The following is a 44,435-nucleotide window of genomic DNA, read 5'->3' as shown; positions in this document are numbered from 1 at the left end:
CCATAAGTGTATTGCTTTCCAACAGGCTGTTCGAATCGATGTGTATCCCCAGCTTTATGCCATCTAACCCATGTCTGAACCTGTGTCTTATTCTTAATATTCAACTCCTGCATGATCTCTTTCATAGGTACGCCTGCCAATCTCATTTCTACAGCCTTCTGTTTCACTTCAAGCGGATAACTCACTCTTGTCCCCATAGAAAAAACACCTCCAAGTCTAATTTCGGATAACAATCATCCGTATTCAAACTTGAAGGTGTTTTTATTTGTCTCATCTTATGGGGTCAGTCCCTTTCCCCTTCTATTGACGAGAAGGGCTCTTTTTTATTTCAATTCCTCTAATTGTTTTACTTTTGGTTTGAACCGCACATGCTATATAGTAAGTTCTGCATAAGCTGGAACCTTCTCATTGTATCCTAAGAATGCCTCGTGTTATTTTTCGAGGGATGAGGCTCTAATCATCAGTGTATACGAGACAGTTTTTGCTTTATTGAAGAACATATAGGTCATGTTCGTTAAACAATGGCTAATGTGAAGAATTTAAAAGGGGATACAAACTTTATTTCTTTTGACTTGATTGCAACTATAAAATGAGGCTTAGAAAATTAATTGTAGGTAAATGTACCTAATGCAGGAATCACAGACAAGATAACAACTGTAATAATACTTAAAAGAGAATATATTTTCTTTCTTAATTTCTCCTTTTTTTCAAAAAATATATAGACTACCATACTTTTACATGGTATTATAGCATATGTTACATTATTATACAAAGGAGTCTTCATCATGAAAAAAATTGCAGTTTTAGTCGCACTCTGTACAGCTTTAATATTTACTCCATTTAATACTAAAGCTACAACAGCAGTCCAAAAAGACCATAAAACTATTAAACAAGAACTTCAAAAGTTTGATAAGCAAACAGATAGTGTGGAACTTGTTTATAACTTACCAAAAGATACACCTACTATTAAATTTGATAATGTAGAAGAATTCAAGAAAGCTGTTGCAGATTATGAAAAAGCTTCTAAAAACAAGAAGCTAAACGTTCAGGAGTATAATGATAATACAACTCCAACTAGCTATACATTCTTAGCTGCATCTTCTACAAAGACAGGAACAAAAAGAATACGTTGGAGTAATGCAGAAAGATTAAAATGGGCATATTCAGTTTGGTTGCCACATGATATGTGGATTGACTTTAAATATACATACACAGGATCAGGAAAATCTAGAAAATTCAAAAAAGTGACTTCCATTAAGTCTGACTCTTCAAGCTTCCCATCTTCTTGGCATCAATCTGTGTCAAACTATTCTTTTTATGATAAAAATAGAGGGGTTAAAATCCATATAAAAGGATCATTTGTATTGAGTGTGAATATTGCTGGACAATCGGTAGGAGCTAAATTTCCTGATTCGTACACAAAAAAATATCATTTTTAATTAGCAGGCCATCCGGCCTGCTTTTTTGCTTTAAAAAGAGAGTGCTTTACATCAATTATAGACAGGTTACAATCGATTTTGTGAATAACTGAATCTATTATCCTCCCACTAATTCCTACAAGCAGCAATAATCACCTCTTTTTTCTATTACTTATTAATATCTATAAAGTAAGCAGCTCCCATAAATGAAATGATCTCCCTTCGAAGCAAGAACGCTCCCATGTCCGGTCTTAATCGTGTTGGAAATATATCCAGAATCCGCATGGCCATAAAAATATTCCTGAGTGCTATCTAATCCTCTATTGCCCACAAGTTATTAACATTTATTCACAACGAGATAATTACTTACAGTGAATTATTATAGTACATTTCTAAAGGAGTGTTTAAAATGAAAGTGAAAAGTTTTTACTGGGTTTGCATTGTCTCTTGCTTTACTAGTTTCCAGAGCTCCTGCTTTTGTAACATCTGCTTAGGCTACAAGCACAACCAATTAATTATGAAGCAAAAGCGTTAACAAATTGTATAGCAACACAATTCGGTCCAAATTATTAAAGAAACGAAATTCCAAACGTCTATGATGTTGTGCGTTAATAAGTGGTATCTAAAAGGTGTTTCTTCGTGAAGTGGGGATTTGGTATGGAAATTATGAACTGGGCTAAAAAAATACGACTTCATGAGTTGCGTCATACAATGGTTACTTTATTAATTGAAGCTGGTGCAAATTATAGAGCGATTCAAGAACGAGTCGGTCACGCCAGCTATCGAACTACATTCGATAGATATGGCCATGTAACAAAAAAATTAGCTGATGAGACAGCTGAACTATTCCATAATTTTGACCCTAAAAAGGGATAGGTCAATGAATTTTGAAGCCAAAGAATCAAGTTCGCCAACAGTTTGCCAACAACTCGCGAATTTGATAAACCGGCTTTATAAAAGCAAAGTAAAAAACCCTTGCTTCGCAAGGGTTTAAGCTATGATTCCGACTGGGCTCGAACCAGCGACCTCTACCCTGTCAAGGTAGCGCTCTCCCAGCTGAGCTACGGAATCATGATATGTATATGTTGCTGGGTATGTGGTTGTCTTTCTGACAAGTTCTATTATATAATCTTCCCTTCTATTCGTCAACTGCTTTTTTAGAAAAAATTTTTTTCGGACTTGCTGTTCCGTTCCTCGGCTATTATAATATGTCTTAATTTTCTAACAATAGGGGTGGTGGGGTTTGGGTTCTTTGATTTCTTCTGATGATGTTTGGGTATTGTGGGGATTTATTGCGGTGTGGGCGGCAGTGAGCATCGGGCTGGAGCAGCGCTTTAAGTGGGCGTCCGCTGTGTCCGGAGCGATTATTGCGCTTTTAGGTGCTATGGTGTTTACAAATATAGGAGTTCTTCCTGTTGAATCGCCTGTGTATGATACTGTTTGGTCTTATGTGGTGCCGCTGGCGATTCCTCTTTTGCTGTTTCAGATCAATGTGCGCCAGATTTTTAAGGAAAGCAGGCGTTTGCTCTTTATTTTTCTGATTAGCTCCGCTGGCACTGTGCTTGGGAGCATCCTCTCTTTTTTTCTATTCAAACAGCATATTCCTTATCTCGATAAAATCGCCGGAATGATCAGCGCCTCTTATATCGGCGGCGGGATCAACTTTGCGGCGATGGCGGCAAAATTTGAGACGCCGGGGGAATATGTGTCGGCTACCGTTGTGGCTGACAATGTGATGATGGCGATTTTGTTTTTTATAGTAATCAGTATTCCTGCAGTTCAATGGTTTCAGCGGCATTATGCTATGCCGTTTGAAGAAAAAGTAAAAGCCGATGGAAAGAGCGGAAACAGTGCAGAAAGCTATTGGAAACGGAAGGACATTTCCTTAAAGGATATCGCTTTTAATGCCGGTGCTGCTTTTGCGCTTGTTGCGGTTAGTGTGAAGATTTCCGGCTTTTTTAAAAGCCTTTTTTCTCATCCCCTTTTGACCGGAACGCTTGGCGATCAGTATCTGATGCTTACGTCTTTAACTGTTCTCATCATTTTTCTTTTCCCGCGTTTTTTTGAAAAGCTTAATGGCTCTCAGGAGCTTGGAACCTTTTTGATTTATTTGTTTTTTGTAGTGATTGGCATTCCTGCAGATCTGCGCTTAATCGTTACCAATGCGCCTCTTATTCTATTATTTGTGTTTATCATTGCGATTAGCAATTTAACTGTTTCCTTAGCCGTCGGAAAATTGTTCCGCGTGCGGCTGGAGGAAATTCTGCTCGCTGTCAACGCTGCTGTCGGGGGGCCTACAACAGCGGCTGCGATGGCAATTGCCAAGGGTTGGCGGGAGCTTGTCGCCCCGATCATGCTTGTCGGTACGCTCGGCTACTTAATTGGAAACTATGTCGGCACCTTTATGGGAAACTGGTTTTCTTCTTTCTTATAAAAAGGATTTTTGCACTTACCTCAGAATCATGTAAGAGGAATGCTTACATTGGAACGGAGAGATTACTGGTATGTTAAAAGGAAAAAACATCTATATAAGACCTTTAGAAGTAAAGGATGCGGGAGAAAATCTGCGGCTGCAAAGCGAAAATCGGGACTTTTTTGAACAGTTCTCCATGATACGCGCAGACGATTATTATACGATTGAGGGTCAGAGAAAACGAATAAGGGAGTATCAGCAAAGGCTGGAGAAAGATGAAGAATATCACTTTGGCATTTTTACAGCATCAGATGATACATTAATCGGGACGGTTTCCCTCTTCCAAGTCATCCGCGGTGCGCTGCAAACTGCGTTCATCGGATATTTTTTAGACAAAGCCCATAATGGAAAGGGACTCATGACAGAAGCGGTCAGATTGGTTGTTGATTATGCGTTCCACGAATTGAAACTGCATCGCATTGAAGCCGGTGTGATGCCCCGCAATCTCGGGTCCATGCGTGTATTGAAAAAAGCGGGATTTCATAAAGAGGGCATCGCTCGAAAAAATGTGAAAATCAACGGAAAATGGGAGGATCATCAAGTCCTCGCGATTCTGAATCATGATGATGAACAATAAAAGAAGCCGGGCCATCCCCGGCTTCTTTTTAACGGACCGCCACTGGCGCAATTTCTTTTAGCGCTTGTTCGAAATCACGTTCTAAATCGTCTGCATGTTCGACTCCCACGCTAAGACGAAGCAGGCCGTCTGTGATGCCGCGTTTTTCACGCTCTTCCCTAGGCATTGCCGCGTGAGACATCGTTGCCGGATAGGACAAAATCGATTCCACAGCGCCAAGGCTCACAGCAAAGACCGGAAGTGATACATTCTCTACTAATTTCTTAACGGCCTCTTTGCTTTCAAGCTCAAAAGATAGCACGGCGCCCGCTCCCGTTGACTGGCTTTTATGGGTTTCAGCGCCCGGATGATCAGACAGCCCCGGGTAATACACTCGTTTCACCGCCGGATGCTTTTGGAAAAACTCCGCAAGCCGCTGCGCTGTTTGGCTTGCTTTTTCTAAACGAACCTGCAATGTTTTTAAGCCGCGCAGCACGAGCCAGCAATCTTGTACGCCAAGGACGGCGCCGAACGCGTTTTGCAGCTTATACAGCTGCTTCCCAAGCTCTTCATCCTTGACAGCAGCCAGGCCTGACAGCACATCGCTGTGTCCGCTCAGGAACTTTGTTGCGCTGTGAAGCACAATGTCCACACCGAGATCAAGCGGCCGCTGCAGTGCAGGTGTCATGAATGTATTGTCCAAAAAGGTCAAACAGCCGTTTTCTTTTGCAAGCTGAACCACCGCTTGAATATCTGTAATCCCAAGTGTCGGATTTGAGGGTGTCTCCATATAAATGACCTTTGTATTCGGCTTGATATTCCGCGCCACTTCGTTACTATCCGTCATATCAACAAACGTGTGCTCAATGCCAAACCGGGTCAGCACCTCTGTTACCATGCGGAAGGTTCCGCCGTATACATCTTCTGTCACAAGAACGTGATCGCCCTGTGACAGCAGTAAAAATGCTGTTGAGATGGCCGCCATGCCTGAACTGAAAGCAAATCCTCTCGTTCCGCCTTCCAGTGCGGCAATTGTTTCTTCGAGCGCTGTTCTTGTCGGCGTGCCTGAGCGGCTGTAATCGTATGCGCCAAACTCTTCAAATGAGGATTGGTGAAAAGTCGATGCGTGCTGGATCGGTACACTGACCGCTCCTGTTGAGCCGTCTGTTTTAAATGGATTGTGCACGAGCTGGGTTTCCAGCGACCAATTGTGATTACTCAAATGAAACAGCTCCCTCTTTAACCTGACATAACGCCTGTTTTAAGTCTTCTTTTAGGTCTTCCGCATGTTCAATTCCAACTGAAAAACGCAGCAAACGATTGCAGACTCCATTTGCGATGCGGATTTCTTCAGGAATATCCATGTGCGTCTGTGTGGCAGGGTATGTAATAAAGCTCTCCACCCCGCCGAGGCTTTCTGCGAAACAAATGGTCTTCAGCGCTTTTAAAAACGGGTTGACCCACTCTTCTTTTTGAAGACGGAAGGACAGCATGCCACCCTTTCCGGGATACAGTACATCGGCAATTTCCTCCTGCTCTTCTAAAAATGCCGCAAGCTCCTGCGCGTTTGCCTGATGCTGGCGCATTCTGAGGCTCAGCGTTTTCATCCCTCTCATCAGAAGCCACGAATCAAACGGAGGCAGGACGGCGCCGATCGCATTTTGGTGTTGAAACATTTCTTCACCAAGCTGCTCATCCTTTACAACGACAAGTCCCGCAAGCAGGTCATTATGCCCGCCTAAATACTTGGTTGCACTGTGAATCACAATGTCGGCTCCCAGCTCAAGCGGCCGCTGCAAGACCGGTGTATAAAATGTATTATCAACGATCAGCAGAAGACCGTACTCTTTAGTAATCCGGGCAATCTTTTCAATGTCCGCCTCCTGCATGAGCGGATTTGTCGGCGTTTCTACAAACACCGCTTTTGTATTCGGCGTAATCTTAGAGCGTAAACAGTCCTCATCGCTGAAATCATCATAATGAAAGGTCAATCCGTATTTTTTCCACTCGTTTTCAAACAGACGGTACGTGCCGCCATATAGGTCCGATGAAACGATCAGTTCATCTCCGCTTTTAAACAGCGCCATAATCGTTTGGATGGCAGCCATTCCTGAACTGAAGGCAAGCCCCCTCGCGCCGTTTTCTAAGCTGGCGATCGCGTCCTCAACAAGCTGGCGTGTCGGATTTTTTGTGCGGACATAATCAAATCCGGTTGATTCTCCGATCCCTCTGTGGCGGTAGGCTGTTGATAAATAAATAGGAGGACTCACTGTTCCCGTGACTTCGTCGCTTCGGTTCCCGATTTGGGCTAATTTCGTTTCAACGTGCTGTGACATATAGCTGACACCTTCCCTTTTCATAATAAAAACCCCTTCTTCATAAGAAGAAGGGGTTTAACGCTTCTTCTTATCTTCCAAGCATAAAAAAACGCTTGCTGGATTTAGCACCTTGGCGTTTTGCACATATGCAAAACAAGCCGGTTGCTGAGGTTTCTAAGGGCCAGTCCCTCCACCTCTCACGATAAGAAATATCGGTTTCAATTTTCTGATTGTTTTATATTAGCGCAATTTGCAGTTTATTTCAACTCTTTTTTCTTCGAATTCCGAACCGTTTAAAGAGAGAAATTTCTAATAATTCATGGTACAATAATGGAAAACAGCAAGAAAGTCTAGTGATGTCCTGGAGGAATGTATTATGGCACCGAAAAACGGTACAGTGCAAGAAAAGAAATTCTTTTCCAAAGAGCTTAACGAGGAAATGACATTGCTCGTTTATCTGCCGTCCAACTACTCCCCCCTTTATAAATACCATGTCATTATCGCGCAGGACGGCCACGATTATTTCAGGCTGGGGAGAATCGGCAGACAGGTCGAAGAATTGCTGTCCAAGCGAGAAATAGACCGGAGCATTATTATCGGTGTTCCTTATAAGGATGTAAAAGAGCGCAGAAAAACCTACCATCCGGAAGGCTCAAAATTTTCGGCGTATAAACGGTTCATCGCCCATGAGCTCGTTCCGTTTGCAGATGACGAGTATCCAACCTATCAAGTCGGCTACGGTCGGACGCTGATTGGTGATTCTCTCGGAGCGACCGTTTCTCTTATGACAGCGCTTGATTATCCGAATATGTTCGGAAATATTATCATGCAGTCTCCCTATGTTGACAAACATGTATTGGAAGCTGTGAAACAGTCAGACGATATCACACACCTCTCTATTTATCACCAAATCGGAACAAAAGAAACTGACGTCCACACGACAGACGGAAACATTCTGGATTTTACAGAACCGAACCGGGAGCTGAAACAGCTGCTGGAGAAGAAGCTTTCCGATTATGATTTTGAACCATTTGACGGAGACCATAAGTGGACATACTGGCAGCCGCTTATCACGCCGGCCCTGAAAAAAATGCTTTAATAATCAATCATACTTTATTTCCAGGAGGGACATAATATGAAATACGGAATCGTTTTATTTCCATCAAAAAAACTCCAAGACCTTGCGAACTCTTACAGAAAGCGCTATGATCCAAGCTATTCCCTGATCCCGCCCCATTTGACGCTAAGAACATCGTTTGAATTGACGGAGGAGAAAGCGGATCAGCTTGTATCACATCTGAGAAACATCGCAAAGGAGTCCCATCCGGTCGTTCTCAAAATGACAAAATACAGCTCATTTGCTCCTGTTAATAATGTCATTTACATGAAAGCAGAGCCGACGGAAGAATTAAAAACACTCAATGAAAAGCTATACACCGGTGTGCTGGCTGGTGAACAGGAATACGCTTTTGTTCCGCATGTGACGGTAGGCCAAAACCTTTCCGACGATGAGCATTCGGATGTCCTCGGTCAATTAAAAATGCAGGAAGTGTCGCATGAAGAAATCGTTGATCGTTTCCACTTGCTTTACCAGCTGGATAATGGTTCGTGGACAGTATATGAAACCTTTTTGCTAGGCAAAGGAGAATAGTATTTGGAAGCAGTTATCGCAAAAAATGAAAAACAAATGAAAGATGCATTTCATGTAAGAAAAGAAGTCTTTGTCAAAGAACAAAACGTGCCTGCTGAAGAAGAAATTGACGAACTTGAAAATGAGTCGGAGCATATCGTTGTGTATGACGGCGAAACGCCTGTCGGTGCCGGAAGATGGCGTATGAAGGACGGCTACGGCAAGTTAGAACGGATTTGCGTATTGAAAAGCCATCGCTCCTCCGGCGTAGGCGGCATCATTATGAAGGCACTCGAAAAAGCGGCTTCAGACGGCGGCGCTTCCGGTTTCATTTTAAACGCGCAAACGCAGGCCGTGCCGTTTTACAAAAAACACGGGTATCGCGTTCTTTCTGAAAAAGAATTTTTCGATGCCGGCATTCCCCACTTACAAATGATTAAGGACTAAACAGCATCCGGGTCTATTGAGATCCGGATTTTTTCCGCACATTAAAAACCGTTCTCTCTGGATATGAACGGTTTTTATACATATCGATTAATATAAGTGCCCATCCCTTTTTCTCGAAATCTCTTATAAAGAGAGCGCTTACGTTTTGTCTCGTTTACTTTTCTTTCAGCAGCTGTTTGATTCTCCTGCTGCTTTTCAAGTTCCTTGTATACCCGCTGAAACGAGACATAGTTGATTTTTTCGGTTCCGGCGTAATCCTGCTTGTGTCCAATCGTCCTATTTGCATATTGAGCGTATTGCTGGTTCTGAATTTGACCTGCATATATCATGCGATACCCACCCTTCTGCTGTTCCTTTTCCCTTAAACTGACTTTTTGAAACACGTTTCTTTTGATATGATAGTCTTTGTCTGTAATGAACACCTTTTTTTGATTGGGAGGATCCCTGTTTGAAATGCGCCCGACTGAATGATCGAACCATACATTTACATACATATTCGAGAGAACATTACCAATTCCTCTTTGAAGAAGGAATAAAAGGACGTTTATTTTGTTCTCATTGCGGAAAACCCGTCTTGTTAAGGCTCAACATCGCCGATCCGCCGGAGTTTATCCACCGCCAGCCAGGCTATTTTCCGGCATGTGAAAAGGCCTGCGAAACGAAACCCATTAAAGAAGAGAAAAAAGAAGATGATCAGGAATTCGGTGTCTTTCGTTTACCCAAGGGAAAAGCGATCACTGATGACTCGTCTTCAGCTGCCACGGAATGGAAGCGGCCTAGAACCATTAAACCCGGAACACCCTTTGTACAAAAAACAATAAAACCTGATACGAGTCTTTTTCCGTCTGTCGGCTTGAACTCGGATCAGCTGAAAGCTGTCACAGAAACGGAAGGCCCGCTGCTAGTGCTTGCAGGTGCGGGAAGCGGGAAAACACGGGTGTTAACGGCGCGCGCCGCCCACATGATCGAACACTTGGGCATACCGCCGGAACACATGCTGCTCGTCACCTTTACAACAAAAGCTGTCGCTGAAATGAAAGAGCGTATGGCGAAGCAGTACGGATTACAGCCGGCAAAAGTGAGACGGCTTGTCACCGGAACATTCCATAGCTTGTTTTATAAAATCTTGTATCACTATGATTCTGCTAAATGGAACGGCGAGCATCTGCTGAAAATGGAATGGCAGCGGGAACAATATATCAAAAAAGCACTCTATGAAGAAGGCATAGATGAGAAGGAGTTCCCCGTTGATCAGGCCTTGCAGCAGATCGGTTTCTGGAAAAACACTTATGTGCCGAATGAACGCATTCCTTTGCAAGATGAGTGGGAAAAACAAGTCTATCGTTTATATGAACATTATGAACGCAAAAAAAAAGAACACAATCAATTTGATTTTGATGATATGGCATCCGCCTGCTATGAATTGTTTATCGATCGGCCGGATCTTCTCGAACAATATCAATCTCGGTTTACCTATATCTTAATTGATGAGTTTCAGGACATTAACCCGGTTCAATATAAAATCATGCAAATGCTCGCCAGTCCGGAGCAAAATCTGTGCTGTGTCGGGGACGATGACCAATCCATCTACGCGTTTCGGGGAAGTAATCCGTCCTTTATACTTGATTTTCAAAAGGATTATCCTGAAGCGAAGACGATCTATTTAACTGCAAACTACAGGTCTACGCATCCGATCGTATTCAGCGCTGATACCGTCGTGAAAAAGAACAAAAACAGGTATGCCAAAATGCTTGAAGCGGCGCGTGATGACGTCCAGGCCCCTGTGCTGTTTTATCCTTATGACGAAGAGGAAGAAGCCACAATGGTAGTTTCCGATATCAAAGAAAAAATCCAAAACGGGGCGAGCCCTGAAGACTTTGCAGTTCTCTACCGCACAAACAGCGGAGGCCGCGCCATATACGAAAGGCTTCATCATTCGTCAATTCCGTATACAGCAGACCGCGGCGTACAGTCGTTTTACAGCAGACGGATTGTCCGCCAGATTCTCGCATACTTGTACGCCAGCCAAAATGAGGATGACACTGAGGCGATGAAGCAGTTGCTGCCAGCCTTGTTCTTAAAACAGTCTGCTTTGAACACACTGAAGGCGCTCTCGATTACCGAGGACTGCACCATGATTAAAGCGCTGGTCAAACTGCCTGATCTAAAGCCGTTCCAGCTGGACAAAATCAAGAAGATCGTACCGTTTTTTGCAAGCCTCCGCACGATGAAGCCGGTGGAAGCGATCACCTTTGCAGAAGGAAAAATGGGCTTCTCGGAGTATTTAAAAAAACGGGGTAATGAGGGCAATAAGCTGGAAAAAGGATCCGACGACCTGCGTGACATCAAGGTCGTCGCCAAGAAATTCAAAACGATTCCTGACTTTCTCGCCCACGTTGACCATATGAGAGCCGCTGAGAAAAACAAAACAGTTGAAAATGGCGTTCAGCTGATGACCATTCACCGGTCAAAAGGCCTTGAATTTAAAACCGTCTACGTGTTAGGCGCGGTAGATGGCTCAATTCCTCACGATTTCTCATTAGAAACAGCGAGAAAAGGAGATGAAGCTCCACTTGAGGAAGAAAGGCGCCTTTTATATGTAGCGATGACCCGGGCAAAACAGCATTTATATTTGTCTTGTCCCGCCAACAGGCGCGGTAAAACGGCTCACCGTTCAAGATTTTTGTATCCGTTATTACAGCAAGTAAGACAGCCCTTGCACAACTAACAGCCCGGCAGTGATCTGCTGGGTTTTTTCTGTAAAAAAGGCCCGCTGAAAAAGTCAGCCAGGCCATTCGCTTATTTATTATCCAGCATTTTAGAAATGGTTCCAAAATCAAGCTTTTCTTTACCGCTTGTAATGGATTGCACAATTTTATCTTCTAATTCTTTCGGCACGCGTCTGTTTGCCAGCTGTGCTACACGGCTAATCACGCTGCGCACTGTGTTTTCGTCTTTAAAATTGGCGTTTTGAAGAGAGCCGGCAAGATTCATGACATCCTGCATATTAACGCCTGTTTTCTTTTCGATGTTCTTAAAAAATTGATTATCCATAATGCGCCTCCTTTTGGCGGAGTGATATGGTATTGTATGAATGTACACTATTCAATGTGCTTCCTTAAAAAAAAATAAACAAGGCAAGGAAGCACAGGGTGTTACCCGTACTTCCTCAATTCACCTTAGAAGTTACAAAAAGATGCACCCACGATGATAAGCAGAATGAATAATACAACCAATAGAACAAATGTTGAACCATAGCCGCCACCACTGTAACCGCCAGCATAACCGCTGTAGCCGCCACAGCCGTAGCCGCCTCCGAATCCATAGCCCATAGATAAGCACCTCCTTTACTCTTTATACACTATGTGAGTCATTTTATTCGGCTTGGATATTCGCATAGGGCGCTTGCGGATTTACGATGGGTCATACTGAGCCTGTTGTTTTTTTAGTAAAGCTTCGGTTTTTTCCGTCAGCTCTTCAATCTCCTCTTCAAACGCCAGACCTGCTTCGTCGAATGCATCCAAGTCTTTTCTGATGTTGCTCATGATGTCTTCATGCTTTTTTTGCTTTTGTTCGTGAGGTTCATATTTTCCTTCTATCCATTTTTCGAACTCATTCACTGCTATCCCCCCACTTAGATATATGCTGAACGAGACCGCTCCGTTAACAAAAACAAAAAACCGGAGATCTCCGGTTTTCGTTGTTGCCACGCTATTTAGGCTTTTTCTTTTTATTTCCGCACCCGCAGCCTTTCTTTTTAATCTTTTTTGTTTGATTTGATGAATCTTTATATGGAGTCTTATGGGAAGGTTTATTGAATTGATTCATTTAGTTCCCTTCCTTTCCTTATGTCATATATATGCTACTTTATGCGGTTACTGACCGAAAGTTGATGGTGGTAACGCCTTATTCTTCCAGCCATCTTGATACGAGGGTTTCTATAATGCCGGCAAGACCGGCGATCGCCAGCAGTAAAATCAGCCACTGCGCCACTTGCGGGATCAAAGCCCGGCACAAAATCAAAAAACCGGCACACCACACACCTGTACACCAATAGCAGCTCAGCAATTCACCGATAAAGGCCCTCATGCCTGTTCCCTTAATGACAATATACGTTTCCATATTCCCGTCCGCATCCTTCTCCTCCTTCTCTTCATGAAAAAGGCTGCGAAGGGGCGCCATAATCGTGTCAAACACCAGCAAGCGAGTGAGCCGAAAGACCGCAAGCGAAAGAAGGAAAAGAGACAACCAACTTATAACCACTTGTTCACTCCTCTCATTATCCCTTCACATATATGCCGAGGCCCTAGCTTTCATGAATTTGTATCTTGTCCTGTTTAAAATTGGTTATTTTTCTTATTCCGCTCTACACCTCTTCTGCATTATATACAGTATGGATAAGAAAGGAGTGAAGGTTATGTCATTTGAACAAAAAATTGAATCCCTGCATCCTGATATATTCAAGCAATTATCAAGCGAATTCGAGCAGCAGGTTGAAGTTATTGATTGCGAAAGAATCACAATCGATACGTCACATATAACATCAGCCCTTTCTATACAGGCCTTAGTTACAACGATAATGATCCTTACTCCACAGCTGGTAATTGCTGATCAATTCTCTGCTGACGCTGTAGCAAATGAAATCCTTATTCTTGGTAAATCTCAAATAAGAAAAAAAACAGTCATCAAAATTATGAATAGCAGAAATATTAAAGTGACCCTGCTTGCAGACGAGATAATAGCCTTTATACAGATCCTCCTTCAAATATTAAATTCCCTGTTAATGGAACTTGACATTCTTTAATCCTTTCTTTTCATAAAAATAAAAGACTTGAGGTGAGATAAATGTCTGAAAACGAAAAAAACAAAGCTGATCTTGAGGATCTTCCAAAGGCAGATCCGATGACAAAATTACTTGTTAACAATATTTTCTCAAAACATGGGGTTACCAAAGACAAAATGAGAAAAGTGACTGACGAAGAGAAAGAAATGCTAATAGCTTTAGTTAAAGATTTGCAAGCAAAAGCAGATGCACTCAAAGAGAACCACAAAAAGAAAAAAGAAGCAGAGACAGAACAACAAAACAAGGAACCTTTAAACAGAAGAGAACAATTAATCGAACAGCTAAGACAAAGACGCCAGAATAAATCGAATCAATAAAAAAATAGTGATTTTTATCAGGGTATATGCCTCAGTCAAAACACGTACTGCAGTCATTAAATAATAGTAAAAGTAAAGGAGGAAACCACATGGAAAGCAGACCATACTCTTGGGTAGCGCTTGACCCGAATTGTCCACACCCTGCAGAAGAAGAGGAAGAAGCAGTACAGGAAAAACTTTGCGCTCACAAAAAATGTAAAGACGATGACGCTTTTATTGACCAAGATATTGCGCAAGCGAATGTAAACAAACAACTATCCGATGAAACAATCATCATTAGAGATTCCTGTGACATTAATGTAACATCCACTGATGTTCAGGTTGTTGCCTCAGTTCTTACCGCAATTAATAGTGCTGTAGTTGTAGCCTCACTCACTTCAATTGCAGATGGAGTTATTGCAGAACTTGTTGCTCAAGACTTGCTTCAGATTACTCAAAACAAGCAAGTAAACCGCCAAAAACTAGTTATCGAAAATTCACGCGGTGTAAATGTCACAACAGTAGATGCCGATATCGCAGTACTCATTTCCACAGCAATCAATACACTCGTTGCCGTCTTGGCAATCATCCTCATCCTGTAATGCTTAAAAAGCAGAGCCAAAAAGCTCTGCTTTTTTTATTTTCCAAGCATATGATGAATATATAGACGTTCACCCACACCAAGTGGGGCACGGGTACATATGTTGTTAAGGACTAAAGTCAAATACCCTATAAAGAAGGAGCTGAAATCAATGAGCTGCGGAAAAAACCATGGCCGGAATGAAAACTGCGTATGCGATGCAGTCGAGAAGATTTTAGCAGAGCAAGAGGCAGTTGAAGAACAGTGTCCGACTGGCTGCTATACTAACCTTTTAAATCCGATGATTATCGGTAAAGACACGATTCCGTTTCTCTTGTTCGATGAAAAAGGCGGATTGTTCTCCACATTCGGTAACATTGGAGGATTTGTCGATGATTTACAATGCTTTGAGTCTATTTTCTTCCGCGTTGAAAAATTATGCGACTGCTGTGCGACATTGACAATTTTACGGCCTGTCGATGTTAATGGTGAAACGCTGAGTGTCTGCCACCCTTGCGATGAAGACTTTTTCGGGCTTCAAAAGACTGACTTTTGTATCGAAGTGAATCTCGAATGCTTCTGTGCTATTCAATGCCTCTCGCCAGAATTAGTTGACCGTACGCCTCCTAGATAATAGCAAGGGCTTATGCGACAATGATTTGTATCTTTATAAGAATTCCCCTTCCAATCTCTTCTACTGATACGAATCTCAAATGATTCAGCTGCCTTGTGAAAGAGCAGCTGAATCTCAATATTATATAACAGATCATCAAACTCTATAGACAGGAGGGATAATATGAGTCAAAAATCAGTAAACTGCGTATGTGAAGCAATAGAAAATATTGATGAGCTTCAAAATGCAGTTAAAGAGGATTGTCCGACAGGCTGCGATGCAAAACTCCTCTCTCCCAACCATAACTTAGGCGATACTGTGCCCTTTGTTCTATTCACATCAAAATCAAAACCATTTCTCGCTTTCGGAAATATCGGCGGACTGGATAACGGACCATGCTTTAATACGATTTTCTTCAAGGTAGAAAAGGTCAACGGTTGCTGTGCAACGCTCTCCTTACTGATTGCATTTAATGAACAAAGAGAAATTCTGGACTTCGCCGAAAAAGAAACAGTCTGTGAATTATTCAGACTGGAAAAAACACATTACTGCATCGAAGTGGATTTAAATCATTTTTGTGCTATTAAGTGTCTAAACCCACGATTAATTAACCGCAATCTTGGTTAATGAAAAGGGGAAGAGCCGCAATTTGATATCCTTCCCTCTAAACAGACAGATGGTTTAGAGGGAAGTTTTTATATTGTGAAAAAACTCAATAATAATATAGAAGAATAAACAAAAACAGAAATGCAGCATGATGTATAGATGCTCACAAATAAAAAGCCAGGGTCCTTTGGAGTTATGTATACTCAATTGAATAAAATAAGGACTGCCAAATCGACAGTCTGAAAAAAGAAACATACGTTTTGATTATCTCGAAACATGAATCTCTGCCTCGCACCCAATATGACGAAACAGTTCAAAACTTAAATGCGGAAATACACCTCTGTGTCTTCTAAACTGAATGTGATCACAATTAGGAATGCGGTGTCGGTCTAAACAGATTGTTTCCATCGGCTGGTTGTGAAAGTATTGATAGCAGCTACAGTTGTGGTCATCACAGCTTGAGCGCTCGCAAATGTCACATTCAATGCAGTAAACACCGTCACACGGGTTGCAGTCTGGATCAACCCAATGTATTTTATCAATTCGATCAACCAATATTGTTGTCACACGACCATCTTTAGATAACACATCTACAAAATCAATGCCCGCATTACATATAGTCCCTTTCACTGTACTGGTGTTATCATCCGCCTCTTGCTTACGCCGGTTGATTCTTCTCATGTTTGTCCCCCCATCTATTGTCCATTACCCATCTTATCCAGAAGCTCAATTTCAACTAAGCAGCCTTTAAATCGAAATAACTGAAAGTTAAAATTTGATGTTAATCCTGCCAGCCTTAATTGAACTCTGTCGTCACACAAAGGAATACCATGGTTTCTGATTGGTTGATGATTCAGATAATCTATACATGTGCAGTGATGATGTGAGTTTCGCGGGCAGTCGTGTTCACGATGTGAACCGCAATCCTCATCGTGGTGAACATCATCCTGGCAATCATGATGATATTCACAAATACAATCACTATGTTGACAAATTGGGCAAGGACGGCACTCTGAATCACACCAATTAATTTTTTTGATTTGGCTTCTAAGGATAGTCATAACGGTATTATCCGATAACAGGATATCTACAAAATCTGTTCCTACGTTGCAGAGGACTCCTTTTAGCACTTTTTCATTTGATGACATTCTTCTCTTCTTCCTGACATAACTCATATATCATTCTCCTTCTTTCTATTTATTCCTAATGTATGAGTAAAAACCATAAGCGCCAAGGCATATATAATATGTTTCTTAAATTCGCTCTAAAACTTTTAATAAAAACGGTAATTAATAGATTGCTGCTGATACATCAAATTTTCAACTTCATATGATATAGAGATCTTCAGATAGGAGGGAAAAGGATGTATAGAGTAAAATTTGACCGGTTTGATAGAGATAAACATGACCGCTGCTGCAGAGACGATCACCACGACCGTTGTAAAGACCGTCATCATGACAGATGCAGAGACGATCACCACGACCGTTGTAAAGACGATCATCATGACAGATGCAGAGACGATCGTCACGACCGTTGTAAAGACGATCACCATGACCGCTGCAGAGACGACCGTCACGACCGTCGTAAAGACGATCACCATGACTGCAAATGCAAAGACCGTCATCATGACTGCAAATGCAAAGACCGTCATCATGACTGCAAATGCAAAGATCATCATGATTTCCGTCATTGCTGGGTTGTATCATGTCATCATTGTAAGAGACGGTTTTGCAATCGTTGCGGTGGTGGATTTTCCCACTAAACGCATTTAGGAAGTAAATGATGTGCGAATTCGCAACTAAGACGGCTCTCATTTGATGTATGAGACCTGCTTACTACTCTTATTTCATTTTTACAGCCTTTTCTTCTCATCCATTGTAAAAGTGCGAATTCGCGCTTTTTTTATTTCATAAAATAATGAAAACCAACATTTTTATTTCCATTTTTACATATTGAATAGGCGAACCCCTATTGGGTCTTTAACATATATAACCAATAGGTGCGACATAAACAAATTTAGATGGTAATTGGAAGGAGGATAAATGAAGCAATGAAAAGAGCGAGACCTTCAAAAATTTTTGTTCCTGATTTCCCTGATGGTGTAAGTGTTGGAGAGGAATGTGTGAAAACAACAATTGAGGAGGGATATCAGAGGGAACATCCCAAGCGTTCAAAGAGTTCATCCCGTTCAAGGCATGAATCGGTTAGACTTTCATCTTCGGTAAGTGAAATAAGTGATCTCATCCACTCGAATGAAATTTTATCTGAAAATGAAATTTTCTTAGATTTATTGGGTGAAGATATTTTACTCGTGATGCAAGAAGATCAGTTAAATTTATTTGGGCAGACGTTCCGGCCGATTTTCTGCGGGACTATTGATGAGGTAACAAACGGTTTTATTACGTTGAACCCTGTTATTATCAAAATGCCAAATGCTCCTTATAACCGTTTTCCAATACCTTTAACGTTTCCGTTAGAAAGAATTTCACATTTCACACGCTTTGATTGCAGCACACGGATTTCATTAACGTAAAGAACAGGGGGCAGCTTTTCCATGTCATTAAATAAAGTCGATCGTTTATTAAGCATAAATGCCATTCGCAGAGTCATTGTTTGTGAAGCGTTTGAAGAAGGAATCGGAGAAAGAGCGTTTATTCTAACTGCACAATATCCCTTCACCTTTATCGGAGAAATTATAGAAGTCGAAGGGGATTTCATCATACTGGAAGCAGAAACAACAAATGTGATGCAATTAGATGGTCATGTGTTCAGAATTCATATTGATGATATAGCGGTTTTCTTTATTGAAAATAAAGAATTCACCATTCCAGATATTTGCTAATGTCATATAACGATGGAAGGAGGGTACTGACTTTGCTAAGAAAGTACCATGTTGTCGCGATTCCCATACGAATTGTTATGAACAAATATGGCGACCATGATCCAAACGGGATGATGTATGTCTTAAAAGAGAATGAAGAAAAAGTAAAACGATGTGTGGCTGAAAACCCCTTTATGCCCGTTGATTTGGTTGAGCCTTTAACTATTAGAGCAAACGTTGGCGATGAAGTAGAAATTTTATTTGAAAACCAGCTTCCCTTTAACACTTCAATGCATATTCAGAGTGCTGAGTACAATGTTCAAACGTCTGACGGTGCCTTTGTAGGCTGCAATAAAGATTCAACTGCACCTCCCTGTCCACCTGGCGGAATACAGGTTTACCATTGGGAAGTGTTTGAGGAAGGCATCCACATTTTCACAGACTTAGGAAATCCATTATCCAGTGAGTTAGGAAGCAATATCCATGGCCTGTTTGGAAGCCTTATTGTGGAAGCGGCCGGGTCATGGTGGACAGATCCAATTACAGGAGAGCCGATAAACAGCGGGGTATCTGCGGATATTCATCACCCATTTTTGCCCTCTTTTCGTGAATTAGCTTGGTTTTTTCATGATGAAACTGAGGTGAAGAATCTTGCTGGCCAAACACCTATTGGGCCACACACACTCCAGCCGGAAAGCACATTCCCGATTAATTACCGTTCAGAGCCTCATCGAAATAGAGTAAATTTAGTTCATCATGGAGTCGTCTGTCCTGACTGTGACGGTGAAGAGGTGCATCATGATTCGTGGACTTTCGGTGATCCAGATACTCCAATCTTGCGTGCTTATAGAGATGATCCGATAAAAATCAGGCTGATCCATGGAGGAACGAAAGAAACCCATACGTTCCATTGGCATGTTCATCAATGGCAATTTGAAGAAAATGATAAAGACTCTGACATTTTGGATGTTCAAGCAGTGTCGCCGCAAAATTCATATACAATTGCTGTTTTATATGGTTCTGGGAGCTTGCATGGCTCTTTTGGCGATGCCATTATTCATTGTCATTTATATCCGCACTTCACTGAGGGAATGTGGGGATTACACCGAACCTTTAACACCCTTCAAGATGGCAGCCAGTGTTACCCAAACGGGGTTCCCATCGCAGCTCTTCAGCCATTGCCTGATCGGGAACCCCCGCCACGGCCAAATGCAGAGCGTCCGGGTTTTCCTAATTTTATTCCGGGTTCTTTTGGGTGCAAAGCACCGAGGCCTCCACTTGGAATTGAAGGGGGACGCCCTTCTACTGAGTTGGAGGTTAAGCAATTTGATCCGCGTGCTGTTCCGGGTGCCGCCTTTACGAATCCATGCCCTCCGGGCGCTCCTGTCAGGGACTTTGATATTGTGCTCGTTCAAATGCCAATTGTCTATAACAAAGAAGGCTGGCATGACCCCCAAGGACGCTTATACCTTCTTGCTGAGGATGAGGAGGATGTTTTATCAGGACGCAAACCGCCGGAACCGTTAACAATACGTGCAAATGCCGGGGAGTGTGTGAGAATAAGGTTTACCAATAAACTGCCTGAAACGATTGGCGGAGACGCATTTCAGCTTGTCATACGGACGTATGAAGCTGGTCTGCATGTCCATTTCGTTAAATTTGATGCGCTTAGTGCTGATGGTTCAAATGTAGGATGGAATTATGATACAAGTGTATTGCCCGGCCAGACAATCCATTATCAATGGTTTGCAGACGTAGAATTAAAAGCGACATTTTTCCATGATCACTTATTTGCCAATGAACACCAGCAGCATGGGGTATTTGCTTCCGTTCTGGTCGAAGCAAGAGGTTCAACCTTCTTAGATAACAAAACTGGAAAAGAAATCCAATCAGGCACTCAAGCAATGATCATGCATCCGTATATTCCTGATTTTCGTGAGCTCATGCTTCAAGTTCATGACTTTTCTTTGTTATTCGATAAAGATGGTTGTCCGCTTAATCCGCCGCCTTTTCCGAGCTCGCATGACGATCCCGGCGTTATGGGAATTAATTATCGAAATGAGCCTCTTCAGTTCCGCTTAAAACAGCCGGGATGCGACCCTGCGTATGTCTTTAGCTCTTACGTTCACGGTGATCCGGTTACGCCAATTTTATCTACCTATAATGGTGACCCGGTCCGTATTCGTTTGATTCAAGGCGCTCATGAAGAATCGCATAGCTTTAATCTGCACCGAATGAGATGGCATCGGGAACGCGCTGACCTAGACTCAGATATTGTTCAGCAACAGCATATCGGAATAGCTGAAGCCTTTACCTTTGAATTTTTTATGGATGGTAAGGGAGACTTTGATACCCTTTATCATTTTGGGGCTCTTGATGATTTATGGCTTGGATTATGGGGGTTGCTGCGCTCTTATCAAGAATATATACCTGAATTAATGCCGCTGCCTGACCAGCCTTTCCCAAAAGAAAGAACGAAGGAACTCCCCTGCCCTACCGGTGAATTGCCGCCACCAGCTAACTCCCCTGGGCAGCCGTGTGAAACAAATGCGCCTGTGAGAAAGTTTGAAGTGGTGGCGTTACAAGCAGATATTGTGTATAACAAATATGGTGATCATGACCCTCATGGCATTGTTTTTGCCTTAGCTGAAAAGGAGGAAGATATACGTTCTGGGACATGTAACCCAGAGCCGCTGATCCTCAGGGCAAATGTTGGTGATTGTGTTGAGATCACATTACACAACAAGCTTGACCCTGATCAATTTCACAATAAACTTATTCATGAATATCCTGAAGTTCCTGTTGAAGCTCCATTTGCACCGTCTTGCAGAATCTCGATGCATCCGCAATTGGTTGAATATGATGTTTTAGGCTCAGACGGAGCAACAGTCGGTTTTAATCCGGATCAGACCGTTGGGCCAGGGGAGTGTATCACTTATAGGTGGTTTATCGATCAAGATGTGGGAGCCTGCAACCTGTGGGATATGGCTGATCTTCGAAATCATCGTCACCATGGAGCTTTTGGAATGTTAATTACAGAACCTCAAGGCTCGGCCTATTTAGATCCAATCACACGAAAAGAAGTAAACCCAGGGGGACAGGAGGTTATTATTTCCCATCCATTTATCGGGGAATATCGTGAATTTGCCATCATCATGCATGATGGAGCAAGATTGCTTGATGCGAATAATAATCTTATACTCGATCCGCGAGTCGTATTCGCAGATCCGGAGAGCGACGAAATTGAGGATTTTGAAGATCAAGGTTCTCGCGGATTTAATTACCGGAATGAACGTTTCAGCCATCGTCTGGCACAAGATCCAGATGTTCATAAAGTGTTTAGTTCTAAAGTTCACGGCGACCCATCAACACCTATATTTTATGCTTATCCCGATGATCCAATAAAAGTACGCTTTATTTTACCGGCAGACCGGGCAAGAGCTCATACCTTCTTAATTCATGGCCACAAATGGCAAAGAAGCAGAAACGATTTGAATTCAGAGGTTGTATCAATGAAAGGGCAAAATATAGCCGGTTCGCAAGACACATTCGAACTGATTAATGGAGCAGGCGGTCACTACGGGACCCCAGGAGACTATATGTATAGATCCGGAAATATTCGTTGGGACATTGAACTGGGATTATGGGGGATTATTCGTGTATTAGATGAAATAAAACCAGATCTACTTGCTCCGTTAAAAACAGCGGATGGAGGCATTGACAATGAATAAGAGCAGCCATTCTTTCGAACATGATTGTCCGGATCCGTTGCTTCACCCTTTTCGGTATCGGTTCCGTTGTCCTGAATGTGTATCTGCAGATGAAGCGGAAGGTTTTTTTTGTTCCCCGTTTCAATGTCAGGAACAAATACCGCAGCCCAGATTCCCATCTCCAACTAGCATATTGCCACATGAAGAACTTGAAGAGCTTCGGGCCTGTATTGAAGAGGTTAACGAACTGCTGAGAACAGTAGGAAATAGGCCGGAACCAGATCAAACCAGAGCATTGCAGCAAAAAATGCAAACACTTCGAAACCAATATGTAAAAGTAGAGATGATATGCGGAGATGAAATAGACATAGTGACTGCTGGTTTTGTTGATTCAGGGCTAGATTTCATTATTTTAGATGATTTTGAGGAGAATATCCTTATCCCTTTTAATAGAATTCGGTTTGTTCAGCACACTAATGATCACGGCAGCCACATGGGGCACGTTCAGGAGTTAATTGATATTGACACTTGCTTGAGACGTGAAATCATCTTACATTTTGGGGAGATCGTCTCAAAAAGCCCATATTTAATCAATTTATTTTTCGGACTTAAGCTGAATCTGTTTTTAGAGAGTTTTATAGGCTGTAAGATTGTAGTGAAATTAGCAGAAGGTGATTCAGGCCAAATCATCCTTATGGATGGCACTTTACAATGTGTAGAGGATGATTCAATTCAAATCAACACCAAAAAAGATATCGTTGAACTTCATTTAAATGACATTTGTTTCATAAAGGTATAATGATTAGTAAAGATATCTTAACTCAAACAGGAAAAGTGGGTTTCAAGAAAGATACGCTTTTCCTGTTTGTTCTTTTATTCCCTCTAATAACTTAATAGAACAAGGTTGTCCTAAATATTCTCGATCGAAAACAGTCACTTTTTATCAAATTGAACCTTGTATGTGATGTTTGATGACGCAAGTCAAAAAAATCAGTGTGTTTCGGAAGAGCTTACCGAAACACACTGATACATGAGTATTAAATCTGTCTGCCAGGTTTGCTGGCTTCCTATAAAAGGTTCGCCAATAACGAGCCTCCGCAGCGTATCAACTTATTAAAACCCTAATGGATGCAAGGACGTAATATCATCTATCAACAACTCAGTTGGGGCGCCATTTCCTGTAGTCCGAACTAGGACAGAATTGTTTCTACGACCAACAATCACCCCTCTATAAGTTTTGCCCTTAGCCTCTATTAGGCACAAAGCTCTTGGCATATTATGCGGAAGCTTTGTTAAAAAATCGATTTTTTCATGGATGGACATCTTACTCATTGGCTTTTTTATCCGTTTATGCGAAACAGCTTTTTCATCGGCTTTTATATTGTGTACAGCTTCCGGTTGCTTTTCTGGATGCTCAGCTTTAGTTTCAGGTCCTTTGATATTTTTTTCATCACCTTTAATTAGACTGTCAGCTCCATTAGATTCAGAACGTTCGCTTTTATGTGAGGATTCTTGATTATTAGTTTCCGAATTTTCTTTATGATGTGAATGATCATTCATATTATTCGAGGTTTGCGGTTTATCCTCTTGCTTTTTTGTTAATTCTTGTATTCGTTTATCCTCCTTACCGACAGATCTACGCTGTTTTCCCTCCGAAATCTTCATTAGGTGTTCCTTTTGCTTTTCTATTGCGTTCAAAAGCTGCTCTTGTTGATTGACCGTTTTATCCGGCAATTGACGTGCTTTTTGAACGGTTTCTGCTTCTTTCTCTTTTGTGTCATTTTCTGCATCTGTTAATGATTGTTCTGGTTCTGATTCTGATTCTGGTTTTGCTGGTGCAAACCTGTTTTTCTTTTTAATAACAATCTCCTGCATGGATGAGCGTGTTTCTGCATAATCCGGCTGAACAATATACATGAGCGGTTTTTTATCCGCGTTTCGTTTCTTATTAGACATCTTCATCCCTCCGATTGTGTCATATTCTATCTATATGACAGAAAGCTGAAAATCAGAAGAAATAAAAAAGCAATCCCTGTTCGGGATTGCCTTACATAGATCCTGCTTAGCGGGCAGTGATATGGAAACCTGAATCAACGTGAAGATTTTCACCTGTAATGCCTCGGGACATATCGCTGAATAAGAACGCAGCTGTATCGCCCACTTCTTCAGGTGTTGTCGTGCGGCGAAGCGGCGCACGCTCTTCGATGTCTTTTAAGATAGAGTTGAAATCGCTGATGCCTTTAGCAGATAATGTTCTGATTGGACCTGCAGAAATGCTGTTAACGCGGATATTTTCTTTTCCTAAGTCAGCAGCTAAGTATTTCACACTTGCATCAAGAGAAGCTTTCGCTACACCCATGACGTTGTAGTTCGGCATCACAAGTTCTCCGCCAAGGTAAGTCAAAGTGACAACGCTTCCGCCTTCAGTCATCATTGGACGTGCCGCTTTCACAACTGCTGTCAGAGAGTATGAGCTGATGTTATGAGCTAAAAGGAAACCGTCACGATTTGTGTTTAAGTATTCGCCGACGAGCTCTTCTTTGTTGGCAAATGCGATACAGTGCGCGATACCGTGGATCACACCGACCTGCTCTTTAATGCTTGCGAAGCAAGTTTCGATTTCCGCATCGTTTGTTACGTCGCAAGGAATGATAATGGAATCATCGCGTTCTAACGTTCCGGCAAGCTCATGAACAGATTTCTCAAGGCGTTCACCTGCGTATGTGAAAATCAAACGTGCGCCTGCTTCATGTAAAGAGCGCGCAATTCCCCACGCGATACTGCGTTTGTTGGCTACCCCCATCACAACAATGTTGCGGCCTTCAAGTGAAAAATTCATATGTATAAAGCCTCCTATATTTAATAAAGACATAGTATTAGTACCTGATCTTAATTCCTATCATAACATAACCTTGTCCAGATGAAAAGCGCATACGATAGACAACGCGAAAGAGATCACCATCAAACTGGTGATCTCATCGGCTTGTTTTTAAGCTGTTTCGTTTAAAGGCGAAATGGTTTGTCGGCCCGTGGCCCGATCCGATGCCGAGCGTATTTTCCACCGCTTCGCGGACAAAGTTGGCCGCAACCTCGAACGCCTGATGAATGCTGTCTCCTTTAGCGGTTTGAGCTGTTAAAGCCGCAGCAAAAGTACAGCCTGTGCCATGGGTATGCTCCGTATCGATATAAGGATGGCTGATTTCCATAAACATGTTTCCATCAAAAAGAAGGTCAGTAATGTGATTATCCTCAGGCTGGTGGCCGCCTTTGATAATCACATGCTGCGCTCCCATCTTTACGAGCTGCTCCGCTGCTTTTTTTCGGTCATCCAGCGAGCGGATTGTCATTCCTGTCAGCGTTTCTGCTTCCGGAACATTCGGCGTAATCACGTAGCTCCTCGGAATGAGCAGCTTTTTTAAGGTAGCAACTGACTCATCGTGCAGCAAGGATGCACCGCCCTTTGCGATCATAACCGGATCAACAATCACACGGTTAAACCCGTACTGGTCAATTTTTCTGGCCACTTCTTCAATCATTTCGGCATTCCAGAGCATTCCCGTTTTTACGGCATCCGGTCTCAAATCCTCGGCAATAGCGTCAATTTGCTGTCTAAGCGCTTCTACAGTCAGCGGATACACCCCATGGACGCCAAGCGTATTTTGGGCGGTTACCGCCGTAATCGCAGACATTCCGAAAACATCAAGCTCTTGAAAGGTTTTAATATCGGCCTGTATCCCTGCGCCGCCGCCTGAATCAGAGCCGGCGATTGTCAATGCTTTATATATACTCATTACATTACACTCCTTTTATGACCCAATCCATTTATGATAAATAGATTTTGCCCGGGCAATATCATTCGTTCCATGGATTAAAGCTCTGCCGTCCCGGAACAGCACCATTTTCATATCAGCCGAGCGGCAGGAAATTAAGTACGGGTTCGCGGCTACTTCAAGCCCTGCTTGCTTCAACTGACCAGCAAGCCCTTCAAGATCCGCTTCTTTTGTAAAGGAGGATCTGATTTGCACCGTGTTCCTGCCGCACAATACAGCCGCTTTTGTTTGGTTTTCATATGACAAAAACGGAAAATCCATTGTGCCGCAGCTTGGGCATGCGTCATGTTTGAGACCCGCCGCTCTCACCTCTGACCGTTCGTTTTTCCACAAGTCAAAGGAGCGCAGCACTGGCTCACATTCCTCTCCCGTCAGCAGCTTCAGCGCGTCTGTCACCTGTAAGACCGCTACCTGCAAAACAGCCGGACTGATGATACCCGCTGTGTCACATGTCGCTCCGCCAATCGGAAGTGTATCGAGCAAACAATGCAGACAGGGGGTTGATCCCGGCACTACGGTAAAGGTGAGGCCGTAGCTCCCTACACAGGCACCGTAGAGAAAAGGAATCCCTTCTTTGACCGCAGCATCATTAACGATCAGGCGGGTTTCAAAATTATCAGCCGCATCCACAATGATCGAAGCGCCTTTAATCAGCTCGAAGATATTTTCCGCTGTCACATCCATAACAAGGCCAGTCACATCGACATCGCTGTTAACCGAACGGAGACGATGCTCAGCAGCGGCCGCTTTCGGCATTTCTTTTTTGACATCATCTTCTGTATACAGCTGCTGGCGCTGCAGGTTGCTCCATTCAACGTAATCTCTATCAGCAATTTTCACAGAGCCGACTCCCGCTCTGACCAGCATTTCAGCACTCGCTGTTCCAAGCGCGCCGGCGCCGATGATCACGGCGCGCGCTTCTTTCAATTTCTTCTGGCCAGCTGGGCCGATCGGAGCAAACAGCTCCTGTCTGGAATACCTGTCCGTCATACAGGAAGACCTTCTCCCGGACTGCTTGCCGTTCCGTATTGCTTAAGCGGAATGCGCCCCGCCTCATAAGAAAGGCGCCCTGCTTCCACCGCGAGCTTCATGGCATGCGCCATTTTTACAGGATCATTCGCGCCTGATACAGCCGTATTGAGAAGTACGCCGTCCGCTCCAAGCTCCATTGCATATGCCGCATCTTTTGGCGATCCTATGCCAGCATCCACAATGACCGGCACTTTCGCCTGTTCAATAATAAATGACAGATTTAAAGGATTTAAAATTCCTTGCCCCGATCCAATCGGAGATGCACCCGGCATGATGGCATGAACGCCAAGCTCTTCCAGCTTTCTTGCCAGCACAACATCATCCGATGTGTACGGGAGCACAATAAATCCTTCTTCAAGAAGCTGTTCAGACGCTTTTAATGTCTCAACAGGATCAGGCAACAGGGAACGGCTGCATCCGATGACTTCAACTTTAATCATGTCACAAAGGCCAGATGCTTTCGCCAGCCTTGCAATCCGGACCGCTTCTTCAGCGGTGCTGGCGCCCGCTGTATTCGGCAGAAGTGTATATTTGGATAAATCAAGCTGTTCCAGAAAATTAGGCTGAGACGCTTCAAAAATGTTCATTCTCCGCACAGCAAATGTTAAAATATCAGACTCAGAAACAGCCACTGCTTCCTTTTGAATTTCAAACGATGGGTATTTCCCCGTGCCAAGCAGCAATCTTGATTGAAATGATTTCCCGCCTATTGTTAACATGCTCATCCGCCTCCTACAAAATGGACAATTTCGATGACATCGCGATCACAAAGCTCTACCTCGTGATAATGTTCTTTATTGATAATTTCTTTATTTTTTTCAACAATAACGATTTTATTTTCAAGCTGATAAGACGCCAGCAGGTCTTGAATTGTACCTGTGTCTTTCTCCCACTTCACTTCTTTACCGTTCAGCTGTAGCATCATATCTGAACCGCCTCCTTGCGATCAATTCGGAATGCGTGCAGCCAGTCTTGATTGACCTCTTTATTCATGATGAGATCACCAATCAAAGCGCCCGTTGCAGGAGCAAGCAGAATCCCATTTCTGAAATGGCCTGCCGCGAATAAAATACGGCTGTCCTCAGGGTGTCTGCCGATGTACGGTTTCCCATCCTTTGTTCCCGGCCGCAGTCCCGCCCAAAAACGATCCACCTTCATATTCTGAATGGCAGGCAGCATCGTTTTTGCTTTTTTCATAACTGATTCCAGTCCGCCAAGATCCGGTGTTTCACTCCAGTCACCCGGCTTCATCGTCGCGCCGACAACCAGCCTGCCGCTTTTTCTCGGTACGATATAGCAATGGTCATGGTAAAGTGTTTTTGTCAGCGGTATCTCATCATTCCAAACAGACAGGCACTCCCCTTTTACAGGGAAAAATGAATTGTTCAGCCCGAGCTGTTTAAAAAACCTTCCGCTCCACACCCCGCTGGCGACAACGACATGATCTGCCCATACATTGCCATTCGGCGTCTCAATGGACAGCGCTTCACCGTCACGTTCGATTTGCAGGACAGGAGTATGCTCAAAAATCTCCGCCCCAAGCGCTTTTGCTGCTTTCGCATATGCCTTACAAACAAAATAAGGCTCAACATGCACATCATCCTGAATAAAGGCTGCCCCGAAAATGTCAGCAGACGCATACGGCTCATTTTCTAAAACCTCTTCTTTTGTATGCCAGCTGACAGAATCCAAGTCGTCCATTTTCCTCAGCCGCAGCATATCTTCTTCAGAAAACGCAAGCTTAAACATACCGCCGTTATGCTGTCTGATATCAATACCGGATAATGCGTAAAGCTCTTCTCCAAGACCTTTGTACAGACGCTGGCTGTGCATGGCAAAGTCAAAAAACGCGTCTCGCTCCTCGCACTCGGCATGGGCGCCCAGCATTCCGGCAGCGGCACTTGTTGTTCTGTCGCCCATTATGCCACTTTCAAACAGTGCGATGTTTTTGTTTACCTTTGCTACATGATAAGCAATCGCGGAACCGATAATTCCGCCTCCAATGACAACTGCTTCATAATGCCTTTTCATAGCGCATCTCCTTTAGCTTGCGGGAATATCGTCTGGCAGCTTCCAAAGGGTCCGCGGAAGAAAAAATTCCCGACATGACTGCAATACCTTCTGCTCCTGCACGCTTTACGTCTCTTAATCTGTCCGGCGTCATTCCGCCGATCGCAATAACCGGGATGGAAATCCGCTGTTTGATATCTGACAGCAATGAAACACCTCTGCCTTCAAGGCCCTTTTTACAATCCGTTTCAAACACATGGCCGAACAACACGTAGTCAGCGTCTTCCTTTTCTGCTTGAACCGCTTCCTCAAGTGAATGCACCGATCGGCCGATATGAAGGTGAGGAAATCTGGCTCTGACCTGCTTCGGCGAAAAGCTTCTGCTCGGCAGCTGCACACGATGAATCGTAGAAAAAAGCGCAATATCCACCCGCCCATTCATGACCAGCTTTCGTTTATCAACACCGCCTTCAGAAATAAGCCCGAGCAGTTTCAAAATGTCGGCTGCCGATTTTGACCGTTCCCGAATGTGTATAAAATCAACTTCATTACGAATAGCTATGATTGCTCTGGCTAACTCTTCAACCGGCTTGCAGTCATCAGTTATGGCGTGAAGCTCCAAATTCCTCCACCTCTTTTATGCCGCGGTCGGACCAGCCTTCTTTTCGGTAGGCCATTCCCCAAAATTGATATTCATAGAAGCTGGAAATAACAAAATTCTCTTTCATCTTGGCGCGCACTTCATCTGTGCTGTTTTCCGCCAGCTCATCAAACCGATTGATTTGCTCTTCGACCTGCTGTCTGAACCAGTCACCGCCGTATGTGCCGATCCACTTCTGATAAATCGGATGCCCCGGATCACAATGCAGCAATTTCTCCCCAACTTCGTAATAAAGCCAGTAGCATGGCAGCAGGGCCGCTAAGATCTCAGCAAAATTCCCGCTCAAAACCGAACGGTACATATGGGATGTATAAGAGTATGCCGTAGGAGACGGCTTAAACGCCTTACGCTCTTCCTCACTGATTTCCAACAGCTCCGCAAACTCGCGATGAAGCGCCATTTCCGCCTCATATGTACCTTGAGCGTGGCTTGCCATCCGTCCCGTTGTATAAAGGTCCTTCGCATAAGCGGCGCCAAATGATTGCACCTTCGCAAAATGCGTTAAATAATAAGAATCCTGAAGCACGTAGTATTTAAAACGATCAATTGGAAGCGTTCCGTCACCGATTCCCTGAACGAACGGATGGACAAAGCTCCCCTCCCACCATTCTGCGGCTGCACTGCGGCATTCTTCTGAAAACTTCACACGTCATTCCCCCTGTCTGATAAATAAAAAAACCACTTTCCCGCAAGGAAAAGTGGTTTGGAATTGGCATAGTTAAATAACACAAATACCGCTCCACTTCCCTACGCAGGTCTGAACCTGTTCAAGTTATGAGGGTCTAAAAGTCACACTTTTATCTCAGCCCTTATGAAGGACACCCCTAGTGGTAATACGAATACATATTGAATTGTTCTGCACCTCTATATTAACACGAATCCCTATTTGGTCAAGGTTTATCCTTCTAATGTTTTCTTAAGCTCCGTTACGTACCCGCGAGATCCGGTAACAATTAAGCGGTCTCCCAGTTTCAGCCTTGTGTCCCCATGAGGAACGATGCTATCAACACCTCTGAAAATCCTGACAAAGATGACGTCGCCTGTTAAAGGGAATTCCCGCAAAATCACACCGTCGTAAGTGCTATTATCCATATTAATTTGATACAGGGAAGACTCCTGGTTCGTGAGAAGCCTCATGACTCCGGGCGCTTCTATCAGTGCGCGAAGCAGTGTTTTTGTTGACAGCAGAATAGAAAAGATGCTGATTCCCTGCTCCTTCAGAGCTGCTTCATTTTCCGGTGATCCTACACTGGCAATGACTCTCTCTGTGCCTTTTTCTTTTGCAAGTAATGCAATGTCCGCATTCATGTCTTCATTCCCTGTCGCCACAACGAGGATATCCGTATCAAAAATGCCGAGTGATTCAAGCGTCTCGTGTTCATAGTCAGAAATCGTTTCGATAGTAAATACTGATTCTGAAAGCTTTTCCTCCGCATTCTCTTGGTAGACGTGTACAACACGCACATCATACTCTTCCTCCGGCAGTTCAAGAGTAACAGGTAATGTCATTTGGTTTGCACCGATAAACGTAATCGTCTTTTTCTCCTCCGGCTGCTCCTCCCGTTTGTACAACTTTTTAAAGAAGACCGGCGAAAAAATACTTGCAATGACGGCTACTAACGTCAGTGCTCCTGACATATTTGCGCTGATCACGTGAAGCTGCTCGCCGATTGTCGCAGCGGCAATCACGAGCGAAAGCGTTGATGTCAGCAGGAAACCAGATGCCAAAACGGTTCGGTTATCATACCACTTCCTCAAGTACAAAACAGGAAGGATTTTGCTTACTAACAGCGCCAGAAGCAGAAGTGGAATCATGATTAATATTTTCGGATCTTGGAAAAGGGTCCATATATCCAGCTTCACACCGACCATCACAAAGAAAATCGGAATTAAGAACCCGTAGCCGAATGAATCCAGCTGCTGAACAAGTTCTTTGTTTGGCGAAAGAAGGGAAACAAGAACCCCTGCTAAGAAAGCGCCGAGAATATTTTCTGCCCCAAGTGATTCAGACAGGGCAACAAGTACGATAATTAACGTAAAAATCGCGCGCGTTCCGATCTGGATCGTCCCTTTTGACATGGTTTGAACAAAAGAGCGATGTTTGAAGACACGGCCGAAAAAGTAAAGCACCACTCCGGCTGCAAACAGGATCATCAGGAGCCACATGTTTCCGCTGTCCTCTCCGTATAAAGAAGAAAAAACAGCAAGAAGAATCATCGTAGCCAAATCAGCAATAACAGCAACGAGCAAAATAATCTGCCCGATATTTGAATTCATGATCCGTTCTTCTTTTAATGTTGGTACGACAACGCCTAATGAAATCGTTGAAATAATAAGCGTCATTAAAAATGCATTTTCGATAAATCCTGCCAAGACGAACCCATAGGACAGCAGTAATGATAAAATAAAAATACCGCCAAAGATAATAGATGCCGCAGCAAACGTATTAGGCGCTTCTTTGCCGTTCGGCATAAGCTGCTTTTTCTTTCCTTTCTCAAACGATGAAAAATCAATTTCAAGCCCGCTTAAAAACATTAAAAAGATAAATCCGAGCATAGAAAGCGTCTGGAGCCATGTGTCACCCTCCACAACTAAATTAAGGCCGCTTTTTCCTATGATCAATCCCATAATGATTTCAGCAACAACAACCGGGATGCTGAGTTTAAACCGATGCAAAAGGATGGGTGTCAAAAATGCAACGATAAGTACAACAACTAAAGATGCGACAGATGTATGCGCCATAATTAGAACCTCCTTTTTAGATCAGGGTTATACCAGTTCTTAATCAAAGAACAAAACCTCAAATTTTAAAAAAACATAACGCGATTTTAACAAGGGTGATGATAAAAAATAAAGTAATATGGTCTAAATCCTGTTTAGAAAATGATTCTTCTATAATTTGCACATAAAAGCTTGTGATGACTCACAGTACTTTGCATCATAATAAATAAAATCATTGGTAAGGAGGATGCCGCATGGCTTACGACATAATCAGCGATATTCATGGCTGCTATGACGAAATGACTGCATTAATCCAAAAGCTTGGCTATACGATCAAAAATGGAGTACCTGTACACGAGGAAGGGAGGATGCTTGTTTTTGCCGGTGATTTAACCGACAGAGGACCCAAATCGATAGAGGTCATCCGCTTTGTAGCGGGCGCTTACGACAAAGGCGCTGTACGTTATGTCCCGGGAAATCATTGCAATAAGCTGTACCGCTACTTAAAAGGAAATCCGGTGAAAGTGATGCACGGTCTCGAAACAACAGCGGCAGAGCTTGAGGAACTTTCTAAAGAAGAAAGAACAGCAGTCAGCGAACAGTTTATGAAGCTATACGAAACAGCGCCGCTTTACGACATCTTACATAACGGAGAATTAGTTGTCGCCCATGCTGGCATAAAGGCTGACGATATCGGCAAATATACCCGCAGGGTGAAAGACTTTGTGCTTTACGGTGATGTGACGGGCGAAACGTATCCGGACGGCAGACCCGTCAGACGTGATTGGGCGGCAGCCTATAACGGCAAGGCTTGGGTCGTATACGGCCATACACCTGTGAAAGAGCCTCGGAAAGCCAATCGCACCATCAACATTGATACAGGCTGCGTGTTCGGAAATAAACTGACAGGCTTTCGCTTTCCAGAAATAGAAACCGTCTCAGTTCCAAGTTCCCTGCCTTATGACGAATCAAGATTTCGTTCCATATAAAAAAGGAGAGAATCAATGATTCTCTCCTTTTATCAGTTCGTTCATATCTTGAGGCAGTGACGCATGAAACGTCATGTTCTCCTGTGTCAGCGGATGGATAAATGAAAGCTGCTCGCTGTGCAGGGCCTGGCGGCCAATTTCCCGTCTCGTTCCGCCGTACAGTGTATCGCCGCACAGCGGGTGCCCAAGATAGCTCATATGTACACGAATTTGGTGGGTCCGTCCAGTCTCAAGCTGCAATGTCACCAAGGTCATATCGTCATTTGCGCATGTGACATAAAAATGAGTAACAGCCTTCTGGCCATCCGGTGTCACTGTCCGTTCAATAATACTGTCAGGATGTCTGCCAATCGGAGCATCAACTGTTCCCTCCGCCTGTGTCAACCGCCCGTGGACCACTGCCACATACCGGCGTTTCACAAGCCCGTTTTTTTGCGCTGATGATAAAATGGAGTGGGCAAACCGATGCTTGGCAACAAGCATGACACCTGATGTATCCCGGTCAAGCCGTGTGACAAGGTGAACTGTCGCCCTCACTCCATTTTTTTGATAATGATGGATAATTCCATTAGCAATGCTGCCGGACGGGTGCTCTCTCGAGGGGATAGAAGACACATACGGCTGCTTGTTTATCACAAGCACATGTTCATCCTCATACAGGATATCGAGCGGAACAGGCTCTGCCAATAGCGTCTTGCTCACCAGTTCCTCAGGAAACTTCACAGTAAGAAGTTCTCCCTCTCTCAAAACGTATTTGACCGTCACATGCTCACCGTTGATTAACAGGTCTCCACCGCCAAACTTGATATCGGTCAGCAGACGTTTTGATATTCCCAGTTCACCCGCATATTCTTTAAGCGTCATCCCGTCTTCGGCGGAAGTAATGTTCTTTCTGATAAAAAAATGATCCACGTTACGTCCTCTTTCTATTCGCCTTTACCGATAAACGAATCTTGGACTCTTTTCCAAAATGGAAACGGACGGAATCTCGCAAACCTCACATTTTCGGAAGCAACTTGGCAGCGGATTGACTTTACATCCTTATGAAGAAGGGTTAAATGGTCAATCGTCACCTGAAAGTCAACTTCGTTTCTCGGCTTAATCATGCAATCATGATGGGAAGGGAGAAGCAGCGGCGATCCAACCGTCCGAAATACGCGGTTGTTAATAGAAGCCATTTCCGCAAGCTGGATCGCTCTGATAGACGGATGGATAATCGCTCCGCCCAGCGCCTTATTGTAGGCTGTGCTGCCAGATGGCGTTGACAGGCAGAGGCCGTCGCCCCGGAAGGTTTCAAAGAGCTGTCCCTTAATTTCCACATCAGCTACAAGGCTTCCTTCTATGCTTTTAATCGTGCATTCATTCAATGCTAAATACCTTTCTTCCCGCTCGTTTTCGTGATAGGTCACAATCACTTCGAGAAGCGGATATTCGACTGTATGATACGGCGTTTTCGCAATCGCTAGAACAAGTTTTTCAATTTCATGAGGAACCCAGTCGGCATAAAACCCCAGATGACCCGTGTGAACGCCGACAAAAGCTGTTTTGTCCAATCGGTCGCTGTACCTGTGAAAAGCGTACAAAAGCGTTCCGTCGCCTCCGACTGAAATGACGATTTCCGGTTCATTTTCATCCAGTTCCATATCAAAATCCAATAAATACGCCTGTATTTTGCTTTTCAGCGTATCAGAAACTTGATCTCCTTTTGATGATACGGCAAATTTCATGCTTTTCTTCCCCTTTACCTATTGTTGCTCGCTTCCTTTTTTCTTTCTAGAAAAGGCAGCTTGAGCTTCTTGCACTTCACCCCTGATCTCCGACATCTCTTCATCAAGCCGGGAAGCCGCTTCAGAAGCACGCTGAAGCCTTAATTTTACTTTTTCAGGGATGTTTCCGCTGTATTTATAATTCAGTGAATGCTCAATGGTCGCCCAAAAATTCATCGCCAGCGTGCGGATCTGTATTTCGACGAGAACATGTTTTTCTCCGGATACCGTCTGTAAAGGATACAGCACGACAAGATGATATGACCGGTACCCGCTCTCTTTATGTTCTGCAATATAATCCCTCTGATCCACAACGGTGAAATCTTTTCTGGCAAACAGCATGTCTTTTACAATTTGGATGTCATCGACAAATTGGCACATGATTCTAAGGCCTGCGATATCCTGCATGGTTTCAATTTCATGTAAAGGTATGCTTTTCCGTCTCGCTTTTTCAAGTATGCTCGCCACAGGTTTGACGCGCCCGGTCACAAATTCGATCGGAGAATGGTCATCCTCGTATTCATATAATGTGCGGATCCCCTTGAGTTTCACTTTCAACTCTTCCACAGCCTGGCGGTATGGCACTAAAAAACGCTCCCATTGTTTGTCATCCATCATACATCCCCCAATTCCGAACCAGTTTCTATCAAAACACGCGCTTCACTTTTTCTTCCATTTCTCCATAGTTTGCATTATCTTTAATATTTTCTAAAAGATACTCCAATTCCTCATGCAGGCCTGCCAGTTCAATGGTTTTGTTTCCGGCCTCTAAAACAACCGGGACTCTTTGTGCATGGGCCTTCTTCAGTTCGGGCCATACATGTTCCTTTATAATGACATATTCAAAAGAATCAGCTAATTCAAGTATGTATACAAAAGCAAAGTGGTCAGAATCAACAAGCATTTGACCTGACGGTTTGCGTTCTGCTTCGTTTCCTTCCGTCTCACAGGTAAGGCGAAGCTGATCATCCGATAATGTTGCGTTCAAGATTTCGATTCTGTTTTGCATAATGCTCTCCTTTTTAAACAAAGTACAGATTCATTTTATCATACCAAGCTGGATATTGATAAACCTAACATCTAAAGAGATAATAGGAAAAATAAGATTTTCAGGGCGGAAAGGAAGAGCAACATGAGCCAAGAAATTGAAATAGAATTTAAAAACATGCTGACCAAACAAGAATTTGAAACGATAACAGCCGCACTCCAGCTGACAGAAAAAGATTTTACAGATCAGAAGAATCATTATTTTGACACAAGCAGCTTTGCGCTTAAACAAAAACACGCTGCGCTGCGAATCCGCAGAAAAAACGGAGAGTATGTTCTGACATTAAAAGAACCGGCAGATGTAGGGCTTCTGGAAACGCACCAACAGCTTTCAGCGGTTTCAGACCTTACTGGCTTTTCAGTTCCCGAAGGCCCTGTGATGGACCAGCTGCACAAGCTTCGGATCGATACAGATGCCATTCAATACTTTGGATCTTTAGCAACAAATCGCGCGGAAAAAGTAACAGAAAAAGGCTTAATAGTTTTAGACCACAGCCGATATTTAAATAAAGAGGACTATGAAATCGAATTTGAGGCGGCAGACTGGCATGAGGGCAGACAGGCCTTTGAGGAGCTGCTTCAGCAATTCAGCATTCCTCGGCGAGAAACCAAAAATAAAATTCTGCGATTTTATGAAGAAAAACGAAAGTCTATATAAGGTGGAATGACATCGTGAATGTAACGAATTGGGGAGCATTACTTCAGCTTCAGGCATTACAGTCCATATCTAATGCACGCAGCACAGGCACTCAAAATGATGCGGAAAGCCCGCTCTCAAGCTTCAGCTCTTTGCTAAGCCAATATACAAACGGCCTGACGACTCAGCAACCAACAGCATCTTCTGCAACGTCAAGCCCGCCCAGTCTGCTGAACAGCGCTTCTTCAACAGCGCCGCCATTGCTTTCAGCTTATGGGCTCAACTCATATACAAATAGCAATTCAGGTTATATCACAAACACGGCAGACAGCACCGTAACAGCTGCCGCAAATTCCTCTTCAAACAAGCGTGAAACAAAACAGATCAGTTCGGGAGACTTCTCCATTGACAATGCTATAAAAAAAGCAGCTGATAAATATGGCGTTGATGAAAAACTAATCCGTGCCGTCATCAAGCAGGAATCAGGCTTTCATGCAAAAGCGGTCAGCGGAGCAGGTGCGATGGGCCTCATGCAGCTCATGCCGTCAACGGCAAGCTCACTTGGCGTTTCTAATCCGCTGGATCCGCAGCAAAATGTGGAGGGCGGAACGAAATATTTAAAACAAATGCTGAATAAATACGACGGCAATGTGTCTATGGCATTAGCGGCTTACAACGCCGGGCCGGGAAATGTTGACCGATACGGAGGTATTCCTCCTTTCCAAGAAACGCAAAACTATGTAAAAAAAATAACTTCAGCTTATTACGCGTAACCAGAGCGGCTTCTGCCCTCTGGTTTTTTTGCGAAGTGAAATCTTACGCATTCCTGATTTTTATGTGATATGATATGAAATACAACCCCTGGCTTACAGCCGAAACTTGTCATCAAACACATAAAAGGCAGTTTGTTTGTAGAAATGATGCCTTGTTGCTAAAATAAATTTAGATGAATTGTTAACATACAGAAAATTACTTTTTGCAATAGGATTTATGATTCCTATTAGCCATATTTAAAGGAGTAGTCAACATGGGACAATCGTTTAACGCACCTTATGAAGCGATTGGAGAAGAACTTCTATCGCAACTTGTTGATACTTTTTATGAGCGTGTCGCGTCTCATCCTTTGCTGAAGCCAATTTTTCCGAGCGATTTAACAGAAACCGCCAGGAAACAGAAGCAATTTTTGACTCAATATTTAGGCGGGCCTCCGCTTTATACTGAGGAACACGGCCACCCCATGCTCAGAGCAAGGCATCTTCCCTTTCCAATTACAAATGAGAGAGCTGATGCGTGGCTCAGCTGTATGAAGGACGCAATGGACCATGTAGGGCTGGAGGGCGATATTCGTGAGTTTTTGTTTGGCCGGCTGGAATTGACAGCAAGGCATATGGTGAATCATGAAGCGGAGGATCGATCATCTTGACAAACTATCAGCATGAGCAATACTTCGCCCATTGCCACGGCCATCCAAAAAAACCGCTTGAAATCTACATGTTTGTAGACCCTTTATGTCCTGAATGCTGGTCCTTAGAGCCCGTTATTAAAAAGCTGAAAATTAGATACGGACGCTTTTTCACATTACGCATTATAGCTTCCGCAAGCCTTACCACGTTAAATAAGAAACGGAAAAAGCATCTTCTCGCAGAAGCATGGGAAAAGATCGCGAGCCGCTCTGGCATGTCGTGTGACGGCAATGTCTGGTTCGAGCAAGATCAGCCGCTTTCATCGCCTTATATGGCTGCTCTCGCTTTTAAAGCAGCCGAACTGCAAGGAAGAAAAGCCGGCATGCAATTTCTCAGAAATATGCAGGAAAGTCTGTTTGTTTCAAAGAAAAATATTACGGATGAAAACGTGCTATTGGAAATCGCGGAAAAAACGAGTCTCGATCTTGAAGAGTTCAAAAATGATCTGCATTCTCAAAGCGCGGTCAAGGCGCTTCAATGTGACATGAGAATTGCCGCTGAGATGGATGTTTCCGTCAATCCGACGCTGACGTTTTTCAATACACAGCATGAGGACGAAGGTCTTAAAGTACCCGGCAGCTATTCATATGACGTATATGAAGAAATCTTATTTGAGATGCTTGGCGACGAGCCGACGCCGTCGGAAACACCGCCTCTGGAATGTTTTATTGAATATTTCCGCTTCGTTGCCTCCAAGGAAATTGCTCTAGTTTATGACCTGAGCCTTGAAGAGGTAGAAAAAGAAATGAAAAAATTGGCGTTTGCTAAAAAGGTTGCCAAAGTGGAAGCCAAAAACGGAATGTTTTGGAAGTCTCTCAGCACTTATTCTGATGAGTATCAATCATGTGAAAAATAGCCGCAGGCGTGTATATGCTTGAGGCTGTTTTTTTGCACCGGCATCAAACATACGTTCTATCCATAACACTAAAGAAACCGCGCCGGGATAAGCGCGGTTTCATATGTCTTAACGACAACAAAGGGGATGGGAGAAATTTTTCACGGTCAAACAAAGGGGTAATGTTTGTTTGTGATCAATTTCACATCCTTATGATAACAAAAGATGTCGACTGTTGACAACCTCTATGCTTAATGTTCATATTTTTGTCACAAAACATAACGAAGTACATTCGCTCATATCCTAATAAGGAAAAAGGACGAGGGGGACCGCCATGATGTATACTGTGATCTCAATTGTGTGCATTGCCGTTTTTTTCTGCTTGAATATACTGGGCATGATGCATATGCTGCCGCTTTATATTACCTCTCCTCTGCTGTTTCTGTCTATTTTGTTTACCCTCTACCGCCTGAACCACCGGAAAACCTTTAAAGGGTTTTAAAAAGCCTGTGCGTCATTTCTGCACAGGCTTTCTTTTTTAAGACTGCTTGACTTTCATCAGCAGCTCTTCCATTTCATCAAGTTTTTCTTCAAACATTTTGCACGCAGCTTCAATCGGCTCTGGAGACGTCATATCAACGCCCGCTTTTTTCAGTACATCAATCGGGTATTGTGAGCTTCCCGCTTTCAGGAAGTCAATATAACGGTCAACCGCCGGCTTTCCTTCTTTTAAAATCTGGCTGCTCAACGCTTGGGCAGCACTGTACCCTGTCGCATACTGATACACATAGTAATTGTAATAGAAGTGCGGAATCCGTGACCATTCAAGGCCGATTTCCTTATCAATGACCATGCCGTCTCCAAAATACTTTTTATTCAGATCGTAATAGACATTCGTCAGAAGCTCAGGTGTAAGCGGCTCCCCTTCTTGCGCCTTTGAATGGATCAGATGTTCAAATTCAGCAAACATCGTTTGTCTAAAGACCGTTCCTCTGAAGCCCTCAAGCATATGGTTGAGAATATATAAGCGCTGTTTTTCATCATCTAAGTTGTTCAGCAGGTATTCGCCAAGAAGCGCTTCGTTTGTCGTAGACGCAACTTCCGCTACAAAGATACTGTAATTGCCGTATGGATATGGCTGGTGCTTTCTCGTATAGTAGCTGTGCACGGAATGTCCAAACTCGTGCACAAGCGTAAAGAGATTATTGACGTTATCATGCCAGTTCATCAAGATATACGGATTCGTGCCGTAAGCTCCTGAAGAATAAGCGCCATTGCGTTTTCCTTTATTTTCATAAACGTCGACCCAGCGGTTCTCCAGCCCTTCTTTTAAGATGGAGGCGTATTCTTCCCCTAAAGGTGCCAGACCTTTCAGCATATAATCTTTGGCTTCCTCGTAGGTGACCTTCATCCCCGCATCCTTCACAAGCGGTGTATATAGATCATAGATATGCACCTCATCAAGCTCAAGCACTTTCTTTCTCAGCGCGATATAGCGGTGCAGGAGCGGCAAATGCTTATGAATCGTTTTAACGAGGTTGTCGTATACTTCCTCAGGAATACTGTTGTTAGAAAGTGCAGCTTCACGTGCAGATTTGTATTTTTTCACTCTCGCGTAGAAGTTGTCCTTTTTCACAGTGCCGCTTAGCGTCGTAGCCATTGTGTTTTTATATTGTCCATATGTTTTATATACTGCTTCAAAGGCATTTTTGCGGACTTCACGGTTTTCACTTTCTAAGAAATTAATAAAATTCCCGTGAGTGATCTGTTTTTCATTCCCCTCTTCATCCTTAATAGACGGGAATGTAATTTCGGCGTTATTTAACACGCTGAACGTATTGGAAGATGAACCTAGCACATCAGAAGCTTCAGCAAGCAGCGCCTCTTCCTTCTCGCTCAGCACGTGCGGGCGTTCCTTTGTAATCTCCTCAATCGCATGAGAGTACAGCTTCAGTTCTTCTTTTTCAAGAATAAACTGCTGCAGTTTGTCTTCTTCTATGGATAAAATTTCCGGAACCAAATAAGCTGTCGCGCTTGCGGCCTGTGTATATAGGTTTCCCGCTTTGTCATTCAGCCCCTGATAAAAAGAGTTCCCGGTATCTTGGTCAGAGCGCATATGCGCATATGTGTAAAGCCTGCCCAGCCGCTCCATCACTTTATCTTGGAATGTAAGAGCTTGGTATAAATGGTCAGCTGAATCTGCCAGCTTTCCTTTATACTTAGATAAATTCGGAATTAATTCTTTTACAGCTTGAAATTCTTTATTCCAGGCCTCATCACTAGGAAAAATATCCTCAAGTCTCCATGTGTCTTCTGCCTTTACCTCACTTCTGTCAGGCAGTTGGTTTGCTTTTTTTTCCTCAGCCATGGTGATCCCCCTCGTTTTCTTTGATTCAAGCCAATTGAAAAAACCGCTGTTTCTCAATAAACTTGTGTTGTGAATATCTTCCGGCTTTTCACTGCCTTTTGTCAAATCATATGCCGTAATGAAGAGAACGAATGCCAATAAAGCAGTAAAAACACGAAAAACCTTTTTTATTGTGCCTTTCACAGCCAGCCCACCACCTTTGTCTTAGGGTGAGCCAAATGAGACAAACTCATTCTATAAAACAGCTGCGGTCACTCTCTATGAGATCCTGTAATGAGCGTACGCCCTCTGCAGGCTGATTCAGCACATATACTTCTTTCTGAGTCTCCCTTAAAAATCCCTTCTTGCACAAAAAATCAATGTACTGCTTCACCGCTTCAGAAAGACAATCTTCGCTGCATTTGTACCTGAGCGAAATGTTCTTTTTATGGATGTGCAGTTTGCACTGCTGTAAAACAGCTGAAAAGCGGATTGGCGCGCGTTTATATCCCAGATCCGTAATAAACAGATATAGAAACCCCTGCCACACAAAGACCGGGCTATTAAAAACAGCCCCTTTTATAACAGGGACAAACACTTCCGTCGGAAGAAAAGAAAGGGGTGTCTGCCGCTTTTCATAAAACAGCAGCCTGAGGCGATTTGTTTCCTTGGAGATAAACCGATGGGGTTTATGGCGAAAACGGTGAATCGCTTTCGTCCAGCCGGAATATTGAAATGCGGGCGTCGGTTCAGTAAAAAAAAGATCGTTTGCAGCAGCCCGATGGATAGGAATCGTTTGAACAAAGGAATAAGAATGGTTTGTGTAAAACGGAATGATGTGGCTGAGCCGGCGGAAAGAACGTGTTTCCGGGCAATAACATATCAGTTCCCTATATGGGCTTGCATTGATAAATTGCCAATGGAAAGCAGAAAGCTGATAAAAGGACGGTGCAGAGCGTTTTAAGCGGCTGTGCCCCACAATCCACTGCGGGATGATTCCTGCTTTTTTGAAGCCCTCTGTCCGCTTTTGAAAGACATCTGGAGCAAGAGTGGCACATTGATACTCAACAGCAAGCATGCGTCCTTTGATCTTTGTCATGATGTCTGGTCTTTGATTGATGTTTTTCATATACGGTTCTAATATCGGGGAAGCCTGTTGCGTTTTCAGCCATACATACAGCTGTCTTTTTCCTTCTAAGTGATAGGCGCTTTCCGGTTCTATGTCTATCGAACAGGATTTGTTCTGTTTATGGGCGAAATGCGGTGCTTTCTGGAGGCCGAGCTTCACAGCAAGCTCACCTCCGCAAACCGGACAGAAGAATCGTCTCCCCTTTAATTTCCGGGTTTGCCGAGCGCCTAGAAGGTGAAATATTTGGCCGTCTTCAGTCACAGCACTAAACAATTGTCATCTCTCCTTTCCAGATGAGGTATACTTTCTGGAAAAGATGAACAACTCCTGTTCTCCGTCATTTCTCATGTATGTATGTTTATAAATTTTTCACGTCTCAAAAATGGCATTTCATTGCATAAAAAAAACCGATTTCCGGAAAGAAATCGGTTTGCTATGATGCAAAGTGTTTTTTTATTGTTTCCAGAGCATGCTCTGAAATAATCAGCTTGCCGTACTCTTCAAGACGGTGTATGCTGATTGAGGATTCATTTGCGTACTCCAACAGGATGCTTAGCTGATTTTCAACCTCTTCATCAGTCATATTGCCAAAATCTACATATAAATAATATCGGTTCTCAAACGAGTATAAAGTCGTTTTGCTTCCGTTAACGTTCAATTTAGATAGAGAAATAACATCCTCAAAATCGCCAAACCGCAAGACAAATTGAAGCTTTTGCTCCTTCTCTTCCTGATTGACGGCTTGCTCTTCTTTCTGGAAATCATCCAGCAAGGCGTCAAGATCCTCAGATGCTGGTTCTTGCTTTTTATCCTCAGGAATCGGCAGTTCGAGCTTTTGTCCGTCTTTGGAAAGCTGGGCTTTTGTGACGATGATTTCTAATCCTTTGTCCAGTGCCTGCACTTGAATCCAAAGAGGGCCTTCCACAGCAAATTCCTCTTCCTCATGAACTTCATCCATAACTTCCCAGAAAAGTTCTTCACTGCGTTCACGGTTATACCAAATTTCTTCTCTGTCAAAACCGCGATCTTCAATATCTCCGTAAGACATATAAAATTTTACTGTATGCTCGTTAATTCTTTCAATTTCCATTTGCCAACCTTCCCTTCTATATAAGATGTTGAAGGGACATCTAAGCTCCCGATTAATAAGTACTTTACTACACTTTACCCATTCCGTCCACATCTTAACCTTAATGGAAGGCCAGTGTGAATTCCTTTGTATTTTCTATTTTATGATAAAACAGTCACAAAAGAAATAAAAATGCACCTTCACCTAAAAAAAGGCAGATCTGCGGCTCATATCATAAAATATAACCTGTCTCATATAGTAGTAGTACAAGCGATGGAACGAAAGCGAGGTGCCGATTTATGGAGTACGACTATCTGATTTCTCTGCTTGTTATTGTTGGGATCGACCTGATCCTCGGCGGAGATAATGCGGTCGTCATTGCCATGGCCAGCAGAAATTTGCCGGACAAGCAAAGACAGCAAGCTATTATTCTCGGAACATTTATCGCTGTTGCCATGAGAATCGGATTAACAAGCGCAGCGGTTTACCTTTTGAACATTCCGTTCTTGCAGTGCGCCGGCGGAATTTTCCTGCTGTATTTAGGGTATCAGCTGCTGATTGAAAAAAAAGACACGCAGCACATCAAAA

Annotated in this window: 51 protein-coding genes, 1 tRNA gene, 1 pseudogene and 2 riboswitches (1 of these 55 only partly in view); of the genes and pseudogenes, 24 read left to right on the top strand and 29 right to left on the bottom strand. The window is 43.3% G+C overall.

What is annotated here, in order from left to right:
- On the bottom strand, nt 1-197 hold a 197-nt coding region (locus MOF34_RS04410), incomplete at its 3' end, for a helix-turn-helix domain-containing protein (protein ID WP_268398731.1).
- A gap of 588 nt (nt 198-785) precedes the next feature.
- Between MOF34_RS04410 and MOF34_RS04405 the strand changes: the two genes are divergently transcribed.
- Together MOF34_RS04405 and MOF34_RS04400 are read left to right on the top strand one after the other, a co-directional pair.
- Nucleotides 786-1,439 (top strand): hypothetical protein, encoded by a 654-nt coding sequence (locus tag MOF34_RS04405; protein ID WP_268398729.1) that lies wholly within the window; start codon nt 786-788, stop codon nt 1,437-1,439.
- Between the two features lie 636 nt (nt 1,440-2,075).
- A complete protein-coding gene (locus tag MOF34_RS04400; protein WP_419901022.1) occupies nt 2,076-2,294 on the top strand; it encodes a tyrosine-type recombinase/integrase in 219 nt (72 codons plus the stop codon).
- A 122-nt stretch (nt 2,295-2,416) separates the two neighbouring features.
- Here the strand turns inward: MOF34_RS04400 and MOF34_RS04395 are convergent.
- Nucleotides 2,417-2,489 (bottom strand) — tRNA-Val (locus tag MOF34_RS04395).
- Nucleotides 2,490-2,661: 172 nt separating this feature from the next.
- On the opposite strand from MOF34_RS04395, the gene MOF34_RS04390 reads away from it, so the two are divergent.
- Both MOF34_RS04390 and MOF34_RS04385 read left to right on the top strand, forming a co-directional pair.
- The gene (locus MOF34_RS04390) at nt 2,662-3,852 is read left to right on the top strand and encodes a DUF819 family protein (RefSeq protein WP_268398727.1); all 1,191 of its coding nucleotides are present in this window, start codon (nt 2,662-2,664) and stop codon (nt 3,850-3,852) included.
- 70 nt (nt 3,853-3,922) lie between these two features.
- A complete protein-coding gene (locus MOF34_RS04385; RefSeq protein WP_268398725.1) occupies nt 3,923-4,468 on the top strand; it encodes a GNAT family N-acetyltransferase in 546 nt (181 codons plus the stop codon).
- Nucleotides 4,469-4,496: 28 nt separating this feature from the next.
- Here the strand turns inward: MOF34_RS04385 and metC are convergent, their stop codons facing one another.
- Complete coding sequence (metC, locus tag MOF34_RS04380) at nt 4,497-5,669, bottom strand: cystathionine beta-lyase (RefSeq protein WP_268398724.1); 1,173 nt, start codon at nt 5,667-5,669, stop codon at nt 4,497-4,499.
- A complete protein-coding gene (gene metI / locus MOF34_RS04375) occupies nt 5,662-6,783 on the bottom strand; it encodes a cystathionine gamma-synthase/O-acetylhomoserine thiolyase (protein ID WP_079288710.1) in 1,122 nt (373 codons plus the stop codon). The genes metC and metI overlap by 8 nt, the downstream gene beginning before the upstream one ends.
- A gap of 67 nt (nt 6,784-6,850) precedes the next feature.
- A riboswitch (SAM riboswitch) is annotated at nt 6,851-6,974 on the bottom strand.
- A gap of 167 nt (nt 6,975-7,141) precedes the next feature.
- On the opposite strand from metI, the gene MOF34_RS04370 reads away from it, so the two are divergent.
- Genes MOF34_RS04370 through MOF34_RS04360 form a run of 3 tightly spaced genes read left to right on the top strand, consistent with a single transcriptional unit; the run spans nt 7,142 to nt 8,842 of the window.
- Entirely contained in the window at nt 7,142-7,864 is a 723-nt protein-coding gene (locus MOF34_RS04370) for an esterase family protein (RefSeq protein WP_019714014.1), read from the top strand.
- A 36-nt stretch (nt 7,865-7,900) separates the two neighbouring features.
- Complete coding sequence (locus MOF34_RS04365; protein ID WP_019714013.1) at nt 7,901-8,416, top strand: YjcG family protein; 516 nt, start codon at nt 7,901-7,903, stop codon at nt 8,414-8,416.
- 3 nt (nt 8,417-8,419) lie between these two features.
- Complete coding sequence (locus tag MOF34_RS04360) at nt 8,420-8,842, top strand: GNAT family N-acetyltransferase (RefSeq protein ID WP_268398722.1); 423 nt, start codon at nt 8,420-8,422, stop codon at nt 8,840-8,842.
- Between the two features lie 74 nt (nt 8,843-8,916).
- Here the strand turns inward: MOF34_RS04360 and MOF34_RS04355 are convergent, their stop codons facing one another.
- Complete coding sequence (locus tag MOF34_RS04355) at nt 8,917-9,171, bottom strand: hypothetical protein (protein WP_029317022.1); 255 nt, start codon at nt 9,169-9,171, stop codon at nt 8,917-8,919.
- Nucleotides 9,172-9,290: 119 nt separating this feature from the next.
- Here MOF34_RS04355 and MOF34_RS04350 point away from each other — a divergent pair, with 119 nt between their 5' ends.
- The gene (locus MOF34_RS04350) at nt 9,291-11,570 is read left to right on the top strand and encodes an ATP-dependent helicase (protein ID WP_268398720.1); all 2,280 of its coding nucleotides are present in this window, start codon (nt 9,291-9,293) and stop codon (nt 11,568-11,570) included.
- Between the two features lie 71 nt (nt 11,571-11,641).
- Here the strand turns inward: MOF34_RS04350 and spoVIF are convergent, their stop codons facing one another.
- The 4 genes from spoVIF to MOF34_RS04330 form a co-directional block, all read right to left on the bottom strand.
- Nucleotides 11,642-11,896 carry a sporulation-specific transcription regulator SopVIF gene (gene spoVIF, locus MOF34_RS04345; RefSeq protein ID WP_019714009.1) on the bottom strand — a complete coding sequence of 85 codons (255 nt, stop codon included), beginning with the start codon at nt 11,894-11,896 and terminating at the stop codon, nt 11,642-11,644.
- A 125-nt stretch (nt 11,897-12,021) separates the two neighbouring features.
- Nucleotides 12,022-12,174 carry a YjcZ family sporulation protein gene (locus tag MOF34_RS04340; protein ID WP_019714008.1) on the bottom strand — a complete coding sequence of 51 codons (153 nt, stop codon included), beginning with the start codon at nt 12,172-12,174 and terminating at the stop codon, nt 12,022-12,024.
- Nucleotides 12,175-12,255: 81 nt separating this feature from the next.
- Complete coding sequence (locus MOF34_RS04335) at nt 12,256-12,462, bottom strand: hypothetical protein (protein ID WP_019714007.1); 207 nt, start codon at nt 12,460-12,462, stop codon at nt 12,256-12,258.
- A gap of 286 nt (nt 12,463-12,748) precedes the next feature.
- Nucleotides 12,749-13,105 carry a DUF1360 domain-containing protein gene (locus MOF34_RS04330; RefSeq protein ID WP_019714005.1) on the bottom strand — a complete coding sequence of 119 codons (357 nt, stop codon included), beginning with the start codon at nt 13,103-13,105 and terminating at the stop codon, nt 12,749-12,751.
- Between the two features lie 154 nt (nt 13,106-13,259).
- Here MOF34_RS04330 and MOF34_RS04325 point away from each other — a divergent pair, with 154 nt between their 5' ends.
- From MOF34_RS04325 to MOF34_RS04305, 5 genes are all read left to right on the top strand, one after another.
- Nucleotides 13,260-13,646: a spore coat protein gene (locus MOF34_RS04325; protein WP_268398717.1), complete on the top strand. Its 387-nt coding sequence runs from the start codon at nt 13,260-13,262 to the stop codon at nt 13,644-13,646.
- Nucleotides 13,647-13,687: 41 nt separating this feature from the next.
- The gene (locus MOF34_RS04320; RefSeq protein WP_268398715.1) at nt 13,688-14,002 is read left to right on the top strand and encodes a spore coat protein; all 315 of its coding nucleotides are present in this window, start codon (nt 13,688-13,690) and stop codon (nt 14,000-14,002) included.
- An 89-nt stretch (nt 14,003-14,091) separates the two neighbouring features.
- Nucleotides 14,092-14,583, top strand: coding sequence for a spore coat protein (locus tag MOF34_RS04315; protein WP_019714002.1), 492 nt, complete (start codon nt 14,092-14,094; stop codon nt 14,581-14,583).
- 150 nt (nt 14,584-14,733) lie between these two features.
- Nucleotides 14,734-15,195: a spore coat protein CotY gene (cotY, locus tag MOF34_RS04310; RefSeq protein WP_019714001.1), complete on the top strand. Its 462-nt coding sequence runs from the start codon at nt 14,734-14,736 to the stop codon at nt 15,193-15,195.
- A 162-nt stretch (nt 15,196-15,357) separates the two neighbouring features.
- The gene (locus tag MOF34_RS04305; protein WP_268398712.1) at nt 15,358-15,801 is read left to right on the top strand and encodes a CotY/CotZ family spore coat protein; all 444 of its coding nucleotides are present in this window, start codon (nt 15,358-15,360) and stop codon (nt 15,799-15,801) included.
- A 674-nt stretch (nt 15,802-16,475) separates the two neighbouring features.
- On the opposite strand, the gene MOF34_RS04300 is transcribed toward MOF34_RS04305, so the two are convergent.
- Nucleotides 16,476-16,955: a hypothetical protein gene (locus MOF34_RS04300; RefSeq protein WP_268398710.1), complete on the bottom strand. Its 480-nt coding sequence runs from the start codon at nt 16,953-16,955 to the stop codon at nt 16,476-16,478.
- A 98-nt stretch (nt 16,956-17,053) separates the two neighbouring features.
- On the bottom strand, nt 17,054-17,470 hold the full coding sequence (locus tag MOF34_RS04295; RefSeq protein WP_268398709.1) for a hypothetical protein: 417 nt from the start codon (nt 17,468-17,470) through the stop codon (nt 17,054-17,056).
- A 360-nt stretch (nt 17,471-17,830) separates the two neighbouring features.
- Here MOF34_RS04295 and MOF34_RS04290 point away from each other — a divergent pair, with 360 nt between their 5' ends.
- Genes MOF34_RS04290 through MOF34_RS04275 form a run of 4 tightly spaced genes read left to right on the top strand, consistent with a single transcriptional unit; the run spans nt 17,831 to nt 23,110 of the window.
- Nucleotides 17,831-18,313 (top strand): hypothetical protein, encoded by a 483-nt coding sequence (locus MOF34_RS04290; RefSeq protein ID WP_019713997.1) that lies wholly within the window; start codon nt 17,831-17,833, stop codon nt 18,311-18,313.
- Between the two features lie 21 nt (nt 18,314-18,334).
- Complete coding sequence (locus tag MOF34_RS04285) at nt 18,335-18,622, top strand: hypothetical protein (protein ID WP_019713996.1); 288 nt, start codon at nt 18,335-18,337, stop codon at nt 18,620-18,622.
- Nucleotides 18,623-18,654: 32 nt separating this feature from the next.
- Entirely contained in the window at nt 18,655-22,332 is a 3,678-nt protein-coding gene (locus MOF34_RS04280; RefSeq protein WP_268398707.1) for a multicopper oxidase domain-containing protein, read from the top strand.
- On the top strand, nt 22,325-23,110 hold the full coding sequence (locus tag MOF34_RS04275; RefSeq protein WP_019713994.1) for a hypothetical protein: 786 nt from the start codon (nt 22,325-22,327) through the stop codon (nt 23,108-23,110). The genes MOF34_RS04280 and MOF34_RS04275 overlap by 8 nt, the downstream gene beginning before the upstream one ends.
- Nucleotides 23,111-23,424: 314 nt before the next feature.
- Here MOF34_RS04275 and MOF34_RS04270 read toward each other — a convergent pair whose 3' ends face one another.
- From MOF34_RS04270 to MOF34_RS04225, 10 genes are all read right to left on the bottom strand, one after another.
- Entirely contained in the window at nt 23,425-24,273 is an 849-nt protein-coding gene (locus tag MOF34_RS04270) for a CotO family spore coat protein (protein ID WP_419901021.1), read from the bottom strand.
- A gap of 100 nt (nt 24,274-24,373) precedes the next feature.
- The gene (gene fabI / locus MOF34_RS04265) at nt 24,374-25,150 is read right to left on the bottom strand and encodes an enoyl-ACP reductase FabI (RefSeq protein ID WP_268398702.1); all 777 of its coding nucleotides are present in this window, start codon (nt 25,148-25,150) and stop codon (nt 24,374-24,376) included.
- A 136-nt stretch (nt 25,151-25,286) separates the two neighbouring features.
- Complete coding sequence (gene thiD / locus MOF34_RS04260; RefSeq protein ID WP_268398700.1) at nt 25,287-26,102, bottom strand: bifunctional hydroxymethylpyrimidine kinase/phosphomethylpyrimidine kinase; 816 nt, start codon at nt 26,100-26,102, stop codon at nt 25,287-25,289.
- 15 nt (nt 26,103-26,117) lie between these two features.
- A complete protein-coding gene (gene thiF, locus MOF34_RS04255; RefSeq protein WP_268398698.1) occupies nt 26,118-27,131 on the bottom strand; it encodes a thiazole biosynthesis adenylyltransferase ThiF in 1,014 nt (337 codons plus the stop codon).
- Nucleotides 27,128-27,898: a thiazole synthase gene (thiG, locus tag MOF34_RS04250; protein ID WP_268398697.1), complete on the bottom strand. Its 771-nt coding sequence runs from the start codon at nt 27,896-27,898 to the stop codon at nt 27,128-27,130. The genes thiF and thiG overlap by 4 nt, the downstream gene beginning before the upstream one ends.
- The gene (thiS, locus tag MOF34_RS04245; RefSeq protein ID WP_080010299.1) at nt 27,895-28,095 is read right to left on the bottom strand and encodes a sulfur carrier protein ThiS; all 201 of its coding nucleotides are present in this window, start codon (nt 28,093-28,095) and stop codon (nt 27,895-27,897) included. Before thiS ends, thiG begins: the two co-directional genes overlap by 4 nt.
- Nucleotides 28,095-29,204 (bottom strand): glycine oxidase ThiO, encoded by a 1,110-nt coding sequence (thiO, locus tag MOF34_RS04240; protein ID WP_268398695.1) that lies wholly within the window; start codon nt 29,202-29,204, stop codon nt 28,095-28,097. Before thiO ends, thiS begins: the two co-directional genes overlap by 1 nt.
- Nucleotides 29,188-29,805, bottom strand: a complete 618-nt coding sequence (gene tenI, locus MOF34_RS04235; RefSeq protein ID WP_268398693.1) for a thiazole tautomerase TenI — start codon at nt 29,803-29,805, stop codon at nt 29,188-29,190. Before tenI ends, thiO begins: the two co-directional genes overlap by 17 nt.
- Nucleotides 29,783-30,490, bottom strand: coding sequence for a thiaminase II (gene tenA / locus MOF34_RS04230; RefSeq protein ID WP_019713986.1), 708 nt, complete (start codon nt 30,488-30,490; stop codon nt 29,783-29,785). Before tenA ends, tenI begins: the two co-directional genes overlap by 23 nt.
- 81 nt (nt 30,491-30,571) lie before the next feature.
- Nucleotides 30,572-30,680, bottom strand: a riboswitch (TPP riboswitch).
- A gap of 61 nt (nt 30,681-30,741) precedes the next feature.
- On the bottom strand, nt 30,742-32,586 hold the full coding sequence (locus MOF34_RS04225; RefSeq protein WP_019713985.1) for a monovalent cation:proton antiporter family protein: 1,845 nt from the start codon (nt 32,584-32,586) through the stop codon (nt 30,742-30,744).
- Nucleotides 32,587-32,819: 233 nt separating this feature from the next.
- Here MOF34_RS04225 and prpE point away from each other — a divergent pair, with 233 nt between their 5' ends.
- Complete coding sequence (gene prpE, locus MOF34_RS04220) at nt 32,820-33,554, top strand: bis(5'-nucleosyl)-tetraphosphatase PrpE (RefSeq protein WP_019713984.1); 735 nt, start codon at nt 32,820-32,822, stop codon at nt 33,552-33,554.
- Between the two features lie 12 nt (nt 33,555-33,566).
- On the opposite strand, the gene MOF34_RS04215 is transcribed toward prpE, so the two are convergent.
- The 4 genes from MOF34_RS04215 to MOF34_RS04200 are packed head-to-tail and all read right to left on the bottom strand — an operon-like array spanning nt 33,567 to nt 36,329.
- Nucleotides 33,567-34,466, bottom strand: a complete 900-nt coding sequence (locus MOF34_RS04215; RefSeq protein WP_268398691.1) for an RluA family pseudouridine synthase — start codon at nt 34,464-34,466, stop codon at nt 33,567-33,569.
- Nucleotides 34,467-34,480: 14 nt separating this feature from the next.
- A complete protein-coding gene (locus MOF34_RS04210) occupies nt 34,481-35,281 on the bottom strand; it encodes an NAD kinase (protein ID WP_003224622.1) in 801 nt (266 codons plus the stop codon).
- An 18-nt stretch (nt 35,282-35,299) separates the two neighbouring features.
- On the bottom strand, nt 35,300-35,935 hold the full coding sequence (yjbM, locus tag MOF34_RS04205) for a GTP diphosphokinase (RefSeq protein WP_064813377.1): 636 nt from the start codon (nt 35,933-35,935) through the stop codon (nt 35,300-35,302).
- A gap of 31 nt (nt 35,936-35,966) precedes the next feature.
- The gene (locus MOF34_RS04200) at nt 35,967-36,329 is read right to left on the bottom strand and encodes a hypothetical protein (RefSeq protein WP_268398689.1); all 363 of its coding nucleotides are present in this window, start codon (nt 36,327-36,329) and stop codon (nt 35,967-35,969) included.
- A gap of 123 nt (nt 36,330-36,452) precedes the next feature.
- Between MOF34_RS04200 and MOF34_RS04195 the strand changes: the two genes are divergently transcribed.
- From MOF34_RS04195 to MOF34_RS04175, 5 genes are all read left to right on the top strand, one after another.
- Complete coding sequence (locus tag MOF34_RS04195) at nt 36,453-37,025, top strand: CYTH domain-containing protein (protein ID WP_268398687.1); 573 nt, start codon at nt 36,453-36,455, stop codon at nt 37,023-37,025.
- Between the two features lie 14 nt (nt 37,026-37,039).
- Entirely contained in the window at nt 37,040-37,777 is a 738-nt protein-coding gene (locus MOF34_RS04190) for a lytic transglycosylase domain-containing protein (protein ID WP_268398685.1), read from the top strand.
- Nucleotides 37,778-38,031: 254 nt separating this feature from the next.
- A complete protein-coding gene (locus MOF34_RS04185) occupies nt 38,032-38,427 on the top strand; it encodes a thiol management oxidoreductase (protein WP_268398683.1) in 396 nt (131 codons plus the stop codon).
- Nucleotides 38,424-39,323, top strand: a complete 900-nt coding sequence (spxH, locus tag MOF34_RS04180) for a protease adaptor protein SpxH (protein ID WP_268398681.1) — start codon at nt 38,424-38,426, stop codon at nt 39,321-39,323. The genes MOF34_RS04185 and spxH overlap by 4 nt, the downstream gene beginning before the upstream one ends.
- Before the next feature lie 313 nt (nt 39,324-39,636).
- On the top strand, nt 39,637-39,804 hold the full coding sequence (locus tag MOF34_RS04175; RefSeq protein WP_019713977.1) for a hypothetical protein: 168 nt from the start codon (nt 39,637-39,639) through the stop codon (nt 39,802-39,804).
- A 36-nt stretch (nt 39,805-39,840) separates the two neighbouring features.
- On the opposite strand, the gene pepF is transcribed toward MOF34_RS04175, so the two are convergent.
- The 4 genes and pseudogenes from pepF to MOF34_RS04155 form a co-directional block, all read right to left on the bottom strand.
- Nucleotides 39,841-41,670 (bottom strand): oligoendopeptidase F, encoded by a 1,830-nt coding sequence (gene pepF / locus MOF34_RS04170; RefSeq protein WP_268398741.1) that lies wholly within the window; start codon nt 41,668-41,670, stop codon nt 39,841-39,843.
- A 229-nt stretch (nt 41,671-41,899) separates the two neighbouring features.
- A complete protein-coding gene (locus tag MOF34_RS04165; protein WP_019713975.1) occupies nt 41,900-43,051 on the bottom strand; it encodes a competence protein CoiA family protein in 1,152 nt (383 codons plus the stop codon).
- 160 nt (nt 43,052-43,211) lie between these two features.
- The gene (gene mecA, locus MOF34_RS04160) at nt 43,212-43,868 is read right to left on the bottom strand and encodes an adaptor protein MecA (protein WP_014113374.1); all 657 of its coding nucleotides are present in this window, start codon (nt 43,866-43,868) and stop codon (nt 43,212-43,214) included.
- Nucleotides 43,835-43,961 (bottom strand): annotated as a pseudogene (locus MOF34_RS04155) (hypothetical protein). Before MOF34_RS04155 ends, mecA begins: the two are co-directional and overlap by 34 nt.
- Before the next feature lie 185 nt (nt 43,962-44,146).
- Between MOF34_RS04155 and MOF34_RS04150 the strand changes: the two are divergent.
- A protein-coding gene (locus tag MOF34_RS04150; RefSeq protein ID WP_268398679.1) for a TerC family protein crosses the window boundary here: on the top strand, nt 44,147-44,435 show its 5' end (the start). 368 nt of this gene lie beyond the right edge of the window; the window shows 289 of its 657 coding nt (coding positions 1-289); the start codon lies at nt 44,147-44,149; the stop codon falls past the right edge of the window.

Origin of the sequence: Bacillus sp. T17B1 (assembly GCF_026796395.1) — a bacterium.
GTDB classification, from domain to species: domain Bacteria; phylum Bacillota; class Bacilli; order Bacillales; family Bacillaceae; genus Bacillus; species Bacillus spizizenii_A.
Note: the sequence above shows the minus strand (reverse complement) of the source record. Positions and strands in the feature narration are given on the sequence as shown.

What these genes read in the sequence shown, in the direction of transcription:
- MOF34_RS04405 (WP_268398729.1), top strand. Translation starts at nt 786, where the DNA reads ATGAAAAAAATTGCAGTTTTAGTCGCACTCTGTACAGCTTTAATATTT.
- MOF34_RS04400 (WP_419901022.1), top strand. Translation starts at nt 2,076, where the DNA reads ATGGAAATTATGAACTGGGCTAAAAAAATACGACTTCATGAGTTGCGT.
- MOF34_RS04385 (WP_268398725.1), top strand. Translation starts at nt 3,923, where the DNA reads ATGTTAAAAGGAAAAAACATCTATATAAGACCTTTAGAAGTAAAGGAT.
- metI (WP_079288710.1), bottom strand. Translation starts at nt 6,783, where the DNA reads ATGTCACAGCACGTTGAAACGAAATTAGCCCAAATCGGGAACCGAAGC.
- MOF34_RS04370 (WP_019714014.1), top strand. Translation starts at nt 7,142, where the DNA reads ATGGCACCGAAAAACGGTACAGTGCAAGAAAAGAAATTCTTTTCCAAA.
- MOF34_RS04365 (WP_019714013.1), top strand. Translation starts at nt 7,901, where the DNA reads ATGAAATACGGAATCGTTTTATTTCCATCAAAAAAACTCCAAGACCTT.
- MOF34_RS04355 (WP_029317022.1), bottom strand. Translation starts at nt 9,171, where the DNA reads ATGATATATGCAGGTCAAATTCAGAACCAGCAATACGCTCAATATGCA.
- spoVIF (WP_019714009.1), bottom strand. Translation starts at nt 11,896, where the DNA reads ATGGATAATCAATTTTTTAAGAACATCGAAAAGAAAACAGGCGTTAAT.
- MOF34_RS04340 (WP_019714008.1), bottom strand. Translation starts at nt 12,174, where the DNA reads ATGGGCTATGGATTCGGAGGCGGCTACGGCTGTGGCGGCTACAGCGGT.
- MOF34_RS04325 (WP_268398717.1), top strand. Translation starts at nt 13,260, where the DNA reads ATGTCATTTGAACAAAAAATTGAATCCCTGCATCCTGATATATTCAAG.
- MOF34_RS04320 (WP_268398715.1), top strand. Translation starts at nt 13,688, where the DNA reads ATGTCTGAAAACGAAAAAAACAAAGCTGATCTTGAGGATCTTCCAAAG.
- MOF34_RS04315 (WP_019714002.1), top strand. Translation starts at nt 14,092, where the DNA reads ATGGAAAGCAGACCATACTCTTGGGTAGCGCTTGACCCGAATTGTCCA.
- cotY (WP_019714001.1), top strand. Translation starts at nt 14,734, where the DNA reads ATGAGCTGCGGAAAAAACCATGGCCGGAATGAAAACTGCGTATGCGAT.
- MOF34_RS04305 (WP_268398712.1), top strand. Translation starts at nt 15,358, where the DNA reads ATGAGTCAAAAATCAGTAAACTGCGTATGTGAAGCAATAGAAAATATT.
- MOF34_RS04300 (WP_268398710.1), bottom strand. Translation starts at nt 16,955, where the DNA reads ATGAGTTATGTCAGGAAGAAGAGAAGAATGTCATCAAATGAAAAAGTG.
- MOF34_RS04295 (WP_268398709.1), bottom strand. Translation starts at nt 17,470, where the DNA reads ATGACGGAAATCATGATGATCTTTGCATTTGCAGTCATGATGACGGTC.
- MOF34_RS04290 (WP_019713997.1), top strand. Translation starts at nt 17,831, where the DNA reads ATGAAAAGAGCGAGACCTTCAAAAATTTTTGTTCCTGATTTCCCTGAT.
- MOF34_RS04285 (WP_019713996.1), top strand. Translation starts at nt 18,335, where the DNA reads ATGTCATTAAATAAAGTCGATCGTTTATTAAGCATAAATGCCATTCGC.
- MOF34_RS04275 (WP_019713994.1), top strand. Translation starts at nt 22,325, where the DNA reads ATGAATAAGAGCAGCCATTCTTTCGAACATGATTGTCCGGATCCGTTG.
- MOF34_RS04270 (WP_419901021.1), bottom strand. Translation starts at nt 24,273, where the DNA reads ATGAAGATGTCTAATAAGAAACGAAACGCGGATAAAAAACCGCTCATG.
- fabI (WP_268398702.1), bottom strand. Translation starts at nt 25,150, where the DNA reads ATGAATTTTTCACTTGAAGGCCGCAACATTGTTGTGATGGGGGTAGCC.
- thiD (WP_268398700.1), bottom strand. Translation starts at nt 26,102, where the DNA reads ATGAGTATATATAAAGCATTGACAATCGCCGGCTCTGATTCAGGCGGC.
- thiF (WP_268398698.1), bottom strand. Translation starts at nt 27,131, where the DNA reads ATGACGGACAGGTATTCCAGACAGGAGCTGTTTGCTCCGATCGGCCCA.
- thiG (WP_268398697.1), bottom strand. Translation starts at nt 27,898, where the DNA reads ATGAGCATGTTAACAATAGGCGGGAAATCATTTCAATCAAGATTGCTG.
- thiS (WP_080010299.1), bottom strand. Translation starts at nt 28,095, where the DNA reads ATGCTACAGCTGAACGGTAAAGAAGTGAAGTGGGAGAAAGACACAGGT.
- thiO (WP_268398695.1), bottom strand. Translation starts at nt 29,204, where the DNA reads ATGAAAAGGCATTATGAAGCAGTTGTCATTGGAGGCGGAATTATCGGT.
- MOF34_RS04225 (WP_019713985.1), bottom strand. Translation starts at nt 32,586, where the DNA reads ATGGCGCATACATCTGTCGCATCTTTAGTTGTTGTACTTATCGTTGCA.
- prpE (WP_019713984.1), top strand. Translation starts at nt 32,820, where the DNA reads ATGGCTTACGACATAATCAGCGATATTCATGGCTGCTATGACGAAATG.
- MOF34_RS04210 (WP_003224622.1), bottom strand. Translation starts at nt 35,281, where the DNA reads ATGAAATTTGCCGTATCATCAAAAGGAGATCAAGTTTCTGATACGCTG.
- yjbM (WP_064813377.1), bottom strand. Translation starts at nt 35,935, where the DNA reads ATGGATGACAAACAATGGGAGCGTTTTTTAGTGCCATACCGCCAGGCT.
- MOF34_RS04200 (WP_268398689.1), bottom strand. Translation starts at nt 36,329, where the DNA reads ATGCAAAACAGAATCGAAATCTTGAACGCAACATTATCGGATGATCAG.
- MOF34_RS04195 (WP_268398687.1), top strand. Translation starts at nt 36,453, where the DNA reads ATGAGCCAAGAAATTGAAATAGAATTTAAAAACATGCTGACCAAACAA.
- MOF34_RS04185 (WP_268398683.1), top strand. Translation starts at nt 38,032, where the DNA reads ATGGGACAATCGTTTAACGCACCTTATGAAGCGATTGGAGAAGAACTT.
- MOF34_RS04175 (WP_019713977.1), top strand. Translation starts at nt 39,637, where the DNA reads ATGATGTATACTGTGATCTCAATTGTGTGCATTGCCGTTTTTTTCTGC.
- pepF (WP_268398741.1), bottom strand. Translation starts at nt 41,670, where the DNA reads ATGGCTGAGGAAAAAAAAGCAAACCAACTGCCTGACAGAAGTGAGGTA.
- mecA (WP_014113374.1), bottom strand. Translation starts at nt 43,868, where the DNA reads ATGGAAATTGAAAGAATTAACGAGCATACAGTAAAATTTTATATGTCT.